Origin of the sequence: Streptomyces sp. 130, from assembly GCF_007096885.1 — a bacterium.
GTDB lineage: Bacteria > Actinomycetota > Actinomycetes > Streptomycetales > Streptomycetaceae > Streptomyces.
The window spans coordinates 57,672-115,342 of the sequence record NZ_VJNO01000018.1; the positions used below are offsets into that span (position 1 = coordinate 57,672).

Annotated in this window: 47 protein-coding genes (2 of these 47 cut by a window edge); 22 read left to right on the forward strand and 25 right to left on the reverse strand. The window is 71.7% G+C overall.

Going from position 1 to position 57,671, the window contains the following annotated elements; genetic code table 11:
- Positions 1-1,556, reverse strand: partial view of a GH92 family glycosyl hydrolase gene (locus FKN01_RS17445; protein ID WP_260696929.1) — the 5' portion only. 2,290 nt of this gene lie to the left of the window's left edge; the window shows 1,556 of its 3,846 coding nt (coding positions 1-1,556); it begins with the start codon at positions 1,554-1,556; the stop codon falls past the left edge of the window.
- A gap of 499 nt (positions 1,557-2,055) precedes the next feature.
- Between FKN01_RS17445 and ngcE the strand changes: the two genes are divergently transcribed.
- The 9 genes from ngcE (at position 2,056) to FKN01_RS17490 (ending at position 14,252) form a co-directional block, all read left to right on the forward strand.
- On the forward strand, positions 2,056-3,501 hold the full coding sequence (gene ngcE / locus FKN01_RS17450) for an N-acetylglucosamine/diacetylchitobiose ABC transporter substrate-binding protein (RefSeq protein ID WP_143621500.1): 1,446 nt from the start codon (positions 2,056-2,058) through the stop codon (positions 3,499-3,501).
- A 50-nt stretch (positions 3,502-3,551) separates the two neighbouring features.
- Positions 3,552-4,475, forward strand: coding sequence for a carbohydrate ABC transporter permease (locus FKN01_RS17455; protein WP_143621503.1), 924 nt, complete (start codon positions 3,552-3,554; stop codon positions 4,473-4,475).
- A gap of 94 nt (positions 4,476-4,569) precedes the next feature.
- A complete protein-coding gene (locus FKN01_RS17460) occupies positions 4,570-5,487 on the forward strand; it encodes a carbohydrate ABC transporter permease (RefSeq protein WP_143621506.1) in 918 nt (305 codons plus the stop codon).
- A gap of 223 nt (positions 5,488-5,710) precedes the next feature.
- Entirely contained in the window at positions 5,711-6,910 is a 1,200-nt protein-coding gene (locus FKN01_RS17465) for an ROK family transcriptional regulator (protein WP_143621651.1), read from the forward strand.
- Between the two features lie 123 nt (positions 6,911-7,033).
- Positions 7,034-8,101 (forward strand): sugar ABC transporter substrate-binding protein, encoded by a 1,068-nt coding sequence (locus FKN01_RS17470; protein ID WP_398932650.1) that lies wholly within the window; start codon positions 7,034-7,036, stop codon positions 8,099-8,101.
- Between the two features lie 234 nt (positions 8,102-8,335).
- Positions 8,336-9,124, forward strand: coding sequence for an ATP-binding cassette domain-containing protein (locus FKN01_RS17475; protein WP_143621512.1), 789 nt, complete (start codon positions 8,336-8,338; stop codon positions 9,122-9,124).
- Positions 9,121-10,419 (forward strand): sugar ABC transporter permease, encoded by a 1,299-nt coding sequence (locus FKN01_RS17480; protein ID WP_143621515.1) that lies wholly within the window; start codon positions 9,121-9,123, stop codon positions 10,417-10,419. Before FKN01_RS17475 ends, FKN01_RS17480 begins: the two co-directional genes overlap by 4 nt.
- 248 nt (positions 10,420-10,667) lie before the next feature.
- Positions 10,668-12,587 (forward strand): 1-deoxy-D-xylulose-5-phosphate synthase, encoded by a 1,920-nt coding sequence (gene dxs / locus FKN01_RS17485; RefSeq protein WP_185992879.1) that lies wholly within the window; start codon positions 10,668-10,670, stop codon positions 12,585-12,587.
- Between the two features lie 159 nt (positions 12,588-12,746).
- On the forward strand, positions 12,747-14,252 hold the full coding sequence (locus tag FKN01_RS17490) for an amino acid permease (protein ID WP_143621518.1): 1,506 nt from the start codon (positions 12,747-12,749) through the stop codon (positions 14,250-14,252).
- A 3-nt stretch (positions 14,253-14,255) separates the two neighbouring features.
- On the opposite strand, the gene FKN01_RS17495 is transcribed toward FKN01_RS17490, so the two are convergent.
- A complete protein-coding gene (locus tag FKN01_RS17495; RefSeq protein ID WP_143621521.1) occupies positions 14,256-14,639 on the reverse strand; it encodes an NTP pyrophosphohydrolase in 384 nt (127 codons plus the stop codon).
- A 174-nt stretch (positions 14,640-14,813) separates the two neighbouring features.
- On the opposite strand from FKN01_RS17495, the gene FKN01_RS17500 reads away from it, so the two are divergent.
- Positions 14,814-15,944, forward strand: coding sequence for a hypothetical protein (locus FKN01_RS17500; RefSeq protein WP_143621523.1), 1,131 nt, complete (start codon positions 14,814-14,816; stop codon positions 15,942-15,944).
- An 85-nt stretch (positions 15,945-16,029) separates the two neighbouring features.
- Here FKN01_RS17500 and FKN01_RS17505 read toward each other — a convergent pair whose 3' ends face one another.
- On the reverse strand, positions 16,030-17,136 hold the full coding sequence (locus tag FKN01_RS17505) for an LCP family protein (RefSeq protein ID WP_143621526.1): 1,107 nt from the start codon (positions 17,134-17,136) through the stop codon (positions 16,030-16,032).
- Between the two features lie 335 nt (positions 17,137-17,471).
- Between FKN01_RS17505 and FKN01_RS17510 the strand changes: the two genes are divergently transcribed.
- The 5 genes from FKN01_RS17510 (at position 17,472) to FKN01_RS17530 (ending at position 26,001) form a co-directional block, all read left to right on the forward strand.
- Positions 17,472-18,503, forward strand: a complete 1,032-nt coding sequence (locus tag FKN01_RS17510) for a hypothetical protein (RefSeq protein WP_143621658.1) — start codon at positions 17,472-17,474, stop codon at positions 18,501-18,503.
- Positions 18,504-18,831: 328 nt separating this feature from the next.
- The gene (locus tag FKN01_RS17515) at positions 18,832-20,634 is read left to right on the forward strand and encodes a stealth family protein (RefSeq protein ID WP_143621529.1); all 1,803 of its coding nucleotides are present in this window, start codon (positions 18,832-18,834) and stop codon (positions 20,632-20,634) included.
- Complete coding sequence (locus FKN01_RS17520) at positions 20,631-21,560, forward strand: hypothetical protein (RefSeq protein WP_143621533.1); 930 nt, start codon at positions 20,631-20,633, stop codon at positions 21,558-21,560. Before FKN01_RS17515 ends, FKN01_RS17520 begins: the two co-directional genes overlap by 4 nt.
- Positions 21,561-21,569: 9 nt before the next feature.
- Positions 21,570-24,443 carry a stealth conserved region 3 domain-containing protein gene (locus tag FKN01_RS17525; RefSeq protein WP_143621536.1) on the forward strand — a complete coding sequence of 958 codons (2,874 nt, stop codon included), beginning with the start codon at positions 21,570-21,572 and terminating at the stop codon, positions 24,441-24,443.
- A gap of 169 nt (positions 24,444-24,612) precedes the next feature.
- Complete coding sequence (locus tag FKN01_RS17530) at positions 24,613-26,001, forward strand: hypothetical protein (protein WP_143621539.1); 1,389 nt, start codon at positions 24,613-24,615, stop codon at positions 25,999-26,001.
- A 73-nt stretch (positions 26,002-26,074) separates the two neighbouring features.
- Here FKN01_RS17530 and FKN01_RS17535 read toward each other — a convergent pair whose 3' ends face one another.
- From FKN01_RS17535 to FKN01_RS17555, 5 genes are all read right to left on the reverse strand, one after another.
- Entirely contained in the window at positions 26,075-28,204 is a 2,130-nt protein-coding gene (locus FKN01_RS17535) for a 3-hydroxyacyl-CoA dehydrogenase NAD-binding domain-containing protein (RefSeq protein ID WP_143621542.1), read from the reverse strand.
- On the reverse strand, positions 28,201-29,427 hold the full coding sequence (locus FKN01_RS17540; protein WP_143621546.1) for an acetyl-CoA C-acyltransferase: 1,227 nt from the start codon (positions 29,425-29,427) through the stop codon (positions 28,201-28,203). Before FKN01_RS17540 ends, FKN01_RS17535 begins: the two co-directional genes overlap by 4 nt.
- A gap of 273 nt (positions 29,428-29,700) precedes the next feature.
- Positions 29,701-30,975 carry a ribonuclease D gene (locus tag FKN01_RS17545; RefSeq protein ID WP_185992877.1) on the reverse strand — a complete coding sequence of 425 codons (1,275 nt, stop codon included), beginning with the start codon at positions 30,973-30,975 and terminating at the stop codon, positions 29,701-29,703.
- Positions 30,976-31,088: 113 nt separating this feature from the next.
- Positions 31,089-31,751 carry a response regulator transcription factor gene (locus tag FKN01_RS17550; protein ID WP_018100712.1) on the reverse strand — a complete coding sequence of 221 codons (663 nt, stop codon included), beginning with the start codon at positions 31,749-31,751 and terminating at the stop codon, positions 31,089-31,091.
- A gap of 265 nt (positions 31,752-32,016) precedes the next feature.
- The gene (locus tag FKN01_RS17555; RefSeq protein ID WP_143621548.1) at positions 32,017-32,676 is read right to left on the reverse strand and encodes a DUF3000 domain-containing protein; all 660 of its coding nucleotides are present in this window, start codon (positions 32,674-32,676) and stop codon (positions 32,017-32,019) included.
- 92 nt (positions 32,677-32,768) lie between these two features.
- On the opposite strand from FKN01_RS17555, the gene hemE reads away from it, so the two are divergent.
- Positions 32,769-33,842, forward strand: a complete 1,074-nt coding sequence (gene hemE, locus FKN01_RS17560; RefSeq protein ID WP_143621551.1) for a uroporphyrinogen decarboxylase — start codon at positions 32,769-32,771, stop codon at positions 33,840-33,842.
- Positions 33,843-33,865: 23 nt separating this feature from the next.
- Here hemE and FKN01_RS17565 read toward each other — a convergent pair whose 3' ends face one another.
- A complete protein-coding gene (locus tag FKN01_RS17565) occupies positions 33,866-35,248 on the reverse strand; it encodes an FAD-dependent oxidoreductase (RefSeq protein ID WP_143621554.1) in 1,383 nt (460 codons plus the stop codon).
- 325 nt (positions 35,249-35,573) lie between these two features.
- Between FKN01_RS17565 and hemG the strand changes: the two genes are divergently transcribed.
- Entirely contained in the window at positions 35,574-37,058 is a 1,485-nt protein-coding gene (gene hemG / locus FKN01_RS17570; protein WP_143621557.1) for a protoporphyrinogen oxidase, read from the forward strand.
- 4 nt (positions 37,059-37,062) lie between these two features.
- Complete coding sequence (hemQ, locus tag FKN01_RS17575) at positions 37,063-37,797, forward strand: hydrogen peroxide-dependent heme synthase (protein ID WP_143621559.1); 735 nt, start codon at positions 37,063-37,065, stop codon at positions 37,795-37,797.
- Positions 37,798-37,929: 132 nt separating this feature from the next.
- Here hemQ and FKN01_RS17580 read toward each other — a convergent pair whose 3' ends face one another.
- From FKN01_RS17580 to FKN01_RS17595, 4 genes are all read right to left on the reverse strand, one after another.
- The gene (locus FKN01_RS17580; RefSeq protein WP_143621562.1) at positions 37,930-38,706 is read right to left on the reverse strand and encodes a TIGR04222 domain-containing membrane protein; all 777 of its coding nucleotides are present in this window, start codon (positions 38,704-38,706) and stop codon (positions 37,930-37,932) included.
- A 64-nt stretch (positions 38,707-38,770) separates the two neighbouring features.
- Complete coding sequence (locus tag FKN01_RS17585; protein WP_143621668.1) at positions 38,771-39,892, reverse strand: TIGR04222 domain-containing membrane protein; 1,122 nt, start codon at positions 39,890-39,892, stop codon at positions 38,771-38,773.
- Positions 39,808-41,094: a DUF692 domain-containing protein gene (locus tag FKN01_RS17590; RefSeq protein WP_143621665.1), complete on the reverse strand. Its 1,287-nt coding sequence runs from the start codon at positions 41,092-41,094 to the stop codon at positions 39,808-39,810. The genes FKN01_RS17585 and FKN01_RS17590 overlap by 85 nt, the downstream gene beginning before the upstream one ends.
- Before the next feature lie 112 nt (positions 41,095-41,206).
- Positions 41,207-41,956 carry a peptidyl-tRNA hydrolase gene (locus tag FKN01_RS17595; protein ID WP_143621584.1) on the reverse strand — a complete coding sequence of 250 codons (750 nt, stop codon included), beginning with the start codon at positions 41,954-41,956 and terminating at the stop codon, positions 41,207-41,209.
- Between the two features lie 71 nt (positions 41,957-42,027).
- Between FKN01_RS17595 and FKN01_RS17600 the strand changes: the two genes are divergently transcribed.
- From FKN01_RS17600 to FKN01_RS17610, 4 genes are all read left to right on the forward strand, one after another.
- A complete protein-coding gene (locus tag FKN01_RS17600) occupies positions 42,028-42,705 on the forward strand; it encodes an AIM24 family protein (RefSeq protein WP_143621586.1) in 678 nt (225 codons plus the stop codon).
- A 65-nt stretch (positions 42,706-42,770) separates the two neighbouring features.
- Positions 42,771-43,607, forward strand: a complete 837-nt coding sequence (locus FKN01_RS33255) for an ATP-binding cassette domain-containing protein (protein WP_260696931.1) — start codon at positions 42,771-42,773, stop codon at positions 43,605-43,607.
- Positions 43,604-44,275 (forward strand): ABC transporter, encoded by a 672-nt coding sequence (locus FKN01_RS33260; RefSeq protein WP_260696932.1) that lies wholly within the window; start codon positions 43,604-43,606, stop codon positions 44,273-44,275. The genes FKN01_RS33255 and FKN01_RS33260 overlap by 4 nt, the downstream gene beginning before the upstream one ends.
- Before the next feature lie 14 nt (positions 44,276-44,289).
- Positions 44,290-44,499 (forward strand): hypothetical protein, encoded by a 210-nt coding sequence (locus tag FKN01_RS17610; protein ID WP_143621589.1) that lies wholly within the window; start codon positions 44,290-44,292, stop codon positions 44,497-44,499.
- Positions 44,500-44,505: 6 nt separating this feature from the next.
- Here FKN01_RS17610 and FKN01_RS17615 read toward each other — a convergent pair whose 3' ends face one another.
- The 12 genes from FKN01_RS17615 to FKN01_RS17670 form a co-directional block, all read right to left on the reverse strand.
- Positions 44,506-45,333 (reverse strand): polysaccharide deacetylase family protein, encoded by an 828-nt coding sequence (locus FKN01_RS17615; protein ID WP_185992878.1) that lies wholly within the window; start codon positions 45,331-45,333, stop codon positions 44,506-44,508.
- A 45-nt stretch (positions 45,334-45,378) separates the two neighbouring features.
- Positions 45,379-46,806, reverse strand: a complete 1,428-nt coding sequence (locus FKN01_RS17620; RefSeq protein WP_143621592.1) for a DUF6177 family protein — start codon at positions 46,804-46,806, stop codon at positions 45,379-45,381.
- Entirely contained in the window at positions 46,803-47,456 is a 654-nt protein-coding gene (locus tag FKN01_RS17625; protein ID WP_143621595.1) for a pentapeptide repeat-containing protein, read from the reverse strand. Before FKN01_RS17625 ends, FKN01_RS17620 begins: the two co-directional genes overlap by 4 nt.
- Entirely contained in the window at positions 47,453-48,100 is a 648-nt protein-coding gene (locus tag FKN01_RS17630; RefSeq protein ID WP_143621598.1) for a hypothetical protein, read from the reverse strand. The genes FKN01_RS17625 and FKN01_RS17630 overlap by 4 nt, the downstream gene beginning before the upstream one ends.
- Positions 48,101-48,168: 68 nt before the next feature.
- On the reverse strand, positions 48,169-48,765 hold the full coding sequence (locus tag FKN01_RS17635; protein ID WP_260696933.1) for a pentapeptide repeat-containing protein: 597 nt from the start codon (positions 48,763-48,765) through the stop codon (positions 48,169-48,171).
- A gap of 40 nt (positions 48,766-48,805) precedes the next feature.
- Positions 48,806-50,974 (reverse strand): hypothetical protein, encoded by a 2,169-nt coding sequence (locus FKN01_RS17640; RefSeq protein ID WP_260696934.1) that lies wholly within the window; start codon positions 50,972-50,974, stop codon positions 48,806-48,808.
- Entirely contained in the window at positions 50,971-51,360 is a 390-nt protein-coding gene (locus FKN01_RS17645; protein WP_143621604.1) for a DUF6507 family protein, read from the reverse strand. The genes FKN01_RS17640 and FKN01_RS17645 overlap by 4 nt, the downstream gene beginning before the upstream one ends.
- A 170-nt stretch (positions 51,361-51,530) precedes the next feature.
- On the reverse strand, positions 51,531-52,907 hold the full coding sequence (locus FKN01_RS17650; protein ID WP_143621607.1) for an alkaline phosphatase PhoX: 1,377 nt from the start codon (positions 52,905-52,907) through the stop codon (positions 51,531-51,533).
- 93 nt (positions 52,908-53,000) lie between these two features.
- The gene (locus tag FKN01_RS17655; protein ID WP_143621610.1) at positions 53,001-54,518 is read right to left on the reverse strand and encodes a cell wall metabolism sensor histidine kinase WalK; all 1,518 of its coding nucleotides are present in this window, start codon (positions 54,516-54,518) and stop codon (positions 53,001-53,003) included.
- Entirely contained in the window at positions 54,515-55,234 is a 720-nt protein-coding gene (locus FKN01_RS17660; protein ID WP_143621675.1) for a response regulator transcription factor, read from the reverse strand. Before FKN01_RS17660 ends, FKN01_RS17655 begins: the two co-directional genes overlap by 4 nt.
- Positions 55,235-55,364: 130 nt before the next feature.
- A complete protein-coding gene (locus FKN01_RS17665) occupies positions 55,365-57,050 on the reverse strand; it encodes a CotH kinase family protein (protein WP_143621612.1) in 1,686 nt (561 codons plus the stop codon).
- Positions 57,047-57,671, reverse strand: the 3' portion of a protein-coding gene (locus FKN01_RS17670) for a DUF4956 domain-containing protein (RefSeq protein WP_143621615.1). It continues 53 nt past the right edge of the window; the window shows 625 of its 678 coding nt (coding positions 54-678); its start codon lies beyond the right edge, outside the window — the gene reads right to left on this strand; the stop codon is at positions 57,047-57,049. The genes FKN01_RS17665 and FKN01_RS17670 overlap by 4 nt, the downstream gene beginning before the upstream one ends.

Here is a 57,671-nt window from a genome sequence, read left to right on the forward strand (position 1 = left end):
GTCTCGTTCTCGTGCCGGAACGGCAGCGCGCGGGCCGTCCGGGAGGCGTCCGGGGTGCCGGAGGCCGCCGACGGCATCAGCTGGAAGGTCTGCCGGTCACCCATCCAGGGGCTCGGCTCGTGGCTCGCGGCGAACGCCTGGAGCGTGGGCAGGTTGTCCTCGTTGTTGCCCCGCGCGTAGTCGTAGAGCCAGCTGGTCGAGCCGGCGTTGGTGACCGGCGTCCAGAAGTTGAACCCGTTCGGGACGGCCGTCGCGGGGAAGTTGTTGCCGCGCGAGAAGGAGCCGCTGGAGTTGGTGCCCCGGATGGTGGAGGCGTAGTCCGCGAGGTGCGCCTTGCGCTTCTCCGGTTTCGCGGGGGCGATCCTCAGGTCGTCGATCCAGCCCTGGAACTTCGCCGGCCCCTTCGGCGAGTCGTACGCGACCAGGACGCGGTCGACGGTCTTGCCCGCCGCGACCGTGCCGATGCCGGACTCGACCTTGTTCCACTGGTTGACGTAGAGCCGCTTGGCTTCCGCCTGGCCCTGCGGCGTCAGCAGCCCGCCGTTGGCGTCGGTGGCGTGCAGGTCGCTCAGATAGGTGCCGTCGGTGAAGGCCAGGTCCACCGCGACGTGCGTGGCCGGGTAGGACAGGTCCGTCTCGCCCATCTGCGGGTAGACCAGGTAGGACAGTTCGGTGTCCCGGGTGACCCGGGTGTTCACGTCGAACACCTTGTTGTACGAGTACGCCCGGCCGTCCGCCTGGTGGGTGCCCGCGTACCGCAGCGCCTTCCTGCCGGTGAAGCCCGCCCCGGCCTTCGCGGTGGGGGAGCCGGAGGGGCCGTTGCCGATCTGCGTGCGCATGTCCGAGGGCGCGGGGGCGGAGGTGTCGCCGTCGGAGAACTGGACGTCGGCGAGCTGGGTGGCGTCGGAGGCGCCGTTGTTCTTCGTGATGTCCAGGCGGAAGTGCCGGTAGGCCCTGTCCGCCTGGAAGTCGTACGACTTGGTCTGGAAGCGCTCGTGGAAGGTCTGGCCCGTCCGGGTGTCCAGGTCCGTCCAGGTCCTGCCGTCCTCGGAGCCCTGGAGCGTCCAGTCCCGGGGGTCGCGTTCGTCGTGGTCGTCGGCGGAGGTGAGCGCGTACGTCACGACCTTCACCGGCTCGGTGAGGTCGAACTCCAGCCAGGCGGTGGGCTCGAACGACAGCCACTTCGTCCGGGACTCGCCGTCGACGAGGTTCTCCTTCACCTCCCCGCCGCCGGTGTTCTCGTCGCTGGCGCGGACGGCGGTGACCCGGTCGGTCACATTGCCCGGTATTCCGGAGGAGAATCCGCCATCGACACCCGATGACCGCTTCTTTCCGTCCGGGCCCTCTTCTACGGAATTACGCCAGTCCGGCTGCTTCTCGTCCTCTTCGAAGGATGTGCTGAACATCCGGTCACCCGTGGGGCCTTGGCCTCTCGGGCCCGGCCCGGCCGATTGAGCGGCGGCCGCCGTGGGGGCTGTCACGACCAGGACCAAAGAGGCCGCGATCAGTGCTGCCGTGCTGCTTCGTCTCGTACGAGAACGGTGTCGGGGGTGCATGCCGAGCCATTCCTCCCGGTGAAGTGTGCGCTTGGACAACGTTGTCAGAAGATGCGCAGGAACAAGTAGGGAGTGAAGTGGCTCATGATGTCAAGGGAGTTGGTCCGCGGTCCGCCGCCGAATCGACCGGAATGCGGAAATCGTTACGTCCGAAGGAGCGCCCGGAGTGTCGAGGTATCCGCGAGGTCTCAACTCGGGAAAGACTGCCGTTCAACCTTGCTTTCGATCTTGCTCAGTTGGCGGCAAGTGGACTATACCTGTCGGCGTCCGCACAGCCGGTTCACCGGTTGTGCGGCTGGGGGACACGGGGGCAGAACAACGCGACGCCGCAGGTGCGTCGGCTGTTCGGTCCCCTGACGCCCCCCACGGCAATCGTTAGCCTGAAATCTGTACCACCCAAGCGCAACTGACCGCGGTGGCGGGGCCCTTCGCTGAGGCGAATTACGACGGGGCGACCGGTACACACCGCCTGAGTCCTGGAGAAGGCGAGGACTTGAGCATGGGATCCACCTCCGCCCACAACAATGAGGGCCTTGGCCGTCGCGATGTGATCAAGCGTTCTGCCGCACTCGGTCTGATCACCGTTCCGACCATGAGCTTCCTGTCCGCCTGCGCGAGCGGCGACAGCGGTGGCGACGAGCCCGTGAAGAAGGGCAAGACCAGCGCGAAGAACCCGCTGGGCGTCAACGAGAGCGCCGCGCTCGACGTCGTCATCTTCAACGGCGGCTTCGGCGACCAGTACGCCAAGGACGCGGAGAAGAAGTACGGAGAGGCGTTCCCGAAGGCCAAGGTCAAGCACACCTCGACGCAGAAGATCCAGTCGCAGCTCCAGCCGCGCTTCAACGGCGGCACCCCGCCGGACCTGATCGACAACTCGGGCGCCGAGCAGATGGACATGGGTGTCCTCGTCGGCAAGAAGCAGCTGCTCGACCTGACCCCGCTGATGGACGCCCCGTCCTACGACGACCCGAACAAGAAGGTCCGCGACACGCTGCGCCCGGGCGTGCTGGAGATGGGCCAGTTCGAGGGCGACCCGGTCTGGATCATGTACTACGCGTACACCGTGTACGGCGTGTGGTACTCGCAGACCAACCTGGAGAAGCTGGACGCGGAGTACCCCGAGACCTGGGACGACATGCTCGCCCTCTGCGCCAAGGCGAAGAAGCAGGGCATCGCGGGCTGGACGTACCCGGGCAAGTACCCGTACTACCTGCCGTTCTCGCTCTACCCGTTCATCGCCAAGATCGGCGGCCGGGAGGTTCTCGACAAGATCGACAACCTGGAGCCCAACGCGTGGAAGGACCCCGCCGTCAAGGCGGCCTTCGAGGCGTACTACGAGCTCTACAAGAAGGGCTACATCCTCAAGGGCACCCCGGGCCTCACCCACATCCAGTCGCAGACCGAGTGGACCAAGGGCAAGGCGCTCTTCATCCCGAACGGTTCCTGGGTGGAGAACGAGGCGGCGCCGACCACGCCCGACGACTTCAAGATGATGGTCGCGGCCCCGTCCAGCCTCGACTCGTCCGACAAGATGCCGTTCGGCACCATCTGGGCGTCCGGCGGCGAGCCCTTCATCGTCCCGGCCAAGGCGAAGAACCCGCAGGGCGGCATGGAGCAGCTGCGCATCATGCTCTCCGAGGAGTCCTCGAAGAACTTCACCAAGCAGGTGAAGTCGCTGAGCGCCTTCAACGGCGGCACCGACGGCCTGACCCTCTCCACGGCCATGCAGGCCGGTGTCGACGCGCTGAAGAAGGCCGGCGACAACGTGGTGAACCCGCGCATGCAGGACTGGTACGTCAAGCTCCAGAAGGAGCAGATCGGCACCGCCGGTCTCGGTGAGATGATGGCCGGCCGCCTGACCCCGGCCGAGGCCATCAAGAAGATCCAGGCCTACGCGGACGCCGCGGCCAAGGACCAGTCCATCAAGCACTACAAGCACCAGTGAGCAACCGTCACCAGCGGCGGCACCCGCGGAAAGATCGGGGTCGGTAAACGATGCAGCACGGCAAGTACCGGTTCATTGTGGGGTTCCTGGTAGTCCCCTTGGTGTTGTACGCGGTCTTCGTCATCTGGCCGTTCATCCAGGCCATCTACTATTCCTTCACGGACTGGACCGGACTGAGCCCCGACTTCAAGATGGTCGGCTTCGGCAACTATTCCAGGATGCTGAAGGACGACATCTTCTGGAAGTCGCTCCAGCACAGCGTGATTCTCGTGCTGGTGCTGCCGCTGGTGACGCTGGGCCTCGCGCTCTTCTTCGCCTTCATGCTCAACGTCGGAGGCCGTCGGCGGAAGAACGCCGCGGTCTCCGGCGTGCGGGGTTCGGGCTTCTACAAGATCGCCTATTTCTTCCCGCAGGTCCTGTCGATCGTCATCGTCGCCCTGCTCTTCCAGTTCGCCTACAACCCGCGCTCCGGCATGGTGAATTCGGCCCTGAAGGGCATCGGGCTCGACTCGGTCCAGCCGGAGTGGCTGGGCGATCCGAACCTGGCGCTGATCTGCGTCATGGTGGTGCTGGTCTGGTCGACGGTCGGCTTCTTCGTCGTCCTCTTCTCGGCCGGAATGGCCTCGATTCCCAAGGACTTCTACGAGGCGGCGCTCCTGGACGGGGCCAACCGCATCACGACGTTCTTCAAGATCACCGTCCCGCTGCTCTGGGACACCATCCAGTCGGGCTGGGTCTACATGGGCATCCTGGCCCTCGGCGTCGAGGCGTTCACGGCCGTCCAGGTCATGACGGTCGGCCCCGGCGGCCCCGACTACTCGACCTCGATCCTGCCGCTGTACGTCTACCAGACCGCCTTCCGCGACGGTCAGGCCGGATACGCGACGACGATCGGTGTCGGACTGCTCATCGTCACCATGGCGTTCGCCGCCGTCGTGATGCGGCTGGGCCGGCGCGAGCGGCTGGAGTTCTGATGCCGCGCTTCCCGGGGCGCGCTCCCCGGACCCCCAGCAGGCAAGACAGCCCGGCCGCGGCGGCCGGCTCGACAGTAGTACGAGGTGAGCACGCGTGAAGGCCACTGAAACCCCTCCCGCGGTCGCGGCGACGGAACCGGCCCCCGTGTCCAAGTCGCCCGCCCCGGGCGGCAAGGAGAAGAGCAGCGAGGGGCAGGTCCTCAACGTCTTCTCGCACGGCGTGCTGATCATCTGGGCGATCCTGGTGGTCCTGCCGCTGCTCTGGGCGATCATGTCCTCGTTCAAGAACGACGACTCGATCCTGTCGACGCCGTGGGCGCTGCCGGACAAGCTCCACTTCGAGAACTGGTCGCGCGCCTGGAGCCAGGCGCACATGAGCGACTACTTCTTCAACACGATCATCGTGGTGGGCGGTTCGCTCATCGGCACGCTGCTGCTCGGTTCCATGGCGGCCTACGTACTGGCCCGGTTCGACTTCCCGGGCAACCGCTTCATCTACTACCTGTTCATCGGCGGGATGAGCTTCCCGATCATCCTGGCGCTGGTCCCGCTGTTCTTCGTGATGAACAACATGGGGATGCTGAACACGCGGCACGGGCTGATCCTGGTCTACATCGCGTACTCGCTGCCCTTCACCGTCTTCTTCCTCACCTCCTTCTTCCGGACGCTACCGGGGTCGGTGGCGGAGGCCGCGATGATCGACGGGGCCTCGCACACCCGGACGTTCTTCCAGGTCATGCTGCCGATGGCCAAGCCCGGCCTGATCAGCGTCGGCATCTTCAACTTCCTCGGCCAGTGGAACCAGTACATGCTGCCGACGGTGCTGAACACCGACCCGAAGTACCGGGTGCTCTCGCAGGGGCTGGTCGAACTGGCCAACAGCCAGGGCTACAAGGGCGACTGGTCCGGGCTCTTCGCCGGTCTGGTGATGGCGATGCTGCCGGTCCTCGCGGCCTACATCATCTTCCAGCGCCAGGTCGTGGCGGGGCTGACCGCGGGAGCGGTCAAGTAACGCCCCGTACACCCTGAACGCACCTTACGAACGAGGCGAACCGCCCGCCGGCATCCCAGCCGGCGGGCGGTTCGTCTGTGTACGGGGGAGTTCGCCCGGGCCGGCGGGCCGGGGAGCGGCGCTCACCCGTGGCTCCCACTGCTCAAGGTCTTGACGGGGCCCGCCCGAAAACGGTCAGCTTAGAGTTCACATGTTGGAGAATATGGCAGGAGTGAGTGAGTCGATGGAGACTCCGGGGTCGCAGACGTCTCTGCATCGCGCCAACCTTGAGCGGGTCGTGCGCGCCGTACGCATGGCTGGTTCGCTCACCCAGGCGGAGATCGCCAGGAGCACGGGCCTCTCCGCGGCCACCGTCTCCAACATCGTTCGCGAACTGAAGGACAGCGGCACGGTCGAGGTGACCCCCACCTCGGCGGGCGGCCGCCGCGCCCGCAGCGTCTCGCTCAGCGGGGACGCGGGCATCGTGATCGGCGTCGACTTCGGCCACACCCACCTGCGCGTGGCCGTCGGCAACCTGGCCCACCAGGTGCTCGCCGAGGAGTCCGAGCCGCTGGACGTCGACGCCTCCTCCGCGGAGGGCTTCGGACGGGCGGAACAGCTGGTCAACCGGCTGATCGAGACGACCGGCGTCAGCCCCGGCAAGGTCATCGGGGTGGGGCTCGGTGTACCCGGCCCGATCGACGTGGAGTCCGGCACGCTGGGCTCCACGTCGATCCTGCCGGGCTGGACGGGCATCAACCCCAGCGACGAGCTGTCCTCGCGCCTCGGCGTGCCGGTGTACGTGGACAACGACGCCAACCTCGGAGCCCTCGGCGAGCTGGTGTGGGGGAGCGGCCGGGGGGTCAGGGACCTCGCGTACATCAAGGTGGCGAGCGGTGTCGGCGCCGGCCTGGTGATCGACGGCCACATCTACCGGGGCCCCGGCGGCACGGCCGGCGAGATCGGCCACATCACCCTGGACGAATCGGGCCCGGTCTGCCGCTGCGGCAACCGCGGCTGCCTGGAGACCTTCACGGCCGCGCGCTACGTCCTGCCCCTGCTCCAGCCCAGCCACGGCCCCGATCTGACCATGGAGCGCGTGGTCCAGCTGGCCCGCGAGGGCGATCCGGGGTGCCGGCGGGTGATCGGTGACGTCGGGCGCCACATCGGCAGCGGAGTGGCCAACCTTTGCAATCTCTTGAACCCGAGCCGCGTGGTGCTGGGCGGGTCGCTGGCGGAGGCCGGGGAGCTGGTCCTGGGGCCCATCAGGGACTCCGTGTCGCGTTACGCCATCCCCAGCGCGGCCCGGCAGCTGTCCGTGCTCCCGGGGGCGCTGGGGGGCCGCGCGGAAGTGCTGGGCGCGCTGGCGCTCGTCCTCAGCGAGATGGGGGATTCGACCCTTTTGGAGAGCACCCTCCCCGCGGCCACTCCTGCCTTCACTTAGATAACGGATGGCACCGTTGTCATCTCGTTAAGGATTTACTCCTTGACGCCGACCTCGCGGCCGAGTTGACTTCCAGCCACCTCGGCCGCGACGTTGCGGCCTCGTCAGGGAGGCAAACCCCCAATGAACGCAATGACGCGACGCATCGTCATAGGCACGGCCGCCGTTTCGATGGCCGTCTCCCTCGCCGCCTGCGGCAAGGCCGGCGACGACAAGAAGGACTCGGCGGACTCGGGCAGCAAGACCAAGATCGGCCTGCTCCTCCCGGAGAACAAGACCGCCCGCTACGAGACGCTGGACAAGCCGCTGTTCATCGACGCGGTCAAGAAGGGCTGCGCCGACTGCGAGGTCGTCTACAACAACGCGGGCGGTGACGTCGGCCAGCAGAAGCAGCAGTTCGAGCAGCAGATCGCCGACGGCATCAAGGTCATCGCGATCTCCTCGGTGGACGCCGAGAAGTCCGCCGCCTGGGTCGCCGACGCCCACAAGAAGGGCGTCAAGGTCGTCGCGTACGACCGTGCCATCGCCGGTGCCGACGCCTACGTCAGCCACGACAACGAGAAGATCGGCCGGCTGCAGGGCCAGGCCGTCCTCGACGCCCTCGGCGCCAAGGCGGCCAAGGCCAACCTCGTCATGATCAACGGCGACGAGAAGGACCCGAACGCCGGGCTGTTCAAGAAGGGCGCCCACGCCTCCCTCGACGGCAAGATCAAGATCGCCTACGAGGCGTCCGGCGAGTGGGACCCGAAGATCGCCGGCGAGAAGATGACCGCCGCCATCTCCTCGGTCGGCAAGGACAAGATCGACGCCGTCTACTCCGCCAACGACGGCATGGCGGGCGGCATCATCACCTCCCTGACCAACGCCGGCATCAAGGACATCCCGGTGGGCGGCCAGGACGCCGAACTCCCCGGCATCCAGCGGATCATCGCCGGTACGCAGACCTTCACGATCTACAAGTCGCCGAAGCAGCTGGCCCCCGAGGCCGCCAAGTTCGCCGTCAACCTGCTCCAGGGCAAGGACATCGGCGCCCAGGGCGAGACGGACGGCGTTCCGTCCACGCTGCTCGAGCCGACCGTGGTGAACAAGGACAACATCCAGTCCACCGTGATCAAGGACGGCATCTACCAGGTCGCCGACGTCTGCGTGAAGGACATCGCCGCCAAGTGCACCGCGCTGGGCATCAAGTAGTCCCTCCTCGCGCCGGGGCCGGCCGGCCCCGGCGCGTACGGGCCCGGTCCGCCCCGCACGGCGGACTCGGCCCGCCCCCATGACTGTCCGGCCCCGGCCGGCTCACACCCCGCTGCCGGCCGGGTGCCGGACACTCACCCCCCCCCAGTGCTTCCCGTATGCCGACGCTGCCCCCGCGGCGCGGCGCCTCCGCCGGTCAGGCGGCACATCCCCGCCGGTCAGGCGGCGAAGGAGATGGTTCACGTGTCAAAGACGCCCGTGCTGGCGTTGCGTGGAGTCTTCAAGCGATTCGGAGCGGTCCAGGTCCTCTCCGGTGTCGATCTCGAAGTCCACGCCGGAGAAGTGGTCGCCCTCGTCGGCGACAACGGTGCCGGAAAGTCCACGCTGGTCAAGACGATCGCCGGCGTCCACCCCATCGATGAGGGCGTCATCGAGTGGGAGGGCACGAAGGTGGACATCAGCCGTCCGCACGACGCCCAGAACCTCGGCGTCGCCACCGTCTACCAGGACCTCGCGCTCTGCGACAACCTGGACGTCGTGGCCAACCTGTTCCTGGGACGCGAGATCAAGAAGGGCGGCGTCCTCGACGAGGTCGCCATGGAGAAGCGGGCCCAGGACCTGCTCTCCACCCTCTCCATCCGCATCCCCAGCGTCCGCATCCCGGTCGCCGCGCTCTCCGGCGGCCAGCGCCAGGTCGTGGCCATCGCCCGCGCCCTGGTCGGCAACCCCAAGATCGTGATCCTGGACGAGCCCACCGCGGCCCTCGGCGTCGAGCAGACCGCACAGGTCCTCGACCTGGTGGAGCGGCTGCGCGAGCAGAACCTCGGCGTCATCCTCATCAGCCACAACATGGCCGATGTGAAGGCCGTGGCCGACAAGGTCGCCGTGCTGCGACTCGGCCACAACAACGGCGTCTTCCCCGTGGCGACGACCAGCCACGAAGAAATCATCGCCGCGATCACGGGCGCCACGGACAACGCCGTGACCCGCCGCAAGTCCCGCAGCGCGGAGGCATCCAAGTGAGCAACACCAACGAGACTCCGGCCAAGGTCCCGGCCCAGGCGGAGCCCGCCGAGGCGCCCGCGCCGGCGGAAGGCGCGGTCCGCGTCGTCGACCCCCGGCTGCTCGTCCGCGAGCAGGGCTTCAAGGGCTACTGGACCGAGTTCAAGCGCAAGGTGCGCTCGGGCGAGATCGGCTCCCTGCCCGTCGTGGTGGGCCTGATCATCATCGGCATCGTCTTCCAGGCCGAGACCGGCAACTTCCTCACCTCGTACAACCTCGACCAGATCACGCTGTACGCGGCGGGCCCCGGCATCATGGCCGTCGGCATCGTCTTCGTCCTGCTGCTGGGCGAGATCGACCTCGCGGTCGGCTCCGTCGCCGGTCTCGCGGGCGCAGTGTGGGCCGTCCTCGGCACGGACATGCCCGACGGCCTCGCCATCCTGCTCGGCATCCTGTCCGGCACGGTCATCGGCGCCTTCCACGGCATCGTCTTCGCCAAGATCGGCGTGCCCGCGTTCGTCGTGACCCTGGCGGGCTTCCTGGGCTGGGCCGGCATGCAGACCTGGGTGATGGGCGAGAAGTCCACGATCACCACCCCGCTCGGCAGCTTCGTCCGCGACCTGACCAGCTACTACTTCGAGGACATCGCCGCCGCCTACGGTCTCGCCGTGGTCGTGATCGCCGCGTTCTACCTCACCCAGCTGCGTGACGCGAGGCGCCGCAAGGCCGCGGAGCTGCCGCACCGCCCGCAGAGCGAGATCATCCTGCGCACCGCGCTGCTCGCGGTCCTGGCCCTCCTCGCCGCGTACGCCTTCAACCAGGAGCAGGGCCTCCCGCTCTCCCTGGTGATCTTCCTCGCGATCCTGGTCATCACCGACTTCGTGCTGCGCCGCACCACGTACGGCCGTCAGGTCTTCGCGGTCGGCGGCGGCGTCGAGGCCGCGCGCCGCGCCGGCATCAACGTGTCGTGGATCCGCATCTCGGTGTTCATGATCTCCGGCACGCTCGGCGCGGTCGGCGGTCTCTTCCTGGCCTCCGCGACCGGCGGCGCCGCCCGTTCGCTCGGTGGCGGCAACCAGCTCATGATGTGCATCGCGGCGGCCGTCATCGGCGGTACGTCCCTGTTCGGCGGACGCGGCAAGGTCTGGTCCGCGCTCCTGGGCATCCTGGTCATCCAGTCGATCGTCCAGGGCCTCAACCAGATGAACCTGTCGTCCAACGCGATCCAGTACATGATCACCGGTGCGGTGCTCCTCATCGCCGTGATCATCGACTCGGTCTCCCGCAAGACCCAGAAGACCGCGGGCCGCGGCTAGCCGCGCCCCGTATCACCGCAGGCCGCGCGCGGCACGCACCACCCGCCGGAGCCCGGCGCCCCCCCGGAGGGCGCCGGGCTCCGGCGCGTACCGGTGAAAAGGGACAGCACGCCCCGACTCCCGCTTCGGGGGGAGGCCGTTAGACTCATCGGATCGGCAATGCTCGACCAGCACAATCGCAAGGAGGCACGGTGACACAGCCGCGCGAAGCGCGTCATGCACGGGCGGTGGTGGGCGACGGATGGGATCTGCTGACCCGCATCGGCGGACCGCGTGACCTCGACCGCCTCACTTCCGAGCAGCTGGTGCAGCTCGCCGAGGAGATCCGGACCTTCCTCGTCGACGCCGTCTCCAAGACCGGCGGCCACCTCGGACCCAACCTCGGCGTGGTCGAACTCACCATCGCCCTGCACCGGGTCTTCGACTCGCCGAAGGACAAGGTCCTCTTCGACACCGGCCACCAGAGCTACGTGCACAAGCTCCTCACCGGCCGCCAGGACTTCAGCAGGCTCAAGGGCAAGGGCGGCCTCTCCGGCTACCCCTCGCGCGCCGAGTCCGAGCACGACGTCATCGAGAACTCGCACGCCTCCACCGTCCTCGGCTGGGCCGACGGCCTGGCCAAGGCCAACGAGGTCCGCGGCAAGGACGACCACGTCGTCGCGGTCATCGGGGACGGCGCGCTCACCGGCGGCATGGCCTGGGAGGCGCTGAACAACATCGCCGCCGCCAAGGACCGGCCCCTCGTCATCGTCGTCAACGACAACGAGCGCTCCTACGCCCCCACCATCGGCGGCCTCGCCAACCACCTCGCCACCCTGCGCACCACCGACGGCTACGAGCGATTCCTGGCCCGCGGCAAGGACCTGCTGGAGCGCACCCCCGTCGTCGGCAAGCCGCTGTACGAGACGCTGCACGGCGCCAAGAAGGGCTTGAAGGACTTCATCGCCCCGCAGGGCATGTTCGAGGACCTCGGCCTCAAGTACGTCGGCCCCATCGACGGCCACGACATCGAGGCCCTGGAGTCCGCCCTCCAGCGCGCCAAGCGCTTCGGCGGCCCGGTCATCGTGCACTGCCTCACCGAGAAGGGCCGCGGCTACACCCCCGCCCTCCAGGACGAGGCCGACCGCTTCCACGCCGTCGGCAAGATCCACCCCGACACGGGCCTGCCCGTCGCCACCTCCGGCCTCGACTGGACCTCGGTGTTCGGCGAGGAGATGGTCAAGCTCGGCCGCGAGCGCGAGGACATCGTCGCGATCACCGCGGCCATGCTCCAGCCGGTCGGCCTGACCGGGTTCGAGAAGGAGTTCCCGGACCGGATCTACGACGTCGGCATCGCCGAGCAGCACGGCGCGGTCTCCGCGGCCGGCCTCGCCACCGGCGGCCTCCACCCGGTCTTCGCGGTCTACGCCACCTTCCTCAACCGCGCCTTCGACCAGGTCCTGATGGACGTCGCCCTGCACAAGTGCGGGGTCACCTTCGTCCTGGACCGGGCCGGCATCACCGGTACGGACGGCGCCTCGCACAACGGCATGTGGGACATGTCGATCCTCCAGGTCGTGCCCGGCCTGCGGATCGCCGCCCCGCGCGACGCCGACCAGGTCCGCGCCCAGCTGCGGGAGGCCGTCGAGGTGGACGACGCGCCCACGGTCGTCCGCTTCTCCAAGGGCGCGGTCGGCCCCTCCGTCAAGGCCGTCTCCACGGTGGGCGGCATGGACGTGCTCCGCGAGCCCGGGGCAGCCCGGCCCGACGTGCTGCTGGTCTCCGTCGGCACGCTCGCCCCGATGTGCCTGGAGATCGCCGACCTGCTCGACGCCCAGGGCATCTCCACGACCGTGGTGGACCCCCGCTGGGTGAAGCCGGTGGACGAGGCCATGGCCCCGCTCGCCGCGCGGCACCGGGTCGTCGTCACCGTCGAGGACAACAGCAGGGTCGGCGGCGTCGGCTCCGCGGTCTCCCAGGCGCTGCGCGACGCGGACGTCGACGTACCGCTGCGCGACTTCGGCATCCCGCCGGTCTTCCTGGACCACGCCTCCCGCAAGGAGGTCATGGCCGAGATCGGGCTGACCGCCCCGGACATCGCCCGCCAGGTCACCGGCCTGGTCGCCAAGCTGGACGGGCGCTACGAGACGGCGGAGGACCGCACCGTGGCGGAGCGCGTCCGGGACTGACGCCCACCCGCTCGGCCGGACGGGCCGGTCGGACCACCCGTATCGAGTGGTCCGACCGGCCCGTTCGCGTGAACTCCGGCCGGGGCAGGCGTGCCGCGAACGGGTGGTGGTGCCGGGTCCGGAACATGGCGTGCACGACGAGCGCGTGGAGGTACGCCGGTGAGCACGCAGCAGGACCTGCCCCCGAGCCGGAACGGGCTGTTCAGGACCAAGACGGTCGAGCAGTCCATCCGCGACACCGAGGAGCCGGAGCACGCCCTCAAGAAGTCGCTCTCGGCCCTCGACCTCACGGTCTTCGGGGTCGGCGTCGTCATCGGCACCGGCATCTTCGTCCTCACCGGCAAGGTGGCCAAGGAGACGGCGGGACCGGCCACCGCCCTCGCCTTCGTCGTCGCCGGCGTCGTCTGCGCGCTGGCCGCCCTGTGCTACGCGGAGTTCGCGTCCACCGTGCCGGTCGCGGGGTCCGCCTACACCTTCTCGTACGCCTCGCTCGGAGAGCTGGTCGCCTGGATCATCGGCTGGGACCTCGTGCTGGAATTCGCGCTGGGCACGGCGGTGGTCGCGGTCGGCTGGTCCGGCTACGTCCGCTCGCTGCTGGACAACGCGGGCTGGCACCTGCCCGACGTGCTGGCCGGGCCGGACGTGGCGGACGGGTTCGGCTTCGACATCCTCGCCTTCGCCCTGGTGCTGGCCCTGACCGTGATCCTGGTGCTGGGCATGAAGCTCTCCGCCCGGGTCACCACGGTGGTGGTCGCCGTCAAGATCGCCGTCGTCCTGATCGTCATCATCGCGGGCCTGTTCTTCATCGACACCGCCAACTACTCGCCGTTCATCCCCCCGGCCGAGCCGCAGTCCGCCGGGTCCGGGCTGGACGCCCCGCTGGTCCAGCTGATCTTCGGCTACGCCCCGACGAACTTCGGGGTCATGGGCATCTTCACCGCCGCCTCCATCGTCTTCTTCGCCTTCATCGGCTTCGACGTCGTCGCCACGGCCGCGGAGGAGACGAAGCTGCCGCAGCGCGACATGCCGCGCGGCATCCTTGCCTCCCTGTTCATCTGCACCGTGCTCTACGTCGCCGTGTCGATCGTCGTCACCGGCATGCAGCGATACACCGAACTGTCCGTCAGCGCCCCGCTCGCCGACGCCTTCAAGGCCGTCGGCCACCCCTTCTACGCGGGTGTCATCAGCTTCGGTGCCGCCGTCGGCCTCACCACGGTCTGCATGATCCTGCTGCTCGGCCAGACCCGGGTGTTCTTCGCGATGAGCCGCGACGGCCTGCTCCCGAGGTTCTTCTCCAAGACGCACCCGCGCTTCCACACCCCGTACCGCCCGACCATCCTGCTCGGCGTGATCATCGCCGTCGTCGCCGGGGTGACCAGCATCAACGAGCTCGCCACGCTGGTGAACATCGGCACCCTCTTCGCCTTCGTGGTCGTCGCCCTCGGCGTCATCGTGCTGCGCCGCACCCGCCCGGACCTGCACCGTGCCTTCCGCACGCCGTGGGTGCCGCTGGTCCCGGTCGTGTCGGTGGCCGCCTCGGTCTGGCTGATGCTCAACCTGCCGGCCGAGACCTGGCTGCGGTTCGCGGTCTGGATGGTGCTCGGTGTGATCATCTACTTCGCGTACGGCCGTTCGCACAGCCGGGTGAACCGCGAGCGGGTCTGACCCTCAGGCCCCCGGCCGCACCGTACGCGGCCCCGCGCACCGAGCCCCGTGCGCCTCGACCCGGCGGCGCAGCTCCCGGTCCGCGGTGACCACGACACAGGGGCGCGGCGCCGCCCCGGCCGCCAGCTCCGCGATCAGGTCGTCACCGCTGCCCGGGGCCGCCGCCACCCGCACCCCGGGCACGGGCGCGACGTCCCGGGCCCGCCCCTCGACCACGAGCACCAGGTCTACGGGGCCGGGCACACCGGGCAGGCCGTCGGAGGCGTAGCGCACCAGCGAGTCGCGCAGCCGCTCGGCCGCGCCCCGCCGGTCCCGCCACCAGCCGTCCGGGACGGACCCGACGACATTGGCGGCGTCGACGATCACCAGGGGCAGCGGATCGGGCATGGGTCCAGCGTGTCATGTCAGGGGCCCCGCAGCCCCGCCCAAGCGGTCCGGACGCGGTGATTCCAAGGGTTCGAACGGTGATTCTATGATGGGTGCTCCCCGCCTTCCGGATGCCGGTCGAGACCCAAAGCCGCAGATCGGGGGCGGACCATCACGGAAGGAAGACGCCACGACATGCGAGTCAGGTCGAGACGTGCCCAGGGGAGCGCCTCGGGCAAGGGCGACGACGCCCTGCGAGACGTCGAAAGCGCCCGTGGGACCGGCGAGACCCCGGTCGACGGACGCTGGCTCGTGTGTGGCAAGGACGGCAGGCTCACCGCCTACGCCCGCAACGAGGACGGGCTCCTGCGCTGGACCGAGGAGCGCCCCGGCGGCCCCGGCTGGCAGGGCCCCGAGTTCTTCCCGGTCCCGGACCTGACCCATCTCGGCCTCGCCCAGGGCCAGGACGGCTACGTCCACTTCATCGGCCGCCGCACGGTGCACGGCGACGAGGAGCAGCCGCGGGTCGACCTCGTGCACGCCATCCAGTACCAGACGGGCCGCCCGGTCACCGCCTGGCGGACCGTGGGCAATCCGTACAAGGACGGGGACGAGCGCGCGGCCCGCATCGGCCCGCCGGCCGCCGCCGTCGCCCCGACCGGCACGGTCCACGTCTTCGTCCGCAACGCCAACGGCGGCATGATGCTGCGCCGCGAGGCGAAGAACGGCAAGTGGGAGGGGTGGAAGGACCTCAGGGGCACCCTGGGCAAGGAGACGATGGCCGTCGCGGTCGCCGAGTCGGGCCGCATCGAGCTGCTGGTCCCCGGCGCCAACAAGGCCATGCGGTGGGCCCAGGCCGAGCCCGGCGGCGCCTTCCAGAAGGGCGACAACCTGAACGTCAAGATCGCCGGCGGCGCGGTGAGCGTGCTGGAGACCGCGCCCGACCGCAACACCTTCTACTGGACCGACGCCACCACCGGCACCCTGGTCGCCCACCGCCTGGACGCCCCGCCCATCACGATCGGGGACACCCCGGCCGAGGGCCCGGTCGCGGTGCTCCGCGCCGAGCTGGACGACTACGACTGCACCGTGCTCGCCCACCGCACCCGCGACGGCCGCGTGCTGCTCGCGGCCTGCGGTACGGAGAACGAGGCGGGCGGCCTGTGGTGGGCGGCGACGGGCGAACGCACCTCGTCGCCCCCGGCGTTGGCGCTCGACGGCCACGGGCGCGTGGTGCTCGCGACGATCGGGGAGCGCGGCGGGCTCTACGTGGCCCGGCAGAACGACGAACCCGGGCTCGCGCTGGGACCGGCGCAGCGGGTGTGAGCCGTGCGGGCCCGGCCGGCCCGCGAGGCGCGTGACGCGTACGGCCCCGGGAGCGTTCCCGGGGCCGTACCGCTGCTGTCTCCGGTCAGCCCTGGCCCAGCGCCGGGGACTTCTTGGCCGACTCGGGGATGGGGGCGTCCTCGCGGATCGCCTTCCACAGGGCGTCCGACCGCGACTTCACGGCCACCACGCGGTTGTGGTCGATCTTGTCGTACTCGACGGGGAGCATGATCGTCTCCATCGTGTCCGGGTCGACCCCGTTCATGGACCGGGCGAACTTCGCGAGCGAGGTGAGCGAGGCCAGCTCCTCGTCGGTGGTCAGGGCCGCCGTCGCCGAGTTGGCGATCTTGTACGCGCTGGTCGGGCTGCCCAGCAGGTCCTGGCTCTTGACCTCCTTGAGCAGGGCCATGAGGAACTGCTGCTGGAGGCCGATGCGGCTCAGGTCGGTGCCGTCGCTGAGGCTGTAGCGGGTGCGGACGAACTTCAGGGACTCGGTGCCGTCGAACTTGTGCGGGCCGGCTTCCACGTCCAGCCCGGTCTTCTTGTCGTGGATGGGCTCCTTGACGTCGATGTTCACGCCGCCGATGGCGTCGACGAGTCCCTTGAACCCGGCGAAGTTGATCTCCAGGTAGTGGTCGATGCGCACCCCGGACATCTTCTCGACGGTCTTGACCACACACGCCGGACCGACCAGCGAGTACACCGAGTTGAACATCACACGGTCCTTGGCCGCCAGCGTGGAACCGTCGGCCTTGGTGCACTCGGGCCGGGTCACCAGGGTGTCGCGCGGTATGGACACGGCGACGGCCTTCTGGCGGCCCTCCGGGATGTGCACGACGAGCGCGGTGTCGGACCGGGCCCCGCTGACCCCGGCCCCGCCGCCCAGCTCCTTGTTCTCCGAGCCGGCCCGCGAGTCGGACCCCAGGACCAGGAGGTTCTGCCCGCTGGTGGGCAGCTTCTCGGGCCGGTCCTCACCGAGCGCCTTGTTGATGTCGACGCCCTTGATGTTGCCGTTGAGGTGGCTGTAGAGCCACCACACGGTGCCGCCTGCGGCGAGCAGCAGCACGAGGAGGACGCTGAGGGTGATCTTGAGGCCGCGACGGCGCTTGCGGCCTTCCCTGCGCTTCCCCCGGCCGCCATGAGACGTCGGGCGGCTCTCTGGCGTGCTCGTGGGTACGGCGTCGTGGCTCATCGTGGTCGAGTCCTCAAATCTCGTGGGCCCCGGGGCGGGCTGTGGAGTGCGTGGGACTCGGGTGGGGGGATGGGCCGGTCCGTGCGTCATGACTGAGCGTGCACTATAGAACAGAGGATCGCGCGAATAGGTGTTCTGGTTCCCAGGTCGCCGATCGGAGTGGCCCGGATCGGGCGCATCGATGCTGAGCATATGATGCTATCGGTCCTGTGTGGGCGCGATGAAGAACAGGTGAAGGGGAGAGGGTGACGGGGGCCATGCGGAGAAGAAGAACGGGCTCCGTGGGCAGTGTCCTCCCCTCGGCTCCGCCGTCCGGCCGCCACGAGGTCAGTGGCATGCCGCGCGGTCGCTGGATGACGCTCGGCAAGGACGGCAGGCTCACGGTCTACGCCCGTACGGACGGCGGTCTGCTGCGCTGGACGCAGCGGAGCCCCGGCGATGACCGGTGGGACGGGCCGGACCACGTGCCGGTCGCGGGACTGACGGACGTCACCGTCGTCCAGGGCGCCGACGGGTATGTGCACTTCCTCGGCCGGCGGGAACGCCGGGACGCCGAGGGGCCGAGCGTGGACTTCGTGCACGCCGTCCAGTACCAGACCGGCCGCCCCGTCACCGAGTGGCGCTCCCTCGGCAACTTCTACCGGGACCGGGAGCGGGGCCGGAAGGTGGGCGCGCCGGCCGGTGTCGTCGACCCGCAGGGCACGGTCTTCGTCTTCGCGCGCAACGCCGGCGGCGGACTGCAGATGCGCCGCGAGGGCAAGGGCGGCAAATGGGGGGCCTGGCAGGACCTCAAGGGTGCCGGCCTCTCCGCCGAGATCGTGCCGTCGGTGACCTCGGGCGGGCTCGTGGAGGTCCTCGCCACCAGTGACCGCGGGATGCGGCAATGGCGGCAGGAGGCTCCGGACGGCCCGCTGCTGACGGCTCCCCCCTTGCAGTTCTACGCCGTGGAGGGGACGGCGACGGCGCTGGAGACGGCGCCGGACCGGCTCACGTACTACTGGACCGACACGGCCACGTCGGGAATCGTCTCCTTCCGGGCGGGGGCCTGGCCCGTACTGCTGGGCGGCTACCCCGGAGAGGGCGCCGTCGTCGCCCTGCGCGCCGTGGTCGACGGCTACGACTGCACGGTCCTCGCCCAGCGCGGGACGGGCGGCACCCTGCTGATCGGCTTCTGTGCCACGGAGGGCGAGCAGGGCGGCGTCTGGTGGTCCGACACCGCTCAGGAGTGCGTCGGTGATCCCGCTCTCGCCGTCGACGGGCACGGTCGCGTCGTCGTGGCGGTGCGCGGGCGGGACGGGGCGGTGTCGCTCGCCCGGCGGGAGCCGGGGCCGGGGTTCACGCTCTCGTCGCAGTGGCGCCGGCTGTGATCCGGCGGGCCCGCCGGTAAGGGGTTGTACCAGCTCACCGTGGTGTTCATCACGGGTTCATATTGCATGTAGTCATGTTTTTGACTGGACGTTGACCGCGTCTTTATGTGAAGGTTCTGTGGCTTGCTCGTGAGTGAGCAGGTGTGACCGCCCTGTGGGGCGGTTTTTCATGTGGGATGACAGGTTTCGGTCTCATACCGTCCTCGTCCGGGCGCAATGAGGCATCCGGTCGAGGCGGGTGCTGGACCGCAGTGGCGTGGGTGGTGGATGCCTCGTGGTCGGTTCCGGCAATCCGGAGGCGGGATCGCTGGTTTCGGCGTATCGGTCCATGGTGCCGGACGGCGCCCGGAGGGGCATCGTGCGCAGAGTGCCGGCCCCCCTGCGCTCGGCGGTCAAGTCCTCGTTCAGCTCCGTCGACGCCATACGTTCCGCGACGGTGGTGTGGGCGATGGGCGGCCGTCGCAACGCGCCCCGGCACAGCGTGGCCTCCACCCGCCGCGTCGTGCGCGTCAAGGGCCGGCACATGCACGCCCTCGTCGTCGACGGTGCCACGGCGTGGGCGGCCAGAGCGCGCAATCTGCACATCCTCATCGCCGCGCTGGAGGCCGGGGGAATCGACTACTTCTGCGTCCGCGGCGCGACGAAGGACCTTCCGACCGTCGCGGTGCCCGCGGACCAGCGCGAGTCGGCGGAGGAGATGATCCAGATCGCCTTCGAGCAGACCCCCGGCTACATCGGGGCGGCCACCGCGTCCGAGTCCGGCATGCGGCCCGGCGACGTCGGCAAGTCCTGGCGCCAGCTGCGCAAACACGACGCCCTCCGCGTCGCCTGGTACGTCACCGACCCGACCGAGCAACTCGTCTACGGCGCCGACCAGGGCTGCGAGCTGGAATTCTGGAAGAGACGGGGCGAGACGCTGGAGGCGCCCCGCCCCAACCGGGTGGTCACCGAGGTGCCGGCCGACGCCCCGCGATACACCGTCCCGCAGGCGCTGTTCGCCCTGATCCCCGGCGCCTACACCACCGGCAGCGCCCGCACGGTGGCCGAGTTCACCCAGCCCCTGGCCGAGGACCACCTCTTCCCCATCGACGTCGTCTACACCTGGGTCGACGATTCCGACCCCCACTGGAGCGCCGAACGCGATGCCGTCCGCTCGGGGCGGGCGGGCGGCACGCCACGGACCCTGCACGCCCAGGCGGCCAACGACTCGCGCTTCACCAGCCGCGACGAACTGCGCTACTCCCTGCGCTCCCTGCACCAGTACGCGCCCTGGGTGCGCACCGTCTACCTGGTCACCGCCGGACAGGTGCCCGGCTGGCTGGACACCGACGCCCCGGGCATCAAGGTCGTCGACCACCGCGAGATCTTCTCCGACCCCACGGCCCTGCCCACCTTCAACTCGCACGCCATCGAGAGCCAGCTGCACCACATCGAGGGCCTGTCCGAACACTTCCTCTACCTCAACGACGACGTGTTCTTCGGCCGTCCGCTCAGCGCCGACCGCTTCTTCCACACCAACGGCCTGACCAAGTTCTTCCAGTCCAAGGCCCTCATACCGAGCGGTCCCGTGGACACGGACGACCTGCCGGTGAACGCGGCGGGCAAGAACAGCCGGGCCCTCATCGAGCGCTCCTTCGGCACCCGGATCGCCCAGAAGATGAAGCACACCCCGCACCCGCTGCGCCGGAGCATCCTCTCCGACATCGAGCTGGTCTACAGCGCGGAGCACCACCGCACCCAGCACTCCCGCTTCCGGTCCCCGGACGACGTCCCGATCGCCTCGTCCCTGCACCACTACTACGGCTTCCACACCGGCCGCACGACCACGGGGAACCTGCGCTACCAGTACATCGACCTCGCCGCCGACCAGGCGCGGCGCCGGCTGGACAGCCTCCTCGCCCACCGGCACTTCGACACGTTCTGCCTGAACGACACCGTCGAACACCCCGACCCGGAGGCCCAGGAACGCATGATCCGGTCCTTCCTCGACAGGTACTTCCCCGTCCCCAGCCGGTTCGAGCTGCCCGACGGGGTCGTCGGCCCCACCCGGCTCGCCGACCGTCGAGCCTCGTCCCCGACGCTCGACGCGGTTCCCACCCAGAACGGCCTCGCCGACGGAGTTGCCCGATGAAACGCCGACACCCCCTGCGCGCACTGCGCCGCCGAGCCGCCCGCGTACGGTCCGCCCTGCTGCGGCGCTACTTCCTGCCCCGTCGCCGGGGCCGTGCCGCCGTGCTCCATTACGCCGCCGTGCTCGACGGGCAGACCGTGAACCTGCACGCCCGGATGCCGCGCTGGGTACGGCCGGACGAGGACGCCCGCATCGAGCTGAGGCGGCGGGGGCGCCGGCACACCGCCGACGCCAAGGTCTACACCGACCACGACGGAGGCGTCGCGATGGACGCCGCGATCCTGCTCGGACAGGACGTCAGCGGCCTGCCGTTGACGCCCGGCCGCTGGAAGATCCGGCTGCGCCTGTCCCAGCGGACGCGCCGCCGTGCGCTGCCCCTGCTCCTCGTGGACCTCCCCGTTCCGTACGGCGGCCCGACGCGGCCCATGGAGGCGTCGGCCGCCACCGGCGACCGCTACCGGCTGGGCCGCAGCGTCACCGGGAGCGCCCACATCATGTTCAGCCGGCCCCAGCCGTCGGCGGAGGTCGTGCGCGTCCACGTGACCCACAGCCACGTCGACGTCACCTTCCGGGTGGTCGGCGCGGAGCCCGAGACCCCCTCGGTCGGGTTCGTCGCCTCGGGACGCCGCCTGGAGGCCGACGCCGAACGGCTCGACGAAGGGCTGTGGCAGGTGTTCGTGCCGCTGCACCTGATGTCCCCGCTCCGTGACCGTGCCGAGCAGTGGGACCTCGTTCTCAGCTCGGGCAACCTGCGGGACATGCGCCTGGGCCGGCGCCTCCACGACGTCCGCAACCCCGGACGGGTCTTCGCCTACCGGCAGACCGCCGTCACACCGGTGGGCCGCCGCCCCATGCTCGTACTGCCCCGCTACACACCCGCGGGTAACTTCCGCATCCAGTGCAGCCCGATGACGGAAGCCGCGTAACCGCACCCCATGAAGATCACCTTTCTCCTGCTCACCGCGGACGCCGTAGGAGGCACCGAACGAGCGGTGTTCAACCAGGCCGCCGAACTCGTGGGCAACCACGACGTCCGCGTGATGAGCATCCTCAAGACGCAGCCGCAGCTCTTCTTCCCGATCGACGAGCGCATCCGTGTCGACTACCTGATCGACCGGACCGGTGCGGAGCCCCGCCCCGTCCGCCCCACCGGGCTGGCCCCCGAGGCGTGGGCGCAGGTCGCGGGCCTGCCGAGCCTCCTGGTCGACCCGGCCTGGGAAGCGGCGTTCAACCGGCTGACCGACCTGGAACTGGAGTACGCGCTCCAGCACACCGACACGGACCTGCTGATCACCACCACACCGGCGCTCATGGCCCTCGCGGTGCAGCTGGCGCCCCCACACGTGATGACGCTCCACCAGGAGCACCGGGTCTCGGAGCTGAGGGGCCCCAGCGCCGAACCCCTGCTGCGCTACGCGTCCCGGCTGGACGCGCTCGCCGTGCTCAGCAACCGCACGCGCGACTGGTTCGCCGAGACCCTCGGCCACAGCGCGCCGCGCATCGACGTCGTTCCGAACGCGCTGCCGCGCGGATTCCGGCCCCGCTCGACGCTGGAGACCCGGAGCGTCGTCATCGCGGGCCGTCTCGTCGGCGAGAAGCAGATCGACCACGCGATCACCATCTGGGACACCGTGGCCCGCGTGCACCCCACCTGGACGCTGCGCATCTTCGGCGACGGCCCGCTCGCCGGCACCCTGCGCCGGCAGATCGACATGCTCGGCCTCCAGGACAGCGTCCAGCTCAACGGCAACTCGCCCCACCTCGCCGAGGAGTGGGCCAAGGCCAGCATCGCCCTCATGACCTCGCGCAACGAGGCCTTCCCGCTGGTGCTGACCGAGGCCCAGGCCGCCGGTGTGCCCGTGGTCTCCTACGACTGCCCCAACGGGCCGCGCGAGGTCATCCTGGACGGCCGGACCGGCATCCTCGTACCGGCCGGGGACACCGATGCCGCGGCCCGCGCGCTCATCCGGCTCATCGAGGACACGCCCCTGCGCCACGGCATGGGCCACGCGGCCGCGGAATCCGTCGCCCGGCTCGCGCCACCCGTGGTCACCGCCATGTGGGAGAAGATCTTCACCGAGCTGCACACCGCCCGGGCGTCCGGGGAACGCGAGGCCCGCAAGGCGGAGCGGCAGGCCGTCCACGCCCTGATGGGCGGACAGGAGGGCATCCTCCGCCCCGCCGCCCCCGCCCCCGCGACCACCATCGACACCAAGGCGCAGCGGGCCCTGGAGGAGCGGCTGCTCCGCGCGGACCGGGCTCTCGTGCGCGACGGCGGACAGCTGTGCCGGCAGATGGGCAGCGCATCCCCCTGGGACGTGGTCCAGCACAACCTCGCCCTGGTCGCCGCGGCCCTGGAGAACGCCCGCATCCCGTACTTCGTGACCCGGGACACCAACGTCCGGCACGCGGTCGCCGTCCACGTCTCCAACCGGGAGCCCGTGCTCAAGGCGCTCACCGCCGCGCACGGGGACAGCGCGGTGTACGTGGCGCTGCTCAACGAACGGCAGTCCCCGACCGCCACGGTCCTCGCCGCCTTCGCCGAGCAGCACACGCAGACCCCCTGCTCCGCGGTCCGCGTCTACCAGAACGCCGTCACGCCCGCCCGTACCCTCCGCCTGGCCGGGGTCTACGGCTGCACCATCAACTTCTGGGAGGAGGACCCGGAGGACCCGGACACGATGGTCTCGCCGGTGCGCACCGTGGTGGGCGACCGGGTGCCCTCCCGGGCCATGAACGTCGTCGGAACCGTCCTGGGCGGGCGTACGTACCCCACCATCGAGCCGTATGCCGGCGCCGTCCACGGAGACGTCAACTTCCCCATCGACGCGGTGTACACCTGGGTCAACGGCGGCGACATCGGCTGGCTGGAGCGAAAGCACGCGGTGATGCACGCCCTCGGCATGCAGACCGAGGACTCCGCGAGCAGCGCCGCCCGCTTCCGGGACCGCGACGAACTGCGCTACTCGCTGCGCTCCATCGACATGTACGCCCCCTGGATCCGCACCATCTACCTGGTCACCGACCAGCAGGTCCCGGAGTGGCTCGACCTCAACCACCCGCGGGTCCGGGTGGTCGACCACCGGGAGATCTTCGCCGACCCCTCGGTGCTGCCCACGTACAACTCGCACGCCATCGAGAGCCAGCTGCACCGCATCGACGGCCTGTCCGAGCACTTCCTGTACTTCAACGACGACGTCTTCATCGGCCGCGTGCTCCAGCCGAGCATGTTCTTCCACAGCAACGGCGTCGCCAAGCACTTCATGTCCCCGACGACCGTGCCCATGGGACCGGCCACGGCCGCCGACGAGTTCAACGTGAGCGCGGCCAAGAACAACCGCCAGCTGATAGCCGACTCGTTCGGGCAGGTCATCGCCCATTCGTTCCTGCACGCGCCGCACCCCCTGCGCCGCAGCGTCCTCGCGGACATCGAGCACTACTACGCGCCCGCCGTCGCCCGGACCGCCGCCAGCCGCTTCCGCAGCCACTCCGATCTCGCCATCGCCTCCTCGCTGCACCACTACTTCGGCTTCCACACCCAGCGGTCGGCGCCGGGCAGCATCAACTGCGGCTTCGTCAACGTGGGCCTGAGCGAGCACCGGCAGCGGCTCTCCCGCCTCCAGCTCAACCGTCCGCACGACGTGTTCTGCCTGAACGACTACCACGACGGCGACGTCACCGAGGACGAGCAGGACGCCGTGCTCGCGGCCTTCCTGCCCTCGTACTTTCCGGTGGCCAGCCAGTTCGAGGCCGGCTCCCCGCGCAACCAGCGCTTCCACGCCGGAGACCTGCCGGGGTGGCCGCTGTGAGCACCCCCCGCCCGGACTTCGTGTGCGGCGGGAGTACGTGCACGGCCGCGCGGACGGCCGGCCGCACCGGACGCGGCAGCAGGAACCACGGCCGGGTGTCCGCTTCGGCCCCTGGCAGGCAGGCTTACCCCCGCCTCGGGGCAGGCGACAACGGAGACGAGAAGAAGACATGAGAAAGATCTGCGTCATCGGCAATTCGGTGGCCGCCCCCCGCACCGAGGAGGAGTCGCCGCTCGCGGGATGGGGCCAGTACCTCAGCGAGTTCCTGACGCCCGGCTGCGACATGCGCAACTACGCGCGCGACGCCATGACGCTGCGCGGCTACTACACGGGGCGGTTCACCGCGCTGCTCACCCTCGTCGGCCATGGCGACCTGGTGCTCATCGCCTTCGGCAACGTCGAGCAGCGGATCAACCAGATGAACCGGTACCACGGCGCGCGGGAGTTCAAGGAGTACCTGCGGCTCTACGTCGAGGCGATCCGGGCCGAGGGCGCCGTGCCCGTCCTCCTCACCCCGGCGGCCCGGTGCACCTTCGACGTCGCCGGCAACCCGGTGAACACGCACGACGACTACCCCCGGCTGACCCTGGAGGCCGCCGCGGAACTCGGCTGCCCGGTCATCGACATGACGGCCTTCACCACCCAGCTCCTCGCCGAGCTCGGCCCCATGCGTGCCAGGGGGTTCTACCGGTGGCTGGATCCGGCGGAACACCCGAACCACCCGCAGGGTGTCATCGACGCGTCCCACTTCAACCACGCCGGGGCCCGCGAAGCGGCGCGGCTGGTGGCGAGCGGACTGGCAGCCCTGCCCGGCCTGCCGCCCGGAGTGGTGGACATCCAGCGACTGGTGCCGGGGCAGCTGCCGCCCGTGCAGACCGAGTTCACCGTGCAGCAGCCGCAGCTGGCGCTGACCGCCCAGCCCGGGGTCGCCGCCGCGCCGGCCTTCACCTCCCCGGCCCCCGGTGCCCTGGTCGGTGCCGGCCGCAAGCTCACGGGGACCGCACCCAGCGGCGCCGAGTACGTGCTCTTCTTCGAGGAGGGCGAGTATCTCGGCGGGACCCGCACGGCCGAGGACGGGGCGTGGCAGTGGCGGCGCGCCGTGCAGTGGCCGGGAGGCCGGCACAAGGTCACCGCGATCGCCCTCGCCGGCAACGCCGTGACCATGTCGTCGGAGACGGAGTTCGAAGTCCTCGACCGGCTGGAGGCCCCCGAAGTCACCGGACCGCGCAAGGGGGCGTGGAGCGGCCCCCGCCCCCGGTTCTCCGGCAAGGCGGGACGCGGCGTCGAGAAGGTCATGGTGCTGGAGCAGGGCCGGCTCATAGCCGAGGCACCGGTGCAGGAGGACGGCAGCTGGCGGGTCGCCCACGCCCACGACTGGCGACCGGGCACCTACACCGTCGAGTTCGTGGCCGTGTTCAGCGCCATCCACTCGCCTGCGACGAGGCTGGAGCTGAAGGTGCACGGCGTGCCCGAGGACAGCTGGCTGCACACGTCGATGTCCTCACGTCTGCCCTGCGGTCCGGGCTGCAAGCACTATCCGGCGCTGCCCGCCTGGTGACACGGAAGGGGGGGCACCGCGCGGCCGGCCCGAGCCGGTCTCGCGGTGCCCCCTTCCAGTCAGGCGCTGAGCGTCACGCCGGAACGCTGGCCACGCCCGCCGCCAGGAACTTCTTCCCGTTCACCCGCTCCGAGACGCCCTCGCGGTCCAGGTACGGCGTGATGCCGCCCAGGTGGAAGGGCCAGCCGGCGCCCGTGATCAGGCAGAGGTCGATGTCCTGGGCCTCGGCCACGACGCCCTCGTCCAGCATCAGGCCGATCTCCTGGGCCACCGCGTCCAGGACGCGGTCGCGGACCTGCTGCTCGGTCAGGACGGTGTCGCCCTGCTTGAGGAGGGCGGCGACCTCGGGGTCGAGGACCGGGGCGCCCGTGTCGTACACGTAGAAGCCGCGCTTGCCGGCCTTCACGACCGCCGCCAGGTTCTCGGAGACGGTGAAGCGCTCCGGGAAGGCGCGGTTCAGGGTCTCGGAGACGTGCAGGCCGATCGCCGGGCCGACCAGCTCCAGGAGCACCAGCGGGGACATCGGCAGACCGAGCGGCTCGATGGCCTTCTCCGCGGTCTCGACCGGGGTGCCCTCGTCGATGACGTTCTGGATCTCGCCCATGAAGCGGGTGAGGATGCGGTTGACGACGAACGCCGGGGCGTCCTTCACGAGCACCGCGGTCTTCTTCAGCTTGCGGGCGACCCCGAAGGCGGTGGCCAGCGACGCGTCGTCGGTCTTCTCGCCGCGCACGATCTCCAGGAGCGGAAGGACCGCGACCGGGTTGAAGAAGTGGAAGCCGACGACCCGCTCGGGGTTCTTCAGCTTCGAGGCCATCTCGGTGACCGAGAGGGACGAGGTGTTGGTGGCGAGGATCGCGTGCGCCGGGGCGACCGCCTCGACCTCCGCGAACACCTGCTGCTTGACGCCGATCTCCTCGAAGACCGCCTCGATGATGAAGTCGGCGTCGGCGAAGCCCTCCGCCTTGTCCAGCACACCGGAGACCAGGGCCTTCAGGCGGTTGGCCTTGTCCTGGTTGACGCGGCCCTTGGAGAGCAGCTTGTCGATCTCGGCGTGGACGTAGCCGACGCCCTTGTCGACGCGCTCCTGGTCGATGTCGGTCAGCACGACCGGCACCTCCAGGCGGCGCAGGAACAGCAGGGCGAGCTGGCTGGCCATCAGGCCCGCGCCCACCACGCCGACCTTGGTGACCGGGCGCGCCAGGTTCTTGTCGGGGGCCCCGGCCGGGCGCTTGGCGCGCTTCTGGACCAGGTTGAAGGAGTAGATCCCGGACCGCAGCTCGCCGCCCATGATCAGGTCCGCCAGGGCCTGGTCCTCGCGGTCGAAGCCGGCGGACAGGTCGCCGTCCTTGGCCGCGGCGACGATCTCCAGCGCGCGGTACGCGGCCGGGGCCGCGCCGTGCACCTTGGAGTCGGCGATGGCCCGGCCGCGCGCGACGGCCTGGTCCCAGGCGTCCCCGCGGTCCACCTCGGGGCGCTCGACCGTGACCGTGCCGTTCAGCACGTCCGCGGTCCAGACGAGGGACCGCTCCAGGAAGTCCGCGCCCTCGAAGAGCGCGTCCGCGATGCCGAGCTCGAAGACCTGCACGCCCTTGAGCTGGCGGTTCTGGTTCAGCGAGTTCTCGATGATCACCGAGACCGCGCGGTCGGCGCCGATCAGGTTCGGCAGCAGCACGCAGCCGCCCCAGCCGGGGACCAGACCGAGGAAGACCTCGGGCAGCGAGAACGCCGGCAGCGCCTTGGAGACGGTGCGGTACGAGCAGTGCAGCCCGACCTCGGCGCCGCCGCCCATCGCCGCGCCGTTGTAGTACGCGAAGGTGGGCACCGCGAGGGAGGAGAGCCGGCGGAAGACGTCGTGGCCGCCCTTGCCGATGGCCAGCGCGTCCTTGCGCTCCTTGAGCAGTTCGACGCCCTTGAGGTCGGCGCCGACCGCGAAGATGAACGGCTTGCCGGTGATGCCGACGCCGGTGATCGCGCCCTCGGCGGCCTCCTTCTCGACCTGGTCGATCGCGGCGTCGAGGTTCGCCAGCGACTGCGGTCCGAAGGTGGTCGGCTTGGTGTGGTCCAGGCCGTTGTCCAGCGTGATGAGGGCGAAGCGCCCCGCACCGGCCGGCAGGTCCAGGTGGCGTACGTGCGCCTGGGTGACGACCTCGCCCGGGAACAGCTCGGCCGCACCCTTCAGAAGCTCGGTGGTGGTGCTCACTTGTCGCCTCCGGCGTTCTCGAAGTGCGGGTTCTCCCAGACGACCGTCGCGCCCATGCCGAAGCCGACGCACATGGTCGTGAGGCCGTAGCGGACCTCGGGATGATCCTCGAACTGGCGGGCCAGCTGCGTCATCAGCCGGACGCCGGAGGAGGCCAGCGGGTGGCCGTAGGCGATCGCGCCGCCGTACTGGTTGACGCGGGCGTCGTCGTCGGCGATGCCGTAGTGCTCCAGGAACGCCAGCACCTGTACGGCGAACGCCTCGTTGATCTCGAAGAGACCGATGTCCGAGATGGACAGGCCGGCCTGGGCGAGCGCCTTCTCGGTGGCCGGGATCGGCCCGTAGCCCATGACCTCCGGCTCGACGCCCGCGAAGGCGTACGAGACCAGGCGCATCTTGACCGGGAGGCCCAGCTCGCGGGCGACGTCCTCGGCGGCGAGCAGCGAGGCGGTGGCGCCGTCGTTGAGCCCCGCCGCGTTGCCGGCGGTGACGCGGCCGTGGGCGCGGAACGGGGTCTTCAGGTTCGCCAGGGACTCCATCGTGGTGCCCGGGCGCATCGGCTCGTCGGCGGTGACCAGGCCCCAGCCCGTCTCACCGGCCTCGGCGTTCGTGCGGCGCACCGAGACGGGCACCAGGTCCTGCTGGATCTTGCCGTCGGCGTACGCCTTGGCGGCCTTCTCCTGCGAACGCACCGCGTAGGCGTCGGCGCGCTCCTTGGTGATCGTGGGGTACCGGTCGTGCAGGTTCTCCGCGGTCATGCCCATGAACAGGGCGGACTCGTCGACCAGCTTCTCCGACACGAACCGCGGGTTGGGGTCCACGCCCTCGCCCATCGGGTGGCGGCCCATGTGCTCGACACCGCCGGCCACGACGACGTCGTACGCGCCGAACGCGATGGAGCCGGCCGTCGACGTGACGGCGGTCAGGGCGCCCGCGCACATGCGGTCGATGGAGTAGCCCGGGACGGACTGCGGCAGTCCCGCCAGGATGCCGGCGGTGCGGCCGAGGGTCAGGCCCTGGTCGCCGATCTGCGTGGTCGCGGCGATGGCGACCTCGTCGATCCTCTTGGGGTCCAGGTCCGGGTTGCGGCGCAGCAGCTCCCGGATGGCCTTCACGACGAGATCGTCGGCGCGGGTCTCGTGGTAGATGCCCTTCGGGCCCGCCTTGCCGAACGGGGTGCGGACGCCGTCTACGAAGACGACGTCCCGGATGGTACGAGGCACGATGGCTCTCCTCCAGGGTGCGGGATGGCACTGCTGCGGGGCGCGCCCGGGGGCACGCCGCTCCGGTCATGCTACTTGCGGGTAACCAGACTGCCCACCCCCTGGTGCCGGAGCGGCGAAGGTCACACGCGGAAACTGCCCGCAGAGCGCCCCTCCGCACACGGCGAATGGCCCGGACGGACTCGTTTTCGAGTCCGTCCGGGCCATGGGGCGGTGCAAGCGGAACCTGGCGTGATCACGCCCCTGCCCCGAGCCGTCGGGGCCGCGTGCCGTTTACGAGGGCCGGGTCAGCGCGCGGTACAGCAGCGGGGCCACCTGCTCGATCTGCCAGTGCCGCGCGCCGTACCCGGCGAGCGCGGACTCCACCGTCTCCGGCGTCGGGTTCTTCGGCGGCTCCCAGCAGATCCGGCGCACCGTGTCCGGCGTGATCAGGTTCTCCTGCGGCAGGTGCAGCCGCTCCGCGAGCGCGGACACCGCGGCGCGGGCCGCCGAGAGCCGGGCGGCGGCGGCCGGGTCCTTGTCGGCCCAGGCGCGCGGCGGCGGCGGACCCGCGAGGGCCTGCCCGGGCTGCGGCAGCTCCGTGTCGGGCAGCGCCTTTGCCCGGTCCACGGCGGCCTGCCACTGCTCCAGCTGGCGCCGGCCCATGCGCGGACCGAAGCCGGTGAGGGCGGTCAGCGCGTGCGTGTTGGCCGGCAGCGCGAGCGCGGCCTCGACGATCGCCGCGTCCCCGAGCACCTTGCCGGGCGAGATGTCGCGCCGCCGGGCGATCTGGTCCCGGGTGTTCCACAGCTCCCGGACGACCGCCATCTGCCGGCGGCGGCGGACCTTGTGCATTCCGGAGGTGCGGCGCCACGGGTCCTGGCGCGGGGGAGCAGGGGGCGCCGAGGCGATGGCGGAGAACTCCTCCTGGGCCCATTCCAGCTTGCCCTGCCGGTCGAGCTCGTCCTCCAGCGCGTTGCGCAGGTCGATGAGGAGCTCGACGTCGAGCGCGGCGTAACGCAGCCAGGGCTCGGGCAGCGGGCGGGTGGACCAGTCGACGGCGGAGTGGCCCTTCTCCAGCGAGTAGCCGAGGACGTTCTCGACCATGGCGCCGAGGCCGACGCGCGGGAAGCCGGCCAGCCGCCCGGCGAGCTCGGTGTCGAAGAGCCCGGTCGGCGTCATCCCTATCTCGCGGAGACAGGGCAGATCCTGCGTCGCCGCGTGCAGGATCCACTCGGTGCCGCGCAGGGCCTCGCCGAGCCCGGACAGGTCGGGGCAGCCGACGGGGTCGACGAGCGCGCTGCCCGCCCCGTCACGGCGCAGCTGTACGAGGTAGGCGCGTTGTCCGTAGCGGTAGCCGGAGGCCCGTTCGGCGTCCACGGCCACCGGGCCCGAGCCCGCGGCGAATGCCGCGATCACCCCGGCCAGGGCGTCGTCGGAGGCCACCACCGGCGGAATGCCCTCGCGCGGTTCGAGCAAGGGGATCGGCGCCGGGGCGACGTCGTCCGGGGGAGCGCCCCCGGTGGTTCGCAGTGATGTGTCTGCTGCGGTCTCTTGGGCGTCGGTCACGTGTCAAGGGTATCTGTGTGTGCGCGGCGCCAGCCGACGGAACGTTCCGTCGGCAGGCGCCATGCACATAATCCAGCCGGTGTCGCACACCGCGCACCGGCCGGGGCGGAGGGTCAGTGGATGATGCCCGTCCGCAGGGCCACCGCCACCATGCCGGCGCGGTCGCCGGTGCCCAGCTTGCGGGCGATGCGGGCGAGGTGGCTCTTCACGGTCAGGGCGGACAGCCCCATGGAGACGCCGATGGCCTTGTTGGACTGGCCCTCGGCGACGAGCCGCAGGACCTCCACCTCGCGGCCGGAGAGTTCGCGGTAGCCGCCCGGGTGGCTCGGGGTGCCGGGGGGCCGGCGGTGCATACGGGCGGCGGTGGCGCCGATGGGGGCGACGCCGGGACGGGCCGGGTGGCCGATGTTGGTGCGGGTGCCGGTGACGACGTAGCCCTTGACGCCGCCCGCGAGGGCGTTGCGCACGGCGCCGATGTCGTCGGCGGCGGACAGGGCGAGCCCGTTGGGCCAGCCGGCGGCTCGGGTTTCGGACAGCAGGGTCAGCCCGGAACCGTCGGGCAGGTGGACGTCGGCTACGCAGATGTCGCGCGGGTTGCCGACGCGGGGACGGGCCTCCGCGATGGACGACGCCTCGATGACGTCACGAACTCCGAGGGCCCACAGATGGCGGGTGACGGTGGAACGGACGCGCGGGTCGGCCACGACGACCATGGCCGTCGGCTTGTTCGGGCGGTAGGCGACCAGGCTTGCGGGCTGCTCGAGGAGAACGGACACCAGGCCTCCTGGGGAGTGGCGGGACGGGCCGGCTCGGGGATGAAGCCGGGGCGAACCGTGCTTGAAGGGTCATTGACTCCTTCGGCAGCAGACCCCTGCTCCTTTAGGGGAAGATCACGATTTGTTGAGTAACAATTCGGGCAAATGGGGTTCTCGGTCGATTCCTGAGAGCGTTTTCCACTGGCTGAAACTGATCGCATGACGGGCTGTCACGCACAGCGGGGCGGCCCGAAGGCCGCCCCGATCGCCCCGGTCACGGCGGGGATCACGGCGCCTGCGGGCCCCGGCGCTGGGGGAGCGTGACCACCGCCGCGTCGACCGGTCCCGACGGCGGCAGGCCCGCGATCTGGCAGAGCAGGTCGCCCCAGGCGACCAAATGGGCCGCCGCGTCCGGCGCCCCGCCCGGGCCCTCGCGCGGGGTCCAGGACGCCCGGATCTCGATCTGTGTCGCGGGGCGCCGGGTCTCCAGCGCGCCGAAGTAGTGCGACCCCGCCATGGTGACCGTCCCGCCCGCCTCCCCGTAGAACAGGCCGCGGGCCTCCAGCGCGCCGGTCAGCCAGGACCAGCAGACCTCGGGCAGCAGCGGGTCGGCGGCCATCTCCGGCTCCAGCTCGGCGCGGACCAGGGTCACCAGCCGGAAGGCCCCCTGCCACGCCTCGTGGCCGGCCGGGTCGTGGAGCAGGACGAGCCGTCCGTCGGCGAGGTCGTCCTCGCCGTCGACGACCGCCGCCTCCAGCGCGTACGCGTGCGGCGCGAGCCGCTTCGGCGGCCGGGTCGGCTCCACCTCCAGCTCGGGGCGCAGCCGCGCCGCGCGCAGCGCGTCCACCGCCGAGCGGAACGCGGACGGGACGGCACCACCCTCCGCGCCGTCCGTGCCGTCAGCGCCATCGGATTGACCGGAGATGTGTCCCTGAGCCGCAGCCATGCGGGGAAGAGTAGGCGGAACGGGGGCTCCGCGCGCGGAAGGACACCCGTGCGGGGCCGGGCTCGTTTCCCGCGCGTGCGAAGATTCTGTGCGTGAGTGCCAACGACCGCCCCTCCGGGCAGCAGACGAAGACTTCCGCCACCTACGACTCGGCGTTCCTCAAGGCGTGCCGGCGCGAGCCGGTGCCGCACACGCCGGTCTGGTTCATGCGCCAGGCGGGGCGCTCGCTGCCCGAGTACCTGAAGGTGCGCGAAGGCATCCCGATGCTCGAGTCCTGCACGATGCCGGAGCTCGTCGCCGAGATCACGATGCAGCCCGTCCGCCGCCACAAGGTCGACGCCGCCGTCTACTTCAGCGACATCGTCGTCCCGCTCAAGGCGATCGGCATCGACCTCGACATCAAGCCCGGCGTCGGCCCGGTCATCGCCGAGCCGGTCCGCACCCGCGCCGACCTCGCCCGGCTGCGCGATCTGACCCCCGAGGACATCCCGTACGTCACCGAGGCCGTCCGGCTGCTCACCGCCGAGCTGGGGGAGACCCCGCTGATCGGCTTCGCGGGCGCGCCGTTCACCCTCGCCAGCTACCTCGTGGAGGGCGGGCCCTCCCGCAACCACGAGCACACCAAGGCCATGATGTACGGCGACCCGGAGCTCTGGGCGGACCTGCTCGACCGGCTCGCCGAGATCACCGGTGCCTTCCTCGAGGTCCAGATCGAGGCCGGCGCCTCGGCCGTCCAGCTCTTCGACTCCTGGGTCGGCGCCCTGGCCCCCGCCGACTACCGGCGCTCCGTGCTGCCCGCCTCCGCGAAGGTCTTCGACGCCGTCGCCGCGTACGGCGTCCCCCGCATCCACTTCGGCGTCGGCACCGGCGAACTGCTCGGCCTGATGGGCGAGGCCGGGGCGGACGTCGTCGGCGTCGACTGGCGGGTGCCGCTGGACGAGGCCGCGCGCCGCGTCGGCCCCGGCAAGGCGCTCCAGGGCAACCTCGACCCGGCGGTGCTGTTCGCGCCGACCTCCGCGGTGGAGGCCAAGACCCGGGAGGTGCTGGAGGCGGCTGCCGGGCTGGAGGGCCACATCTTCAACCTGGGGCACGGCGTCATGCCGAACATGGACCCGGACGCGCTCACGCGCCTCGTCGAGTACGTCCACACCAGCACCGCCCGCTGAACCGGCGCGGAGGCGGGCGCCGCTCAGGCCGTGCCCGCCTTCCGCAGCACCGAGACGGTCTTGCGGGCCGCGACCAGGACCGGGTCCCAGACCGGTGAGAAGGGCGGGGCGTAGCCCAGGTCCAGGGCGGTCATCTGCTCCACGGTCATCCGGGCGGTGAGCGCCACCGCCGCCACGTCGACCCGCTTGCCGGCGCCCTCGCGGCCGACGATCTGCACGCCGAGGAGCCGGCCCGTGCGGTACTCCGCGAGCATCTTCACGGTCATCGGCCGCGCGTCCGGGTAGTAGCCCGCCCGGCTGGTCGACTCGATCGTCGCCGTGACGTACCGCAGGCCCACCGCCCGGGCGTCCTTCTCGCGCAGCCCGGTCCGGGCGATCTCCAGGTCGCACACCTTGCTCACCGCCGTGCCCACCACACCGGGGAACGTGCCGTAGCCGCCGCCGACGTTGGAGCCGATGACCTGGCCGTGCTTGTTGGCGTGCGTGCCGAGCGCGATGTGCCGGGTGTGGCCCGCCACCAGGTCCAGGACCTCCACGCAGTCGCCGCCCGCCCAGATGTTCTCGTGGCCGGTGACCCGCATCGCCAGGTCGGTGACCAGCCCGCCGTGCGGTCCGAGCGGCAGCCCGGCCTCCCGGGCCAGAGCCGTCTCCGGCCGCACCCCGATGCCGAGCACCACCACGTCCGCCGGGTAGGACGCGTGATCCGTCACGACCTCGGCGGCCCGGCCGTCCGGACCGGTCCTGATCCCGGTGACCTCCGCCCCGTTCACCGTGGTGATGCCGAGCCCGTCCATCGCGTCGTGGACCATGCGCCCCATGTCCGGGTCGAGCGTGGCCATCGGCTGCTCGCCGCGGTTGAGGACGGTCACCTCGTAGCCGCGCTTCAGCATCGCCTCGGCCATCTCGACGCCGATGTATCCGGCCCCGACGACGACCGCGCGACGGCCCTCCGTCCGTTCCAGGGTGTCCAGCAGCGCCTGCCCGTCGTCCAGGGTCTGCACCCCGTGCACCCCGGCCGCGTCCATGCCGGGCAGGTCCGGACGCACCGGGCGGGCCCCGGTGGCGATCACCAGCTTGTCGTACCCGGTCCAGTACGCCTCGCCGGACTCCCGGTCGAGGGCGCGCACCCGCTGCCCCGCCACGTCGATCTCCGTGACCTCGGTGCGGGTGCGCAGGTCGATGTCGCGGGCCCGGTGCTCCTCGGGCGTACGGGCGATGAGGTCGTCCCGGCCGGTGACGTCGCCGCTGACCCAGTAAGGGATTCCGCACGCGGAGTACGAGGTGAAGTGGCCCCGCTCGAAGGCGGTGATGCTCAGCTCGTCCGGGCCCCTGAGCCGCCTGGCCTGGGACGCGGCGGACATTCCCGCCGCGTCCCCGCCGATGATCACCAGTCGTTCCGCCGCCATGCCGGGTCCCTCCGAAGCCTTGACGAAAGCACCCACGCTACGGGGCGGCCCGCGCCGGCGGCACACTCACTCGCCCTTCGCGCCCCGGCGGCGCTGCGCAGGCGTCCGGGAACCCCGGGCGAGCAGCGCCACCGGGGCCGCCTGACGGCTGCTCAGTTCGCCTTCCGGTGTGACCACCTCGGCCGGCCCGCCGGGTGGCGGTCCGGCCGGTGACGTCCCCGGCCGCCGAGGTGCGGGAGGCGCGCTTCCCCGCGGGCGGACCCGGGAAACCCGGTTTCGAACCGGCCACGGCCGGGACTCGGAACCGGTTTGAGAGAGTGGAGCCATGCAGCCATCCACACACCGCGCGGACCGGGCCCCCCGCCATGTCGTCGTCATCGGCGGCGGCATCGCCGGGCTCGCGGCCGCCCACCGGCTCGTCGGCGCCGGGCTGAGGGTCACCGTCCTGGAGGCGACCGACCGGCTCGGCGGCAAGCTCATGACCGGCGAGGTCGCCGGCGTCCGGGTCGACCTCGGCGCCGAGTCCATGCTCGCCCGCCGCCCGGAGGCGGTCGGCCTGGCCCGTGCCGTGGGACTCGGCGACCGCCTCCAGCCGCCCGCCACGGCCACCGCCGCGCTGTGGACGCGCGACGCGCTGCGCCCGATGCCCAAGGGCCATGTGATGGGCGTCCCGGGTGACCCGTCCGTCATGGGCGAGGTGCTGTCGGCCGAGGGGCTCGCCCGGATCGCCGAGGACCGCGAGCTGCCCCCGGCGGTGATCGGCGAGGACGTCGCCGTCGGCGCGTACGTGGCGGACCGGCTGGGGCGCGAGGTCGTGGACCGGCTGGTGGAGCCGCTGCTCGGCGGGGTGTACGCGGGGGACGCCTACCGGATCTCGATGCGCGCCGCCGTACCGCAGCTCTTCGAGACCGCCCGGGAAGGCGGTTCCCTGCTCGACGGGGTCGCCCGCCTCCAGGAGCGGGCCGCCGCCCGGCAGCGGACCGGGCCCGTCTTCCAGGGCATCGAGGGAGGCATCGGCAGCCTCCCGGGCGCCGTCGCCGACGCCGTGCGCGCCGGGGGCGGCGAGATCCGCACCGAGACGCCCGTGCTGGGCCTGACCCGTACCGCCGAGGGCTGGGACGTCCGCACCGACACCGGGGTCGTCTCCGCCGACGGCGTCGTCCTCGCCGTCCCCGCCTGGTCCGCCGCCACCCTGCTCGCCGCCGAGTCACCGGGCGCCTCGGCCGAGCTCGCGGGCGTCGAGTACGCGTCGATGGCGCTGGTCACCATGGCGTTCCGGCGCTCCGACGTGACCGGCACGGCCTTCGACGGGCGCTCCGGCTTCCTCGTACCGCCGGTCGACGGGCACACCATCAAGGCCGCCACCTTCTCCACCCACAAGTGGCAGTGGGTGGCCGACGCGGCCCCGGACCTGTTCGTGCTGCGGACCTCGGTCGGCCGGTACGGCGAGGAGGAGCACCTGCACCGCGAGGACGGCGAGCTCGTCGGCGTGTCCCTGCGCGACCTCGCCGCCGCGACCGGACTCACCGCCCGGCCCGTGGGGACCGAGGTCACCCGGTGGATCGGCGGACTGCCCCAGTACCCGGTGGGCCATCTCACCCGGGTCGCCCGCATCCGCGACGAGGTGGCCAAGCTGCCCGGGCTGCGGGTGTGCGGGGCGGTCTACGACGGGGTCGGCATCCCGGCCTGCGTGGCGAGCGCCCACCGGGCCGCGGACGAGATCGCCGGGGACCTCGGCGGGGGTGTCACCGGGGAGATCACCGCCACCCCCACCCTGGTTCAGGGCACTCGGAGCGAGGCGGGACAATAGCCGTATGAGTGCACCCGAGACTGCGACATCAAGCAAGGCTCCGAACGCCGGCAAGAAGGCCAAGGACCTCAACGAGGTCATCCGCTACACGCTGTGGTCCGTCTTCAAGCTGCGCGACGTCCTGCCCGCCGACACCGACCGCGCGGCCGTGTCCGGCGAGGTCCAGGAGCTGTTCGACCAGCTCGCCGGCAAGGACGTCACCATCCGCGGCACGTACGACGTCTCGGGCCTCCGGGCCGACGCCGACCTCATGATCTGGTGGCACGCGGAGACCGCGGACGAGCTCCAGGAGGCGTACAACCTCTTCCGCCGCACCCGGCTCGGCCGCCACCTGGAGCCGGTCTGGTCGAACATGGCGCTGCACCGCCCCGCCGAGTTCAACAAGTCGCACATCCCGGCGTTCCTCGCCGACGAGACGCCGCGCGACTACGTCAGCGTCTACCCCTTCGTGCGCTCGTACGACTGGTACCTGCTGCCCGACGAGGACCGCCGCCGCATGCTCGCCGACCACGGCAAGATGGCCCGCGGCTACCCCGACGTGCGCGCCAACACCGTCGCCTCGTTCTCGCTCGGCGACTACGAGTGGATGCTGGCGTTCGAGGCGGACGAGCTGTACCGCATCGTGGACCTGATGCGTCACCTCAGGGCCTCCGAGGCGCGGATGCACGTCCGCGAGGAGGTCCCCTTCTTCACCGGCCGGCGCAAGTCGGTCGCGGACCTGGTGGCCGGGCTCGCCTAGCGAACGGGCTTGTGACCACCCCAACCCGGAAGATCAGACGGCGGGCATACGGCACTTCGTGCCGCCCGCTGGTCCAGCGACACCGGGTTCGGCTCAGCGGTGCGGCGCGCTTCGGGCGCGCCGCACCGTTCGTCATTCCAGGCCCAGCCGGCCGCGTACGCCTGCCCGGCCGGTCAGCGCGGCCCGCAGCGCCGGGTCGTCCACCGCTTCCACCCCGCGCACCGCGACCGTCACCAGCGTGTCCCCCGTCGCGCCGTCCCCCGGCACCGCGCACGCCGCCAGCAGCCGCTGCCCGTCCGGGGAGGCCCACGCACCGTAGGGGTGCGCCTCGATCCGGGCTATGGCCAGGCAGCCCAGGGTCAGCGTGAGCGGCAGCGCGAACCACACCGGCCTCGGGGCCACGCCCCCGCCGTCGGGTGCGAGCAGGGCGGCGGCGCCCAGCGCGGCCACCAGCAGCGCCGCCCCGCGCACCGCCCGCACCGCCGAGGCGACGTCCGCCCCGCGCGGGACCGCCAGCCCGGCGGCGACGAGCCGGTCGGCCACGGCGCGTACGGCGTCGGCGGCGGCGGCCGACGCGCGCACCGGCGCTATCGGCGACTGGCCCTCCGGCCCTATGGCGCGGATCACCGTACGTTCCACCTCGTCGCGGCCCTCGGGGTCCACGACCGTCGCCCACCCGGTGTGGGCCAGCAGCAGCCGGCGCCGCAGATGCATGGAGACCAGCGCCAGGTCCGCGACCCTGCCGGGCCCGCCGGCCAGGAACGCCGCCTCGTACAGCGTGAGTTGCCGTCCGCGCCCGCCGGTCGCACCCTCCGGCCGCCGGGCCGCGCGGGCCCCGGCGAGACAGAGCCTGGCGCAGGAAAGACCCGCCGCACCCCACGCGACCAGCAGCAACAGAAACGGCACCATGCCGGATTTCTATGCCGGAACCGCCCGTTGCGCCATAGCTTGTCCAGCAGACGGACGGCCTGTCTCAGGACCCGCCGCCGCAGCTCGACCCGCCCCCGCAGCTGGAGCCACCGCCGCAGCTCGACCCGCCCCCGCAACTGCTGCCGCCCCCGCAGCTGGAGCCGCCGCCGCAACTACTGCCGCCGCCACAGCTCGTCCCGCCGCCTCCGCCGCAGCCGCTGCCCGAGGAGCTGCCGCAGCCGCCGCCGGGGCTCGCCCCCGCGCACCACACGGCCGGCGCGACCAGCAGCGCCGAGGAGCCGTCCGAGGTGGACGAGGAGGAGGCGGAGGAGGTGGGCGAGGAGGAGGCGGACCCGGTCCGGGCCGCCGTGACCAGGTGCGTCCGCAGCTCCGCGTCCGGGACGCCGCGCAGCCCCCGGGTCGCCACCAGGAACGCCGGGTCGGTCCGGTGGGCGTGCGCGGCCCCGAACTCCGCCGCCGCCCTGCGCCCCGCGCGGGTGATCCGGGACCGGGCCACCGCCGCGCAGACCAGCCCGGACACCACGCCGACGACGACGGCCGGGATCATTGCCACGGCGAACGGGTGCGCCCAGTCGGAACCGCCGTCGTCCGCCATGAAGTGGCCGATGGCCAGGCCGATCGTGACCGGGCCGGACACGAGGCACAGCAGCGCCTGCATCGGTCCCCAGACGCGCCACACGGCGTTGGCGCCGGGCCGGGCCAGCAGCCCGCGCGCGGCGAGACCGTCGCCGGTCTCCTGCACCGCCGGGTGCCGCATCACGGCCGCCCGCAGCGCTGCCAGCGCCCCGCTCGGCGCGGCGGCCAGCTCGTGGAGCACCGCCCGCTCCACCGGGTCGTGCGCGACCGGCCGGAGCACGGCGACGATGCCGGGGCCGCCGACGGCCAGCCGGCCGTCCGCGTGCATGGCGGCCAGCGCGGAGTCGACGACCCGGCCGGGCCCGCCGTTCAGGAACGCGGCCTCGGACAGGTCGTGCGCCGGACCGCCCGACCCCCGGCGGGCGCGGGCCAGGCCGGAGACCAGCACGGTGGACGAGGCGATCACCGCGAGCGTGAGGCACACCAGAATTCCGTCCATGCCCGTCACCGCCCCACCAGCACGGAACGGGCCGCTCGGGCCAGCCGCGTCGCGCGCCCGGGCGGCCTGGGGGCGGCCCGGTCCCGCCACCACCGCGTCAGCCGGCGGCGGGCCGCGTCGTCCTCGGGGCGGCCCGCGATGAGCAGGTGCTCGGCGAAGTCCAGGGCGTCGCGCCGGTACCCCGACGCCATGGGCCGCGCCCCGGCGTACGCCAGGAACGCCGCCCGGTAGCCGGCCCCCAGGATCTCCGGCAGCTCGGGCGCCACCCTGGCCACGACACCGGCGCGCTTCGCGGCCAGGGCGCGGCTCTGCACCCGGAGCCGGCTCCGGTCGAACCCCTCCGGCGCGGGCGTCCCGGCGACCAGGGCGGACAGCAGCGCGGTCTGCGCGACCGCGACGCCGTCCCGTACGGACTCCGAGACGGGCGAGGCGGGCGGCACTTCCGGCGGCGCCCAGGCAGCCGAGGCGCCCCCGCCCTTCTCCAGCACCCCACGGATCGCGTCCAGCTCGCCCGCCAGCTCGCCGGCCGGCGGGAACGCCTCGTCACGCTCCAGCAGCACGCCGGGCGGGTCCACCCGGGACCGCAGCTCCGCCAGCACGTCGAGCACCGGGGCGGTCACCGGGTGGGCGTGCGTGTCGTGCCACACGCCGTCCTTCTCGACCCCGCCCGCCACATGCACGTACGCGATGGCCTCCACCGGCAGCTCGTCCAGCGCGACCGCCGGGTCCTCGCCCCGGTTCACGTGGTTGGTGTGCAGATTGGCCACGTCGATCAGCAGCCGCACCCCGGTCCGCCCGACCAGCTCCGCCAGGAACTGCCCCTCGGTCAGCTCCTCGTCCGGCCAGGAGACCAGCGCCGCGATGTTCTCCAGCGCCAGCGGCACCGGCAGCGCGTCCTGCGCGATGCGCACGTTCTCGCACAGCACGTCCAGCGCCGCCCGGGTGCGCGGCACCGGCAGCAGATGACCCGCCTCCAGGGCCGGCGAACCGGTGCGCGCCCCGCCCGCCCGTACGAACGCGATGTGCTCGGTGACCAGCGGCGCGCCGAGCAGCGTGGCACGGGCGGCGAGGTCCGCCAGTCTGCCGGGGTCGGGCCGGTCCGCGCCGCCGAGGCCCAGCGAGACGCCGTGCGGCACCACGGTGACCCCGCGCTCCCGCAGCCGTACCAGGGAGTTGGGCAGGTGGTCGGCGCAGAGGTTCTCCGCGACCGCCTCCACCCAGTCGATCCCCGGCAGCGCCTCCACCTCGCCGGCGATCTCCGGCCGCCAGCCGATCCCGATGCCCAGCCTCATCCCGTCCCCCATGGTGCTTCCCCCTCGCTTCGTGCAGGGGTGATGGCCCCGGAGCCCGGCCCCGAATCCGGAAGGGGGGACGTTCAGAGCTTCATTTGAGGTTCCCCAGGGCTCAACGCCGCAGCGCCGGGTGGTCGGCGACCACCGTGCACGAGCCCGGTGCGATCTCCGTGAAGCCCGCGTCCCGCACGACCGGCAGCCCGCTCACCGTCAGCTCCGCCCAGCGGCCCGGCTCCGCCGTGGCCACCGAGAGCGGGAAGCCGGCCTCGCGCCACGCCTTGCGCTCGGTCTCCGTCAGCTCCCACCAGGCGAGCTGCGCCCCGTGGCCGACCTGCGCCATCTCCTTGCCGGCCGACATGCCGAGGTCCGGGTTGAGCCAGAGCACCGGGTGCGCCGGGTCGGGCGCGGCCGGCGGCTCCGGGTCGTCCAGGTCCGTCCCGGAGACCTGGAGCTTGGCCAGCTCCTTCGGCCAGCCGTCCAGCGGCACCGGTGGGAAGACCCGCACCTCCGCCTCCTCGCCCGTCACCGTGATCCCGGGCAGGGCGGACGCCTTGCGCCACTCCGCGCCCCGGGCCCGCCGGACCACCTTGCGGATGCGGGCGTCCTGCCAGTCCCGCATCACCCGCGCCCACTCGCCCTCGCCCACCGACCGCTCGTCGGAGAGCATCACGAGCACCGCGCGGGCGGCCGTGCGCAGGGCGTCGGTGCGGGCCGGCGGCGCGGTCTTCTCGATGTGCACCACCAGCGGCAGTACGTACTGCGGTGCCTCGTCCCGGTCCGTCCGCTCGGACCGGAAGGGGCTGTCCACCGGCAGGGCGGCGGGCTCGGCGGACGGGGACGCGGGAATGTCGTTGCTGCTCACCCGCCCAGTCTGCCAGCCGCCCCGGACACCGTTCTTGGCGGAATAGAAGGCTCCGGGTGAGGATGCCGTTCATGAAGAGCGATCTCTTTTCCAGTGAGCACATGGCCGAGCAGGCGACCGTCCCCGGGATGACGCTGCAGAACGCCAAGTCCATCAAGTACGCGGTCAACGGGGAGATGCACGCCCGCCAGGGATCGATGGTCGCCTTCCGCGGGAACCTCCAGTTCGAGCACAAGAGCCAGGGCATCGGCGGTCTGCTCAAGCGGGCGGTCACCGGCGAGGGTCTGCCGCTGATGGCCGTACGCGGCCAGGGCGAGGCGTGGTTCGCGCACGAGGCCGCGAACTGCTTCATCGTGGAGATGGAGCAGGGCGACGCCCTCACCATCAACGGCCGCAACGTCCTGTGCTTCGACGCGTCGCTCTCGTACGAGATAAAGACCGTGAAGGGCGCCGGGATGACCGGCGGCGGTCTCTTCAACAGCGTCTTCACCGGCTACGGCAAGCTGGGCCTGATGTGTGACGGGTATCCCATCGTCATCCCCGTCACCCCGCAGCAGCCGGTCTTCGTGGACACCGACGCCGTCGTTGGCTGGAGCGCCCAGCTGAACACCTCGCTGCACCGCTCGCAGAGCGTCGGCTCGATGATCCGGGGCGGTTCGGGCGAGGCCGTGCAACTGCGCCTGGACGGGCAGGGGTTCGTGATCGTACGGCCCAGCGAGCTGAAGCCCGAGAAGGCGTCCTCCCACTGAGCACCGGTACGGAGGTCCTGCGACTGCGGGGAGCCGGCCGGCGGTACGGGCTCACCGGCCCCTGGGTGCTGCGCGGGGTCGACCTCGCCCTGCCCGCGCGTGCCCTCGTCCGCGTCGAGGGCGCCAACGGCACCGGCAAGTCCACCCTGCTGCGGCTGCTGGCCCGGATCGACGCCCCCACCGAGGGCCGCATCACGGGCCGGCCGCGCACGGCGTACGTCCCCGAGCGGTTCCCGGCGGCCCTGCCGTTCACGGCCGCCGGGTATCTCGTCCACCTCGGCCGCGTCCACGGACTGCGCGCCTCGGAGGCTGCCCGCCGGGCGGACCACTGGCTCACCCGGTTCGGCGCCGCCGCGCACGCCCGGACGCCCCTCGCCGAACTCTCCAAGGGCACCAGCCAGAAGGTCGCCGTCGCCCAAGCGCTTCTCGCCGAACCGGAACTGCTGGTGCTGGACGAGGCATGGACCGGCCTCGACACCGAGGCGCGCGGCGCGCTGGACCGGGCCGTGGCCGAGCGCGTCGCCGCCGGGGCGACGGTGGTGTACGTCGACCACGACCCGCGCCGCCTGGCGGGCGCCGTCGACGCGGCGTACCGGACGGAGGGCCTGGGCCTCACCGCCGTCCCGCTCGCGGCGGGCCCTGAGCCCCGCGTACTCATCGAGGCGACGGCCCCGCCGGGGACCCCGCTCCCGTCCGGGCTGCCCGGGACCCCCGCGTGCACCCTGACCGACGACGGAACGGCCCGCCTCACGGTCCCGGCGGCGCATTCCGACGCTCTGCTCGGCGCGCTGCTGTCGGCCCGGCCGGCGTGGCACATCGGGCGGGTGGGACCGGTGCCGGGGCCGGGCGGAGTCCCTCAGCCGCACGGCTCACCCTCTCTGGACGAGGACCCGGCATCGTGACCGCGCTCATCCGCTACCAGGCCGCCCTGCTCGTACGCTCCCAGCGCTGGCTGGCCCCGGTGCTGCTGTACCTGGCCTTCCTCGCCGTCGGCGTCCGCTCCGGGCAGCCCGTCCTCGACTCGCTCGGCTACACCGCCGCCGGGACGGTCCCGGTCACCGCCTGGCTGGTCCGCGTCTGCGTCGGCCAGGAGCCGCCCGCCGCCCGGGCGGTCGTCGCGGCGGCGGCCGGCGGGCAGGCCCGGGCCCATCTGGCGGCCCTGCTCACCGCGCTGGGCGGCGCCGCGCTCCTCGGCACCGCCGCCACCGCCGTGGTCCTGGCGATCAGCGACCCGGCGAGCACCGACCATTCGGTGCGGGTGCCCCTGCCGCCCGCCGGGGCCGCCGGACTCCTCGCCACCGCGTGCTGCGTGCTGCTGGGCGCGGCGGCCGGTGCGCTGTGCGCCCGGCCGCTGCTGCACGGGCGCGGCTGGTCCATCGCGGCGACGGCGCTCGTGGCGCTGCTGGCGCTGGTCACCGCCGGATCGCCCGCGAAGTACGCGGTGACGGGCCTGGTCACCGGCTCGCTGACCGGCACGGTCCAGGTGCCGGTGCTGCCGCTGCTCGGGGCCGCCGCCGTCACGGCCGCCGCGTTCGCGCTCGTCTGCCGGCTCACTTCGGTGCGGGGCTGAGTAGGCTCGTACGTATGAGTGAGGACAGGAACGAGCAGGCCGAAGCGGAATCCGGGTCCTACTGCGAGACGCCCGCCGAGTCGCCGGAACGGGCCGAGGGGCCGCCGTACGCCGAGTGCGTGCTGTGCCGGAAGCCCACCGAATACGCCGAGTCGGTCAAGGGGATCACGCTGTGCCCGGTGTGCGAGTGGCAGGAGGCCCAGCGCACGGCCTGCTCCGGCTGAGGCGCTTCAGCCGGCCGCCATCAGCTCGGACACCTTGACGAAGCGGTAGCCGCGCTTCCGCAGCTCCGGCACGACCCGGCGGACCGCCTCGGCGGTGACCGGTGCCGCGCTCCGGGTGCAGTGCATGACGACGAGCGAACCGGGCCGCACCCCGTCGAGCACCTGCTCGGCGACCGCGTCCGCGTCCGTCGCGAAGGCGTCGCCGCTGACGACGTCCCACTGCACGGCGGTCACCTTCTCCGGTCCGAGGGCGCGCAGCGTGGCGTCGTCGTAACAGCCGCCGGGGAAACGGAAGTACGGCACGACATTGCGGGCGCCGGCCGCCCGGATCGCCCCGAAGGCCCGCTGGACCTCCTCGCGCACCGCGCCCTCCGCCACCGTCGGCAGCCCGTAGCAGGGCGTGGTGAAGGCGTAGTGGCTGTAGGAGTGGTTGCCGATCTCGAAGAGGGGATCGGTGCCGATGGAGCGCGCCTGGTCCGGGTACTCCTCGGCCCAGCGCCCGGTCATGAACACCGTCGCGGGCACCTTCAGGCGGCGCAGCAGGGCGATCAGTTCCGGGTTGTCGAAGTGCTCGCCGGCCGCCGCGCGCGGCCCCTGGTCGGCCGTCATGTCGGCGTCGAAGCTCAGCGCGACGACCTTCGCGGCCTGCTGCGGCCCCCGCTTGAAGACGGGGGTCAGCCCGCCGGGACCGGGGGCCATGACGGGGGGCTTTTCCGTGACGTGAGGGGCGGGCGGCCGTTCGACGGCGGTGCTCGTCGGCTGCGCCCGGCCGCAGCCGACGAGCACCGTACCCAGCACACCCAGAGCGACCGCTTTATATGCAAATCTGATCATTTCCGGACGCTAGCCGATCGTCCGGAGGGGTGCGGGGCTGGCGCGCTAGACCGGCGGCGCCCCACGCAGATGGCGCATCAGCTGTTCCAGGGCCGCCCAGCTCTCGGCGCTCTCGCCGTCGCCGAGCGGGTAGTAGTAGCCCGGCCGGCCCCCGGGACCCAGCCGCACCGGCGCCTCCTTGAGCGGCGTCCGGGCGGCGGTGTCGCGTCCCACCTCGGTCACCTCGGCGGAGCCGAGCGCGAAGGCGTACGGGAGCGGGGGACGTTCGAAGCGGGGCGGGGCGTTGAGGTCGCGGCGGCCCTCGGCCAGCTGGCAGAGCATGGTGCGCAGCCCGTGCCGGGTGACCAGCTCGTCGGCGAGCCCCGGCAGCGCCTCCAGGGCCGGTGCCTCGTCGGGGCCGTAGCCGAGGACGAGGGTGATGTCCTCCTCCACCCCGTCCGGGGTGCGGTTCACCTGGAGGGTGGCGACGGCCGGGCGGTCCGGGTCGCCCACGGCCACCAGCCAGGTGGGCCGGGGCGCCCGCTCGTACGCCAGGTCGGTCAGCCGCCGCCGCGACCAGGTGAGCCCGGCCGGCTCCGAGGTCCCCCAGCCGGCCGGGGGCGCGCCGGTCAGCGCCTCCCAGGCGGTTTCCAGGGCGCCGCCGAGCACCAGGTCGGCGGTGGGGCGGTGCACGGTCCGGAGCGACACGACGAGCTGCCGCTCACCGGTGGGCCCGGCCTCGGTGAACGCCTCCGCCACCGGGGTCTGCCCGTCCTCGCGCCGGTCGGGCGCGAACGCGTCGTCCTGCCAGCGCAGGACGGCACCGGTGAGCCCGTCGTAGTAGCCGCAGCGCTCGTCCTGGACGACCCAGCGGGAGGAGGTGGACTGGAGCAGCAGCCGTGTCGGCAGGGAGAGCGTGCAGTGCGGCGGGGTGACGATCTGGAGCGACCGGTCGCTCTCCACGGTGGCCCGCAGCGCCTCCGTCAGCCAGCTCGTCATGGGGACGACCGGGCGGTCCTGGAGGACGACGGCCGCCTTGGCGGTGAGCATGTCGACGGCGGGCTGCGCGGCGGCGGGGGAGGGCACGGCCGTGATGCCCGAGACGTCGACGGGGCTGGCGGCGCCGGTGGTGCCGGGGGCGTCGGCCGGCCAGACCGTGCCGCCGAGCAGCATGGTCAGCCGCGCGGCGAAGGCCCCGGCCAGCTCCTCGGCCCGGGCCACCCCGGCGGCGGCCCGCGCCTCGACCCACCACCAGGGCCCGTCCCCTTCCGGTGCGGCCTTCGCCCCGAGCAGCCGAACGGCCTCCCCGGGCACCTGGATCAACAGCGGCACCTCCACGGACACGAGCGGCCGGCCCTCGTCGTCGCACAACTGCACGACCGCCCCCTCCTTGGCGGTCCCCACCCGCAAGTCGGGCCCGCCGGCGAGCAGTCCGGCCAGCACACTGAGCGAGTCGGGCATGCGCCGGGTGAGTGCGACGACGTCCTGGGTCATGCGGGGGTCCTTCGGGTGTGGTGGGGTTCGAGTACGCGGACCTGACCGCCGCGCGCGCCGAGCCATGCTTCCAGGTGCGCGCCGCCCACGTGCCGGGGGCCCTCGCCGCCGACCACGGTCACCGGCCCGAAGACCGTGCCGGTGAGGCCGCGTACCAGCGTGGTGTCGTCCACGGTCACCTTGAACGTGTTGTGGGACAGGACGGCGTCCGTCAGGTCCGCGCCCCGCAGGTCCACGTCGTACAGCGAGGCGCCCATGACGCGCGTCCCGCGCAGGCTCGCCCCCGCCGCGTCGACGCCATGGAGTGACGCCTTGACCATATCGGCGTGGTCGAGCCGGGCGGACCGGAGTACGGCCCGGTCGAGCTTGGCCCGGACGAGGTCGGCGCCGGCCAGGTTCGCCCCGGTCAGGTCTGCCTCGCTCACGTCCGCACGGTAGAGACACACGTTCGCGAGCTCCACACCCGTGAGCACCGCGTCGACGAGCCACGCGCCGGGAAATTCGCCGTGCGTGAGGTCGGCACCCCGGAAGTCGTGCCCCGCCCCGTACAGGGCGTAACTCGTGTCATCGAGCCACTCCCTCAACTGCCGCGCCGCTGCCGGGTCGGCGGGGAACGAGGCGGGCCGCCACGGGACCGGAGTCTCCGTCACCGCGAGCCCTCGAACGCCTCGCGGACTTCCGTCCGTACGCGCTCGTTGCCGACCGTCGTGAGGTACGCGCCGAACTCCCGGATCTCCGGCCCCTGGGCCCGGTACACGATGGTGACGGCGTGCTCCAGTGTGCGGGGCGAGGCGCTGACCCGTAGCACGCTCATGGCCAGCTCGACCGACAGGGGCCCGTCGACCGGGGCGACGGCGCAGGCCAGGTCCACGAGTTGGGTGGCCAGGTCGAACCGCTGCTTCTCACCGGCGGCCAGGGCGCGCACGCCACGGCCGATGGTTTCCTTGATCCCGCCGAGCGCCGCCCTGACCGTGGCGCTGTCGATCAGTTCACCGAGCCGGTCCTCGAAGTACTGCGTGTCGGCAAGCCGCACGAGCGCGCGGAACGCCTCCTCGCGCAGCGCCGCCGTCCCCTTCTCCTCGACCTCGTAGCGGCTCGCGTCCACGGCCACCGCCAGTTGCGAGAACGTGCTGTCCACGGAGAACTTCCGGTCGATCGAGAACTCGTACCACGGGGTGCCCTCCGGTTCACCGGCCGCCCGGATCACCGCCTCGAACCCCGCCGCCTCGCCCTCTTCCGTCAGATCCCGGCAGGCCAGAAACCGGTCCATGGGCGGGGCGCCGGGGTCGTTCATCACATGGACGAGCCCGGCGACGCGGTCGCGTTCCGCTCCACCACGTCGTCCAGGTCCCAGAACTCTCGTCAACGCGTACCTACTGCTGGTCGGCGCGGCGGGATCACCTGAACCTGCCCGCCGCGCGTACTGATCCATGCCTCAAGTTCCGCACCGCCCACTTGGCGCGAGGAATTATCACTGATGACGGTGATCGGCCCGAACACCGTGCCCGTCAAGCCGCGAAAAACCGTGGTTTCGTCGACCTTGATCTCGAAGTAGTTCTCCTTGACCACGGCGTCGGACAGGTCGCTTCCCCTCATGTCGGTGTCGAGCAACTCCGCGCCGATGAAATGTGTTCCGCGGAAACTGGCTCCCCTCGCGTCCACGTCGGACAACGAGGCTCCGACCATGTCCGCCCCGTCGAGCACTGCCGAGCGGAGAACGGCCTCATCCAGGTTCGCCTTCACCAGGTCCGCTGCCGTCAGGTCCGCGCCCGTCAGGTCTGCCGACTGGAGATCGGCACGGTAGAAGGAGGCTCCGACGAGCCGTACACCGACGAGTACGGCGTCGGTGAACCAGCAATTCGAGAAATCCCCACCCGAGAGGTCTGCGCCCCGGAAATCCCGCTCCATCCCGTTGAGGTTGAATTCATCGGAGGCGAGCCACTCACGGAGCTGCTTCACGGCCGCAGGGTCGGCGGGGAATGCGGCCGGATTCCAGTTCTTACGGATACCAGATGACACGGTCTCCCCAACCATTGCTCTCGACGGCTGCCTTGACGCTGTCTATCGCTGCTTGATTTGCGTTACGGACATCGATGATGACGATGCGGCCTCGGACTTCGATCTGCTTCGCCAACTGCTTCTTGACCCAGGCGCCGTTATTGGCGGGATCGTACGCACCCTTGAACGGTTGCGACTTGTCGCGCACGTTATTGAAAGGTGGGTAGTCGGAGTGGACACCCTTGATGTCATAGTACTCACCGGTGGTCTCGGAGTAGAATTCGCCCATGTCGGCATCATCCGGTCGCCGGATGTCCTCCGGCAGGCGCCCGCTCTCGCGGAGATCGAGACCGACGCGTGCTTCATCCATCGACTTGTCGTCGACCTGGCCCTTGTGATCGGGGTCGTGCTTCAAATGGTCGAACTCCTCCGGGGCTCGCTGTTCCACCTCGTCCAGGTGGCCCCAGTGGGCTGCCCGTTCCTCCGGTGTGAACGCGGGCAGCGGTTCGTTCGGGCGTTCGCCGCCCCCGTGCGGGCCCTCGGAAGGCCCGTCCCCGCCGCCACCGGATCCGTTGTCGCCCTCGCCGTGGCCACCGCCACCGCCCGGCGTGCCGGTGTCGGAGCCGCCGCTGTTGCCACCACCGGTGCCGGTGTGCGACCCCGCACCGGACTCGCCACCGGCGCCGGTGGGGTGCTCCGTCACATGTCCGCCCGTCGACGGGGAGGTGTGGTGCGTCGTCGTCCCCTCCGGCGAGGAGTGCGGCGGCTTCGCGGAGTTCTCCACGTGCCCCGGGCCCCCCGCGCCCTCCAGGACCTTCTCCCGGTCCGGGACGCGCTCGTGCGTGTCCGGGAGTTCGTTCTTGTGGGGCTCCGGGACCGGCTCGGTGTCCGGTACGGGGTTGCCGTGCTCGTCGCGGATGACGCCGTCCTCGCCGACGACGCGCGGGTTGCCCTGGTGGTCGGTGTAGTGGAGGCCCGGGGTCTCGGCCGTCGGGTGCGGGGCCGTGCCGGACGGGGCCGTACGGGCCATGTCGTCCACGCCCGCGGAACTCGTCCTCAGGCTGTCCAGCAGGTCGCCGACCTTGATCTTGGTGACGCCCGCCGCCTTGCCCAGGTAGCTCATCGGGTCGACCAGCGCGCCCGCCCTGCCCGCCACCGACGCGGCGTCCGCGACCGCGCCCAGCTTGCCGGCCTTGCCCAGCTTCAGCAGGGAGCCGGAACCGACGGTCACCACGTTGAACAGCACCGTGCCGAAGGCGCGTGACGGGTCGTGCCCCCACTCGTCCCAGGCCACCAGCGACTTGCCGAAATTGCGCAGGGCCGCCTTCTGGCGGTCGCTGTCGCTGTGGTCCGCCGGGCCGAACATCTTGTCCATCGCCCAGTCGTACGGCGTCATGATGTACGCGCTGATGCCGCCGAAGACGTCACCGATGCCCGACCAGGTCTTCTTGAAGTTGTCCCAGTCGAAGACGTTGACCATGCTGCCGAGGCCCGTGATCGTGCCCCAGACCCCGTCGACGAAGAACCCCTTCAGCGCACCACCGACGTTGTCCTTCGTCCACTCCCACGCGGCCCGCAGCCCGGTGTACTCGCGCTCGTCGACCGTGCCCCACGGCGTCTCACCGGCGTCCTTGACGTCGTCCGCCTTGAAGCCGTACATCCCGGCCTTGTGCGAACCGTCGTCCACGACGAAGTGCGTCCCGCCCACCAGCGCCGTGATCTTGTTGGCCGCGTCGCGCTCGGCGCCCTGGAAGGCCACCCACGTCGTGCCGACCTCGTGCACCAGCCGGGCGTTCTCGTCGATCTTGTCCTGGTCCTGCTGCCAGTCGTCGTCGTCCCTGTTCTCCGCGACGAACCGCGCCGCGTCCTCCCGGAGCCGGTTCATCTTCGCCACCAGCGGCCGGGCCGCCGTCGCGAACCCCGAGAGCGCCCCGCTCACCGACTCCAGCTTGTCCGCGAACGCGTCGGCCTTGTCGCGTACCGGCATCGTGGAGTCGAGCAACTCCTCCTGCTCCGGGGCGTCGTAGACCGGGTCCAGCGCCTGGAAGGCCGTGTGGACGTCCTTGCCCGTGGTCCGGATGTCGGAGGCGGTCGTCTTCAGCGTGGCCGCGTGCTTCTCCAGGGCCTCCAGATTGCCGGTGAAGAAGGGGATCTTCGCCAGGTCGATCACTTCTCGGGACCCTTCCCCTTCAGCTCCTCCGGGGTCGGCGCCTTGGAATACTGCTCCTGTTTGTTCTTCGCCATCTCCAGATCGCCCGCGAGGTACGCCTCAGTGGCCAGCCGCGCCCCCGTCATCGACTTCGCCGCCCGCACCGGGAGGAACTTGAGGTCGTCGAGCGTGTGCTGCTGGAACTCCTGCAACGCCTGGGCCACCGGCCCGAACGCGCCACCGGCCGGGATCTCGGTGCCGCCCAGCACCATCGTGCCCGCCGATGTCGCCGACCCCACCAGACCGTCGTTGTACGACGTGAACTCCGCCTCGAAGTCGCCGCCCACCTCAGCGGTCTTCGTCAGGACCCGACGCACGCCGTCGGGGTCGATGTCCCACTTGGTCACGGTGCCCCCCGTAAAGAATCGCTTCCACCCGGCGTCCGGGCGCCGGCGCGCCGAAGCACGGGCGCACCGAAGCGCACCCCGCCATCCTGCACCGGCAACCGGGATGGATCAAACCCCTTGTTGCCGTATGCAAAGACGCGGCGGGGTGCGCCGTGGTTCCGGTCAGCCCGTCAGCGCCACGGGCCCGTGACCGCGAAGGTCGTGCCCGGTGTATAGACGTTCACGTACATCGTCCCGTAATCCGGTGCGAACGTGACGCCCGCGAATTCGCCCCACTCCGGCTCCTCGGGCGTCCCGATGTTCTGCCGGCCGCGTGCCATCGGGTACACCTCGCCGCGCCGGGTCAGGCCGAACACGTGCTGGGCGCCCTGGCCGTCCTCACAGACCATCAGGCCGCCGTCGGGGGCCAGGGTGATGTTGTCGGGGGACTCGCCGGGGAGCTGGAGACCGGTGTCCGGGCCGAAGGCGATGACCAGCGTGAGCCGGTGGCGGTGCGGGTCGTAGCGCCAGACCTGCCCGTAGTGGTCCGCCGCCGAGCCCTCCGCGCTGTGCGCGAAGCTGGAGACGAAGTAGACGCACGAACCGCCCCAGTAGCAGCCCTCCAGCTTCTGGCCATGGGTGATGCCCCTCCGGCCGAAGTCCTGGAAACGGATGGGCGTTTCCACGGCCTGCGGGTCCGGTACGGGCACCCACTCGACGCCGTCGAACACCGTCCCGGTCTCCTGGACGGCCGAGAGGTCGGGCACCCCCGGCACCCGCATGGCCTCCAGCCGCCCGCCCGCCCGCAGCGAACCCGTGCCGCCCAGCGGCTTCTCCGGCAGGAAGCGGTAGAACAGCCCGAACGGCTTCTCGAAGGCGTCCTCCGTCTCGTACACCGTCCCGTCGCGCGGGTCCACCGCGATCGCCTCGTGCTGGAAGCGGCCCATCGCCGTGAGCGGGACGGCGCCGGTGCGGCGCGGGTCGGCGCCGTCCACCTCGAAGACGTAGCCGTGATCCTTGGTGTAGCCGTTGGTGCCGGCCTTGTCCTCGGTCTCCTCGCAGGTCAGCCAGGTGTTCCAGGGGGTGCGCCCGCCCGCGCAGTTCACCGCCGTGCCGGCGATGGCGACGCGCTCGGACAGCACGCGGTTGTGGCCGTCGAGCTCCAGGGCCGTACACCCGCCCTTGCCCGTCGGGTCGTACGTCAGCCCTTCGACCACCGGCACCGGGATCGCGGCGTCCACCCGGTTCTCGTGGTTGCGGACCAGCCGGACGTGCCCGCCCCGGGCCTTGAACGCGGCCATCCCGTCGCAGTGGCTGGGCACCCGCCCCTCGCCGGAACGGAGCCGGTCGCCCTCCCGGGACAGCACCCGGTAGTGGAAGCCTTTCGGCAGGTCGAGCAGGCCGTCCGGGTCCGGCACCAGCGGGCCGTAACCCTCGTGACCGCGTGCGGCGGAGGTGCCCGCGAAGAGTTCGGTGAACGCCCCGGTGAAGGCGATCGAGACGGCGGCGGCGCCGCCCGCTGCAAGAACGTTCCGCCGGGTGGCGGCGGGGCGGGGTGCGACTGACATGAGCGACTCCCTGCTGGGGGGACAGGTGGCATGGCTTCGTCAAGAGCAGCCCTGCCCATCCGAGGCCACCGGTGAACGTTGTCATGCCGGCCTTCACGGACCGCAGCCGACGCTCCGGGGCAGCAGCAGGCGGAAGACGCAGCCGTAGCCCGGCCGGGTGTCGACTTCGAGCCGGCCCCCGTGCGCCTCGGCGATGGTCGCCGCGATCGACAGGCCGAGCCCGGACCCCGGCCGACCGCCCTCCCGGTCCGCAGACGGCCCCCGGTAGAACCGCTCGAACACCTGCCGGGCCGCGTCGGCCGCCAGCCCGGGCCCGTCGTCCGCGACCTCCACCACGCACGCCGCCACCCCGGCGGGCAGCGCCGCCGTCGCCCCGCAGCGGCCGGGCCGGTCGGTCCCGCCGGTGTCCGGGCCGGTGCGCACGGAGCCGACCCGCACCTCGACGCGCGTCCCGGGCGGGGTGTGCACGCAGGCGTTGGCCAGCAGATTGCCGATGACCTGGGAGAGCTGGTGGGCGTCGCCCAGCGCCTCCACCACGTCCAGCGCGTCCCCGGACCCGCCCCCTCCGCCCCCGGCCAGCGATGCCAGCCTCACGTCGCGGCCCGGATGCGCGACCACGGCCGCGCCGACCCCGTCCGCCGCGAGCGACAGCAGGTCCACGGTCTCGCGGTGCGCCACGGGGGCGTACCCCAGCTTGGCCAGCAGGAAGAGATCGTCCACGAGCCGGCTCATCCGCTCTGCGTTCCGGGCGATCAGCACATGGGCCTCGCGCCGGCGGGCGGCGGGCAGGCTCGGCTGCTCCACGAGGAGTTCGGCGAACCCCTGGATCGAGGTGAGCGGGGTGCGCAGTTCGTGCCCCGCGTCCGCCATGAAACGGCGCAGCCGCCGCTCGGACGCGTCCTTGCGGTGCAGAGCGGCCCGGACCTGGCCGAGCATCGTGTTGAACGCGAGCCCGAGCCGCCCGGTCTCCGTGCGCGGGTCGGTGTCCGTGACCGTCAGGGCCGACTCACCGCCGGTGATCCGCAGCGCGGTCCGCTCCATCCGGGCCAACGGCCGCAGCCCCAGGCGCACGGCGGCGCTGCCCAGCAGCCCGACCCCGGCCGCGGTGGCGAGCCCGATCGCGAGGCTGAACCACAGCAGCTTCGCCGTGGCCCCCTCCACCGTGCCCAGCGGCAGCGCGACGACGACGCGCCGCCCGTCCGGACCCGTGTCGGCGACCACCCGCCACGCCGAACCGCCCTCCGCGTCCGGCACGGTGGCGGGCCGGCCGCGCTCCCGGGCGAGGCCGGAGGCGGTCGCGGGCAGCCGGGGGCGTCCGGCGCCGCTGCCGAGCGAATCGGGCCGGAGCCGCCCGTCGGAGCCGTAGAAGAAGACTCGGAAGTCGGAGGGCAGGGCCTCCTCCGGCGCGGGGCCGTGGAGCGGCCTCCCGTACGCGGCCGGGGGCGGCGGGCGGAACTGGACGAGCCGTTGGTCGATCTGCCCCGTCAGCCACGACCGCATCACCGCGAGCCCCGCCGCCTGCGAGACCAGCACGGCCGCGGTGGCGAGGACGGCCGAGATCAGCACCAGCCGGGTCCGCACCGAGCGGGGCCGGCGCGGCGGAAACCTCACGGGGCGTTCTCGCGCGGCAGCCGCAGGCAGTAGCCCACGCCGCGCACGGTGTGGATCAGCGGCCGGTCCGCGCGGTCGATCTTGCGGCGCAGGTTCTTGATGTACGTGTCCACGATGCGGGTGTCGCCGGCGAAGCCGTAGCTCCACACGTCCAGCAGGATCTCCTGCTTCTCCAGCACCTTCTCGGCCTGCGACACCAGGCACACCAGCAGCCGGAACTCGGTCGGTGACAGCCGCACCGGCTCCCCGCCCCGGTGCACGGTGTGCCGCTCGCGGTCGACGCTCAGGTCCGCGTACCGCAGCGGCGGCTGCTCGGCCGGCGGGCGGGGCGCGCCGCCGGTGCGGCGCAGGATGGCCCGGATGCGCAGCAGGATCTCCTGGATGTGGAACGGCTTGGTGACGTAGTCGTCGCCGCCCGAGCTGAGCCCGATGATGCGGTCCTCGATGTCCGTGCGCGCGGTCAGGAACAGCACCGGGGTGTAGTCGCCCCGGGACCGCAGCGCCCGCGTCACGGCGAAGCCGTCCGTGTCCGGAAGCGTCACGTCCAGCACGACCAGGTCCGGGCGGCGGCGTGCCACCTCGTCCAGCGCGTCCCGCCCGTTCGCCGCCGAGGCGACGCCGAGACCGGCCGCGGTCAGGGCGGAGGTGAGCAGCGTACGGATACCGGGGTCGTCCTCGACGACCAGGACGCGGTGCCGGGCGGACCGGTCGCCCATGGGAAGGATCACCTCGCGAGGTTGCGGACACGGTCCGGGCGGCGCCGTGCGGCGCGATGCTACGGGCCGAACTTGTGCGCGTTCACAGGAACGGCGGCGCGCCCCGGAGGGGGCCCGGGGCGCGCCGGGGTCAGCCGGTCACCTCCTTGTCCTTCGCCAGGGCCGCCGTGCGCTCGGTGACCGTGGTGCGCAGGGCGCCGACGGCGCTCTTCACGTCCTTCGCGGGGACACCGGCGCGGGTCGCCTGCTCCGCGAGGTCGTCCAGGGACTTCGTCGCCTTCCCGGAGGCGTAGAACTTCTCGTACAGGTCCCGGTACGCCTCCTGATAGACCGCGTCGAAGGCGTCGAGCTCCAGGAACCGGTCCTTGAGGGCGTGCCCGGACATCATGCCGCCGCCGCGCCGCCCGCCGGCCGCGTCGTCGCCGTCAGGTGTGCCGGGGAAACCCTCGGGCGCCCCCTCGGGCATGCCTTCCGGCTGCTGGCCGCCGCCCTGCGCTCCGCCGGGGCCCTGCGCTCCGCCGGGGCCGCCGCCTCGGCCGCCGCCGGGTCCCGCGCCCATGCTCATCCGGTCGTCCGGCCCCGCCGTCGCGTCCCCGCTGAAGGTGAGGTTGTAGTCCCAGCCGAGCACCGAGAACTTCTTGCTGTTCAGGTCGTAACCGAGGAGGTAGTTCTTCCCCGGGCCCGCCATGTCGTCGAAGTTCATCAGCAGGTTCTGCGTGGCGACGTAGTGGGCGAACGAGTCGACGTCGACGTACGTGCCGAGATCGGCGGCGAACTCCTCGTCGGAGGACTTCTCGACCCACTCGGTCAGCTTCATGACCGGTTCCAGGTCCTGGCTGCCGACCTTGTTGAGCTGCCGGAAGGACGTCTCGTACTTCGACGGGTCGTCCCCCTGGTAGTCGAACGTGCCGCCCGCCCTCGCCTTGTAGACCACGGACTCGCCCCCGGCCGCCTCCGCGTACTCGGTGTCCGGGTTCTCGACCATCAGCCGGACGGCCGTCGGCCGGTTGTTGACCTTCAGGGTCGTGAAGCCGTACCGCTCGGCCGGCTCCCCGGTGCCGTCGATCAGCGAGAGCGCCAGCGCCTCGTTGAGGGGGACCTGCGCGTTGCTGCCCGGGCGCAGCGAGATCTCCCGCTCACCCTGGTAGGCGCGGCCCTCCACGTACTCGTCGATCTTGATCAGCCAGGGCAGTTCCTCGGGCTTGTCGGCGGAGAGGTCGTACTGCGCCATTCCGCCGCCGCGCCCGCCGGCCGCCCCGCCCGGGACTTGCCCGCCACCGGCCGGGCCGCCCGGGGCCTGCCCGCCGCGCTGTCCCGTACCGCCCGCCGGCATGCCGCCGTCAGGCATCCCCTCAGGCATCCCGCCCGGCATGCCTCCCGGACCGCCGCCCTGGCCACCGCCCCGGTTGCCCCCCTGAAGGGACCTCAGGGTCGAGTTGCCCTTGAGGCGGATGCCGACATCGCTCAGGAAGACCCCGTCGATCGTGAGGTCGGCCGGGATGGAGTCCTTCGTGCCGTCCTTCTTGAACTCCTTCATCATCTTGTCGAAGTCGGTCTGCTCGTACTCCAGTTGGACGGAGTGCCGCACCGACGTGTCGTAGAGGCCGACCGTGCCCCGCACGTCGTCCGTGATCGTGTCCGCCTCCACCCGCGAGGCGGAGGTGACGTACGGGGAGATCCGGGCGTCGCCGAACGCGTACAGCATCACCGCGAGCCCGGCGCACAGCGCGCCGGCGGGCTTCCAGTGGTGCCGCAGGCGCACGGGCACCCGGTCGCGCAGCCGTCGACCGCGGGGCGTGCCGTCGACGGGGCTCACAGGTCCGTGGTGTCGTAACCGGTCAGAACCGTTACGCGCTGGCCGGAGGTGCGTTCCTGGAGGGCGGTGACCAGGTCGCTCGGCTCGGTGCCCTTCTTCATCCGGACCGTGTAGAACACCTCGTTCAGCGCGCCGCCCCGGATCGTCTCCGTGGAGACCAGCTCGAATTCGGTCGTGTACTTGATCAGCACGTCACGGATGCCCGGTGTGTAGTCCTCGCCCGCCGGGACCTGGACCTTGACCACCTGGCGCTGCACGTTCAGCGCGAACCAGTCGAACTTGTGCATGATGACGACGACCGCGCAGATCACGACCGCGCCGACCGCGGCCAGGGTGTAGAAGCGGGCGCCGCAGGCCATGCCGATCGCCATCGCCAGGAAGATGAACCCGACGTCCCGGGTCTCCTTGACCGCGTTCCGGAACCGGACCACGGACAAGGCGCCGACCAGCGAGAACGCCCGCGCCAGGTTGGACCCGACGACGAGCATGATCAGGGCGACGATCATGCCGACGATGACCAGGGTCTGGACGTAGGACTGGCTGTACGAGACGTTCCGGTGGGTGTACCGGTAGACGTAGCCGATGAGCGTGCTCAGGACGAAGGACAGCGCCATCGCCGCG

What these genes read in the sequence shown, in the direction of transcription:
- FKN01_RS17500 (WP_143621523.1), top strand. Translation starts at nt 14,814, where the DNA reads ATGCGAGTCAGGTCGAGACGTGCCCAGGGGAGCGCCTCGGGCAAGGGC.
- FKN01_RS17620 (WP_143621592.1), bottom strand. Translation starts at nt 46,806, where the DNA reads ATGACCCAGGACGTCGTCGCACTCACCCGGCGCATGCCCGACTCGCTC.
- FKN01_RS17520 (WP_143621533.1), top strand. Translation starts at nt 20,631, where the DNA reads ATGAAACGCCGACACCCCCTGCGCGCACTGCGCCGCCGAGCCGCCCGC.
- FKN01_RS17525 (WP_143621536.1), top strand. Translation starts at nt 21,570, where the DNA reads ATGAAGATCACCTTTCTCCTGCTCACCGCGGACGCCGTAGGAGGCACC.
- FKN01_RS17470 (WP_398932650.1), top strand. Translation starts at nt 7,034, where the DNA reads ATGAACGCAATGACGCGACGCATCGTCATAGGCACGGCCGCCGTTTCG.
- FKN01_RS17660 (WP_143621675.1), bottom strand. Translation starts at nt 55,234, where the DNA reads ATGGGCGACCGGTCCGCCCGGCACCGCGTCCTGGTCGTCGAGGACGAC.
- hemG (WP_143621557.1), top strand. Translation starts at nt 35,574, where the DNA reads ATGCAGCCATCCACACACCGCGCGGACCGGGCCCCCCGCCATGTCGTC.
- FKN01_RS17455 (WP_143621503.1), top strand. Translation starts at nt 3,552, where the DNA reads ATGCAGCACGGCAAGTACCGGTTCATTGTGGGGTTCCTGGTAGTCCCC.
- FKN01_RS17565 (WP_143621554.1), bottom strand. Translation starts at nt 35,248, where the DNA reads ATGGCGGCGGAACGACTGGTGATCATCGGCGGGGACGCGGCGGGAATG.
- FKN01_RS17600 (WP_143621586.1), top strand. Translation starts at nt 42,028, where the DNA reads ATGAAGAGCGATCTCTTTTCCAGTGAGCACATGGCCGAGCAGGCGACC.
- FKN01_RS17530 (WP_143621539.1), top strand. Translation starts at nt 24,613, where the DNA reads ATGAGAAAGATCTGCGTCATCGGCAATTCGGTGGCCGCCCCCCGCACC.
- FKN01_RS17615 (WP_185992878.1), bottom strand. Translation starts at nt 45,333, where the DNA reads ATGATCAGATTTGCATATAAAGCGGTCGCTCTGGGTGTGCTGGGTACG.
- FKN01_RS17650 (WP_143621607.1), bottom strand. Translation starts at nt 52,907, where the DNA reads ATGTCAGTCGCACCCCGCCCCGCCGCCACCCGGCGGAACGTTCTTGCA.
- FKN01_RS17505 (WP_143621526.1), bottom strand. Translation starts at nt 17,136, where the DNA reads ATGAGCCACGACGCCGTACCCACGAGCACGCCAGAGAGCCGCCCGACG.
- FKN01_RS17465 (WP_143621651.1), top strand. Translation starts at nt 5,711, where the DNA reads ATGGAGACTCCGGGGTCGCAGACGTCTCTGCATCGCGCCAACCTTGAG.
- FKN01_RS17475 (WP_143621512.1), top strand. Translation starts at nt 8,336, where the DNA reads ATGGTTCACGTGTCAAAGACGCCCGTGCTGGCGTTGCGTGGAGTCTTC.
- ngcE (WP_143621500.1), top strand. Translation starts at nt 2,056, where the DNA reads ATGGGATCCACCTCCGCCCACAACAATGAGGGCCTTGGCCGTCGCGAT.
- hemQ (WP_143621559.1), top strand. Translation starts at nt 37,063, where the DNA reads ATGAGTGCACCCGAGACTGCGACATCAAGCAAGGCTCCGAACGCCGGC.
- FKN01_RS17515 (WP_143621529.1), top strand. Translation starts at nt 18,832, where the DNA reads ATGGTGCCGGACGGCGCCCGGAGGGGCATCGTGCGCAGAGTGCCGGCC.
- FKN01_RS17555 (WP_143621548.1), bottom strand. Translation starts at nt 32,676, where the DNA reads ATGGCTGCGGCTCAGGGACACATCTCCGGTCAATCCGATGGCGCTGAC.
- FKN01_RS17630 (WP_143621598.1), bottom strand. Translation starts at nt 48,100, where the DNA reads ATGAACGACCCCGGCGCCCCGCCCATGGACCGGTTTCTGGCCTGCCGG.
- FKN01_RS17495 (WP_143621521.1), bottom strand. Translation starts at nt 14,639, where the DNA reads ATGCCCGATCCGCTGCCCCTGGTGATCGTCGACGCCGCCAATGTCGTC.
- FKN01_RS17590 (WP_143621665.1), bottom strand. Translation starts at nt 41,094, where the DNA reads ATGAGGCTGGGCATCGGGATCGGCTGGCGGCCGGAGATCGCCGGCGAG.
- FKN01_RS17580 (WP_143621562.1), bottom strand. Translation starts at nt 38,706, where the DNA reads ATGGTGCCGTTTCTGTTGCTGCTGGTCGCGTGGGGTGCGGCGGGTCTT.
- FKN01_RS17510 (WP_143621658.1), top strand. Translation starts at nt 17,472, where the DNA reads ATGCCGCGCGGTCGCTGGATGACGCTCGGCAAGGACGGCAGGCTCACG.
- FKN01_RS17610 (WP_143621589.1), top strand. Translation starts at nt 44,290, where the DNA reads ATGAGTGAGGACAGGAACGAGCAGGCCGAAGCGGAATCCGGGTCCTAC.